Genomic DNA, 56365 nt, shown 5'->3' with positions numbered 1-56365 from the left:
GTTCGGACCGCAACCTCGAGGTCACCGAGACGTCGGAGGCACCGTGCCCCTTCCCCCCTCACGCGAGCTGCACCAGCTCCAGGTACTCGGCCGACCAGTGATCCTCGGTGCCGTCGGGCAGCACGATGACCTTGTCCGGGTCGAGCGCTTCGACCGCACCCGGATCGTGTGTCACCAGGACGACGGCGCCGGTGAAGCGACGCAGCGCGTCCAGGACCTGTTCCCGGCTGGCCGGGTCCAGGTTGTTCGTCGGCTCGTCGAGCAGCAGCACATTGGCGGCGCTGGAGACCAGACCGGCGAGCGCCAGCCGCGTCTTCTCCCCACCGGACAACGTCCCGGCGGGCTGTTCGAGTTGCTCCCCGGAGAACATGAACGTGCCCAGCAGGGTCCGCAGCTGCTGCTCGGGTGTGTCCGGCGCGGCGTGGCGGATGTTCTCCCAGACGGTGGCGTCGGGATCGAGGGTCTCGTGTTCCTGCGCGTAGTAGCCGGTGCGCAGTCCGTGGCCGGGAACCACCTGCCCCGCATCAGGGGTCTCGGTGCCGGCCAGCAGCCGAAGCAGGGTGGTCTTGCCCGCGCCGTTGAGCCCGAGCACGACGACCTTGGTGCCACGGTCCACGGCCAGGTCCACCCCGCTGAACACCTCCAGCGAGCCGAAGGCCTTGCTCAGCCCCTCGGCGGTGAGCGGGGTGCGCCCACACGGCGCCGGTTCCGGGAAGCGGATCTTCGCGACCCGCTCGGCCTGGCGCTGCGGCTCGAGTCCGGCCAGCATCTGGTCGGCCCGGCGGGCCATGTTCTTCGCCGCGACCGCCTTGGTGGCCTTGGCCCCCATCTTCGCTGCCTGAGCATGCAGGGCGGCCGCCTTCTTCTCGGCGTTGGCACGCTCTCGGCGACGGCGCTTCTCGTCGGTGGCCCGCGCCTCGAGGTACCGGCGCCAGTCCATGTTGTAGACGTCCACCTCGCCCCGGGTCGCGTCGAGGAACCAGACCTTGTTGACGACCGAGGCGAGCAGGTCGGTGTCGTGGCTGATCACCACCAGCCCGCCCGTGTGCGCGGACAGGAACGAACGCAGCCAGGTGATCGAGTCGGCATCGAGATGGTTGGTGGGCTCGTCGAGCAGCAGCGTCGTGGCGCTCTGGCCGCCGGTGGCGCCGTTCTCGGACGCGGCGAACAGGATGCGGGCCAGCTCGACGCGGCGACGCTGCCCACCGGACAGCGTCGCGACCGGTTGGGTGAGGACGCGCTCGGGCAGCCCCAGGTGCGTGCAGATCCGAGCCGCCTCGCTCTCCGCGGCGTAGCCACCCAGCGCCGCGAAGCGCTCCTCGAGACGCCCGTACTCGCGTACCGCCTTGGCGTTCTGGGCACCGTCGACGAGCTCGGCCATCGCCGTCTGCGCCTTCTCCATCTTGCGCAGCAGGGTGTCGAGCCCGCGGGCGGAGAGCACCCGGTCCTTCGCCACGACCGAGAGGTCACCCTCGCGAGGGTCCTGGGGCAGGTAGCCGACGGGCCCGGCCGATCCGACCGAGCCCGCATACGGCTCGCCCTCACCGGCGAGCACCCGCATCGAGGTCGTCTTACCGGCGCCGTTGCGCCCGACGAGCCCGATTCGGTCGCCCGGCTGCACCCGAAGGGTGGCCCCGGACAACAGAATGCGGGATCCGGCACGCAGTTCCAGGTCGGTTGCGGTGATCACGAGGAAAGCTCCAGGGGTCCGGATGGAAGACAGTAGGGATACGGGGAGCCGCGTTACCCGATCCGGATCACCCCCAGAGTACCGACCGGTGCGAGCCCTTTCCCCGACGTAGGGTCGCGCCATGACCGACATCACCGGCTCGTTGCCGGACCTGCGCGGCCAGGCCGGGCTCGTCACCGGCGCCAGCCGGGGCATCGGCTACGCGATCGCGGCCGAGTTGCTGCGCCGCGGCGCCTCGGTGGTGATCACCGCGCGCAGGCCCGCGGAGCTCGACGCCGCCGTCGACCGGCTCACCGGCGAGGCCGCCGACGGGCAGCAGGGGCGGGTGCTCGGCATCGTGGGCAATGCCGGGCACGACGAGTCGCGCCAACAGACCGTGCAGCGGGCCATGGACACGTTCGGCAGGCTCGACATCCTGGTCAACAACGTCGGGATCAACCCCGTCCACGGCCCGCTGATGAGCGCCGACCTCGACGCCGTCCGCAAGATCTTCGACGTGAACGTCGTCGCGGCGCTCGGGTTCACCCAGCTCGCGTATCGGGCCTGGCTGGGCGAGCACGGCGGATCGGTCGTGAACGTCGCCTCGCTCGGGGGACTGCGCACCACACGGGTGATCGCGGCCTACGGCGCGTCCAAGGCGGCGCTGATCCGGCTCACCGCCGAGCTGGCCACGGAGCTCGGCCCGCGGATCCGGGTCAACGCCGTCGCCCCGGCGGTGGTGAGGACCCGCTTCGCCACGGCGCTCTATGAGCACGACGAAGCGGGCACGGCGGCGTCCTATCCGATGAAGCGCCTCGGGGCTCCCGAGGACGTCGCCGCGGTGGTCGGCTTCCTGGTCTCCCCGGCCGCGAGCTGGGTGACCGGCGAGACCATCGTCGTCGACGGCGGCGCGTTGGCCGGTGGCCGATGAACGCCGCCCGTGAGTGCGTAACAGTGTGAGAACACTGTTACGCACTCACAGGGTGGGGTGAGCATGGACGATGTGCTGATCGTCGGCGGCGGCCCGGCCGGCCGGGCGCTCGCGGCGGAGTGCGGGGCACGCGGGTTACGCACCGTGCTGCTCGACCCCGCACCCGCCCGTGTCTGGCGCGCCACCTACGCCGCCTGGTCCGGTGAGCTGCCGGCCGGGCTCCCCGCCGGCCTCGTTGCGGCGACGGCCGAGGGCCGGGCGATCGCGCTGAGCGTGCACCGGCTGGGCTGGGACTACGCCGTCCTGGACGTCCCCGCCCTGCGCCGCCACCTGGACGCCGAGCTGCACCGCCACGGGGTCGACGTCCGCGCCGGGCGGGCCGTCGGCGTCCCGGAGCCGCATACCGTCGCCCTCGCCGACGGACGGCTCGCCCGGGCCCGGATCATCGTCGACGCGGGCGGGCACCGTCAGCCATTGCGCTCCCCCCGCCGGCAGAGCCGTCCTGCCGCCGAGCAGACCGCCTACGGACTGGTCGTGCCCGCTGAACGGGCCGCGTCGCTCGTCCCACCCGGCACGGCACTGTTCATGGACTGGCGTCGCGACCACGGCGAGCGAGGCTGGCCGACGTTCCTCTACGGGGTGCCGCTCGGCGGCGGCGAGGTGCTGCTCGAGGAGACCTCGCTGGCCCGGCGTCCCGGGCTGCCGATCCCGCAGCTGCGCCGCAGGTTGCTGGCCCGGCTGGCCCACCATGGCGTGGTGGCCGCCGCGGGTGCCCGGCAGGAGCGGGTGCGCTTCCCCCTCGATCGCGCCCGGCACCGCTCCCGCGACGTCCTGGGCTTCGGCTCGGCCGCCCCCCTCATCCACCCCAGCACCGGGTTCAGCGTGGCCACCGCGCTGTCGCTGGCGCCCCGGCTGGCCGACGCGCTCATCCGCTCGCCCGCGACGGCGGACACGGTCCTCTGGTCGCCCGCCGCGCGAGCCGTCCACCTGCTGCGCCGCCGCGGACTCGAGGCGTTGCTGCGGCTGCCGCCCGAGGAGGTGCCCGCGTTCTTCGAGGTCTTCCTCGGCCTCCCGCACCGGCACCGCTGGGCCTACCTGACCGGCCGCGACGACCTCACCGGCATGATCGCGGCGATGGCCGCGCTGTTCGGGCGGTCGGGGTGGGCGTTGCGCGGGCGGCTCGTCGGGCACGCGCTGGATCCCGGGCTCAGCGGGCGCACGAGATGAGGGCTGGCAATCTGGACGGATGACGCGGCGATTCCAGTACCGGGTGCTCCAGCTACGGGAGAGCCTGGTCGGCGGGAAGCTCTCGGCGGACAAGCTGGAGAAGCTCCTCAACGACGAGGCCGCCCAGGGCTGGCAGCTCAAGGCGATCACCAGCACCGAGGTGAAGGGCCGGATCGGGCCCGGTGGTGTGGAGGGTTTGCTGATCACCCTGGAGCGACCGGTCGGCTGAGCCATCCGGCTCCTCGACGATCCGAGCGCCGCATCCGCGCCTGGAGCGGTTGTCTGCTCGTCGTCACACCACCCGAGCCATGACCTCGGTGAGTACGGCGGACGGACCCCGTCGGCTCGGCCCTTACGCCGCGTTCTCCCAGAGCCCGACCACGTTGCCCTCGGGATCCTGGAAGTACGCCACGAACCCCATCTCCCCGACCGGCTGCCGCGGGACGACCGTCGTCCCACCGAGCTCCTCGATGCGCGTCAGGGCCGCGTCGATGCGCTCGACGTCGACGACGATCACCGGGCCGCGCAGCGGGCCGGCCGCACGCCGGAACAGGCCACCGTTGATATATCCCGGCTCGCTGGGCATCCCCTGGTCCGTGGTCGGGCCGGACGAGGCCATCGTGTAGGCCATCTCGGGGATCTCCTGGAGGTTCCAGCCGAAGGCCTCCCGATAGAAGCCGCGCGCCCGCTCGCCGTCGTCGAAGGGGATCTCGAAGTGCACCACGCGCCCACTCATCGCGGCTCCTCCTCGCTGGGCCGTCCGACCCGGGCGCGTGCCGTCCTACCCCTGCGGACCGAGGCGGGTCAAGGCCGACGGGCGATCAGACGCGGAAGCCGAGGGCGCGCAGCTGCTCGCGCCCGTCCTCGGTGATCTTCTCCGGGCCCCACGGCGGCATCCACACCCAGTTGATCTTCACGTCGTCCACCAGCCCGCCGCCCGGCCCCTGGGTCAGCGCGGACCTGGCCTGGTCCTCGATGACGTCGGTCAACGGGCAGGCCGCCGAGGTGAGCGTCATGTCGATGATCGCGGTGCCGGACTCCACGGAGATGCCGTAGACCAGCCCGAGGTCGACCACGTTGATGCCGAGCTCGGGGTCGACGACATCGCGCATGGCTTCCTCGAGGTCGTCGATCGACGGGTCCTCGGCGCGCGGCGGGGGCGGCTCGGGCAGGCCGGCCGCACCGCGGACGAGAGTCTCGTCGGTGTTGGTCTCGCTCATGCCGTCTCCTTCTCCGCGCTGCCCCGGACAATGGCGTCCTTGAACGCCATCCATCCGAGCAGCGCACACTTCACCCGGGCCGGGTACTTGGCCACCCCGGCAAAGGCCACGCCGTCACCGAGGATCTCCTCGTCGGGCTCGACCGTCCCCCGGCCCTGCGCCATCTGCTGGAACGCCGCGAGCACCCGCATCGACTCCGCGACGCTCTGCCCGACGACGAGGTCGGTCAGCACCGAGGTCGAGGCCTGGCTGATCGAGCAGCCGAGCGTCTCGTAGGAGACGTCCTCGACCTTCTCCCGGGCCTCGTCCAGCTTCACCCGCAACGTCACCTCGTCCCCGCAGGTCGGGTTGATCTGGAAGGACTCGGCGTCGAACGGTTCACGCAGCCCCGCTCGGTGCGGCGAACGGTAGTGGTCCAGGATGATCTCCTGGTACATCTGCTCGAGCTGCATCAGGCGACTCCGAAGAACTCGCGCGCGGCCTGCACGCCCTCGACCAGCGCGGCGACCTCGTCCACGGTGTTGTAGACGTGGAAGGAGGCCCGGACCGTCGCGGCCACACCGAACCGCCGATGCAGCGGCCAGGCGCAGTGGTGCCCGACCCGCACCGCGATCCCGCGGTCGTCGAGCACCTGGCCGACGTCGTGCGCGTGCACCCCTTCGACCACGAACGATACCGCGCCGCCCCGCTCGTCGACCGAATCCGGACCGATGATCCGCACCCCGGGGATCTGGCGCAGACCGTCGATCGCGGCCCTGGTCAGGTCGAGCTCGTGCGCGTGCACCCGCGCCATGCCGATCTCGGTGAGGTAGTCCACCGCGGCCGCCAGTCCCACGGCCTGCGACACCATCGGCACACCCGCCTCGAACCGCTGCGGCGGCGGGGCGTAGGTCGAACCCTCCATCCGCACGAGCTCGATCATCGACCCACCGGTCAGGAACGGCGGCATCGCATCGAGCAGGTCGGCCTTGCCGTAGAGCACACCGATCCCGGACGGCCCGAGCATCTTGTGCCCCGAGAAGACCGCGAAGTCGACGTCGAGCGAGGTCAGGTGCACCGGCATATGCGGGACCGACTGGCAGGCGTCGAGCAGCACCAACGCCCCGACCTCCCGGGCCCGGCCGACCAGCTCCGTGACCGGGGCGATCGAGCCGAGCACGTTGGACTGGTGAGCGAACGCGACGACCTTCGTCCGGTCCGTCAGGACGAGCCCGTCCAGGTCGATCCGGCCCTGCTCGGTGACCGGGTACCAGCGCAGGGTGGCACCGGTGCGCCGGCACAGCTCCTGCCACGGCACCAGGTTCGCGTGGTGCTCCAGCTCGGTGACGACGATCTCGTCGCCGGGACCGACCGCGAACCGCTCGGTCTCCGGTCCGAGCCCGGTCCGGATCGAGGAGTTGCCCATCGCGTACGCGACGAGGTTGATCCCCTCGGTCGCGTTCTTGGTGAACACCAGCTCCCCGGCGTCGGCCCCGACGAACGCGGCGATGCGGGCCCTGGCCGACTCGTAGGCGTCGGTGGCTTCCTCCGCCAGCTGGTGGGCGCCACGGTGCACGGCCGCGTTGTGCTGCTCCAGGAACAGCCGCTCGGCGTCGAGCACCTGGCGGGGCCGCTGCGCGGTGGCCCCGGAGTCCAGGTACACCAGCGGACGTCCGTCGCGCACGGTCCGCGACAGGATCGGGAAGTCGGCGCGCAGCGTGGTCGTCTCGATCCGGTCCAGCCCCAGGCCGTGCGGGGCCTGCGCTGTTGTCACGACCCGACCTCGACTCCAGACCCCGTCTCGGCGTACTTCTCGTAGCCGTGCTCCTCGAGCTCGTTCGCGAGCTCGGCGCCACCGGACTCGACGATCCGCCCGCCCGCGAAGACGTGCACCACATCCGGGGTGATGTGCTTGAGGATCCGCGTGTAGTGCGTGATCAGCAGGACCCCGACGTCGCCACCGGCCTTGTACCGGTTGACCCCGTCGGAGACGACCCGCAGCGCGTCGACGTCGAGACCCGAGTCGGTCTCGTCGAGGATCGCGATCTTCGGCTTGAGCAGCGAGAGCTGCAGCACCTCGTGGCGCTTCTTCTCGCCGCCGGAGAAGCCCTCGTTGACGCTGCGGTCGGCGAACGCGGGGTCGATGCCCAGGTCGTTCATCGCCGTCCTGACCTCTTTGACCCAGGTCCGCAGCTTGGGTGCCTCGCCGCGGACCGCGGTGGCCGCGCTGCGCAGGAAGTTCGCCATCGAGACCCCGGGGACCTCGACCGGATACTGCATCGCGAGGAACAGCCCGGCACGGGCCCGCTCGTCGACGCTCATCTCGAGCACGTCGGCGCCGTCGAGCGTGACGGTGCCGGAGGTGACCTCGTAGCGCGGGTGCCCGGCGATCGCGTAGGCGAGCGTGGACTTGCCCGAGCCGTTCGGACCCATGATCGCGTGGGTCTCGCCGCCGCGCACCGTGAGGTCGACGCCGTGCAGCAGCTCCTTGGGGCCGTCGTCGGTGATCACCGAGACGTGCAGGTCCGTGATCTGCAGGATGGACATGTAGGTGTGAACTCCGTCGGTTGTGGTGGGGCGCGGCTCAGACGCCGCTGATCGCGAGCTCGGACTCGATGGCCGCCTCGAGGCGCTCACGCAGCTCGGGGAGGGTGATCGCATTGAGGATCTCGCCGAAGAACCCGCGGACCACCAGGCGGCGGGCCACGTCCTCCGGGATGCCGCGGCTGGACAGGTAGAACAGCTGCTCGTCGTCGAACCGGCCGGTGGCGCTGGCGTGACCGGCGCCGGCGATCTCGCCGGTCTCGATCTCGAGGTTGGGCACCGAGTCGGCCCTGGCGTGTTCGGTGAGCACGAGGTTGCGGTTGAACTCGAAGGTCTCGGTGTTCTCCGCGGCGGCGCGGATCAGCACGTCACCGACCCACACCGTATGCGCGTCCGGTGAGCCCGCCACACCCTGCAGGGCGTTCTTGTACAGCACGTTCGACTTGCAGGCGGGAACCGCGTGGTCGACGAACAACCGCTGCTCGAGGTGCTGCCCGGCGTCGGCGTAGCCCAGCCCCAGCAGCTCGGCGTCGCCGCCGGGGCCGCGGTAGGACACCGTCGGGCTGATCCGCACCAGGTCCCCGCCCAGCATCACCGAGGTGGCCTTGAGCGTGGCGTCGCGGCCCACCGAGAAGTGCTGGGCACCGACGTGCACGGCGTCCTCGGACCACTCCTCGGTGACGACGAGGGTCAGCCGGGAACCGTCCCCGAGCACGACCTCGAGGTTGTCGGCCACGGTGCCCGAGCCCTGGTAGGCGATCACCACGGTCGCCTCGGTGTGCGGCGTCGTGCGCAGCTGCAGGTGCGCGGCGGCGCTGGCCTCGCTCCCCGGCCCGGTGACGGCGATCGACACCGGCTCCGGTGTGCCGTCCAGGGTCACGACCGTCGCCTCGCGAAACGCGGTCCAGGCCGCGGCCGCAACCCGATCGGCCGGGACGCCGCCGTCACCGAGCCGGGCGTCGTCGCGCCCGACCGTCTCCACGGTCACCCCGCCGCCCGTCTCGGGCAGGCCGATCGTGACGGTGCCGTCGAGGGCGGCGGTGCCGTCGTGCAGCCCGCGCAGCCGTTTGAGGGGGGTGAACCGCCAGTTCTCCTCGCGGCCGCCGGGGACCTCGAAGGCCTCGACGTCGAAGGAGGTGAACCGCTCACCCGCGCTCGCGATGGGGACCTCGCCGGTCCCCTTCCTGGCTCCGGTCAGCTCGGGAGCCAGCCCGGCAACTTCTGCCGTCATCCGACGGAACCCTCCATCTGCAGCTCGATCAGCCGGTTCAGCTCCAGCGCGTACTCCATGGGCAGCTCGCGCGCGATCGGCTCGACGAACCCGCGCACGACCATGGCCATCGCCTCGTCCTCGGTCAGCCCGCGGCTCATCAGGTAGAACAGCTGGTTGTCGCTGACCTTGGAGACCGTGGCCTCGTGCCCCATCGAGACGTCGTCGGTGCGCACGTCCACGTACGGATAGGTGTCGCTGCGGCTGATCGTGTCGACCAGCAGCGCGTCACACTTCACGGTCGAGCGTGCGTTGCGTGCCTTCGGGTTGACCCGGACCAGTCCGCGGTAGGAGGTCCGGCCGCCGCCGCGGGCCACCGACTTGGAGATGATCGTCGACGACGTGTTCGGCGCCAGGTGCGTCATCTTCGCGCCGGCGTCCTGGTGCTGGCCCTCGCCGGCGAACGCGATCGAGAGCACCTCGCCCTTGGCGTGTTCACCCATGAGCAGCACGGCCGGGTACTTCATCGTGACCTTCGAGCCGAGGTTGCCGTCGACCCACTCCATGGTCGCGCCCGCCTCGGCCTTGGCCCGCTTGGTGACCAGGTTGTAGACGTTGTTCGACCAGTTCTGGATGGTGGTGTACCGGCACCGGCCACCCTTCTTCACGATGATCTCGACGACCGCCGAGTGCAGGGAGTCGGACTTGTAGATCGGCGCCGTGCAGCCCTCGACGTAATGCACGTAGGCACCCTCGTCCACGATGATCAGGGTGCGCTCGAACTGGCCCATGTTCTCGGTGTTGATCCGGAAGTAGGCCTGCAGGGGAATGTCGACGTGCACGCCCGGCGGCACGTAGATGAACGAGCCGCCCGACCACACCGCGGAGTTCAGCGCGGAGAACTTGTTGTCCCCGCTGGGAATGACCGAGCCGAAGTACTCCCGGAACAGCTCGGGATGCTCGCGCAGCCCGGTGTCGGTGTCCAGGAAGATGACGCCCTGGGCCTCCAGGTCCTCCCGGATCTGGTGGTAGACGACCTCGGACTCGTACTGAGCGGCGACACCGGCGACGAGGCGGGCCTTCTCGGCCTCGGGGATGCCCAGCTTGTCGTAGGTGTTCTTGATGTCCGGGGGCAGCTCGTCCCAGGACGTCGCCTGCTTCTCGGTGGACCGTACGAAGTACTTGATGTTGTCGAAGTCGATTCCGGAGAGGTCGGATCCCCACCGCGGCATCGGCTTGCGCTCGAACAGGTTGAGCGCCTTGAGCCGGAAGTCGAGCATCCACTGGGGTTCGTTCTTCAGCCGGGAGATGTCGGCGACGACGTCAGCGGACAGGCCGCGACGTGCGGAAGCGCCGGCGACGTCCGGGTCGCTCCAACCGAAGTCGTAACGGCCGAGCGTGGCGAGCGTCTCCTCCTGGGTGAGCGTCGTGCTCGCTTCAGGAGCGGTCGTCATTCGGGCTGCCTCCCTCTGGGGGCTGTGGTGGGCGGGTGGTACGGGGCTTTCCTGAGCCGTTTGAGAAGCTCGGGACTGTCCAGGGGGACGTGCGTGGTGCACATCGAGTCACCCCGCGCGATGGTGGCCAGCTGCTGTACGTGGGTGCCGAGCAGTTCCGCGAACGCGCGCGTCTCGGCCTCGCAGAGCTCGGGGAACTCCGCCGCGACATGGGCCACCGGACAGTGGTGCAGGCACAGCTGGACTCCGTGGCCTGCCTCCCGGGCCTGGGCCCGGGCAGCATAGCCGCGCGCGCTGAGGACCCGGGCGAGGGCATCGGCGCGCGCGTCCGGGGTGTCGGCCGCGCTGATCTCGGCCGCCTGCGGCCCGATCAGCTCGGCGACCCGGTTGTCGGCGAACGCGCTGACCGCGCCCGCCCCGGCCCGCTGTGCCAGGAACCGCAGCGCCGAGGTCGCGAGGTCGTCGTAACCGTGTCCGAAGCGGGCCCGGCCCGCGTCGGTGAGCAGGTACTGCCTGGCCGGGCGGCCCCGGCCGCGCGGCACCCGGCGCGACGCCTCCCGGGTCTGGGCTTCCCCCTCGGCGATGAGCGCGTCGAGGTGACGCCGCACCGCGGCGGCGGAGAGCTCCAACTCAGCGGCGATCCCAGCAGCCGTCACCGGGCCCTGCTCCAACAGGAGCCGGGCGACGGCCAGACGGGTACCGCCGTCGAGGGACGACGGCATCTCATGCCCACGCCCCTCGACCACGTCGCCGTCTCCGACTGTTTTCACAACACGAGTCTTGCGTATTTCGGGGCAGCTGGCAAAGGCCGCCCGCCGATATGGTGAGCGCGGTCACGACGGCGCTGCTCGCTACCCTGCCCCCATGGCCGCCGCGGGGCTCGATCCCACCGGAGTCGGCGCCGTGCCACCGGCCCGGACCGACCCGGCCCTCGGCTCATCGCTTCGCCCGCACGATCCCAGTAGGCACGCGCGCCGGCTGGGACTGACCGGCGCGCTGCTGATGGGGGTGGGTGCGCTGGGCGCGGGCGCCCTGCCGGTGCCCAACCCGTTCAACGGACTGCGGCTGCTCGGCCTCCCCGCCCGCAACGCAACGGTTGCCATCGCGGTGACCTACGCGGGCATGGCGATGCTCGTGCTGGGCTGGCTGTGGATCGGACGGATGCTGAGTGCCCGAGGGGCCGTCCCGCCGGCGCCCGACCGCGGGCAGCTCGCCCGGGCCGGTCTGCTCTGGGCGCTGCCGCTGGCGCTGGCCCCGCCCCTGTTCTCCCGGGACGTCTACAGCTACCTCGCGCAGAGCGCCATCACCGCCCGCGGGCTGGACCCCTATGTGCTCGGGCCCGCGCAGGCACTCGGTGTCGACGATCCGCTGACCCGGACCATCCCCACGATCTGGCGCGACACCCCGGCGCCGTACGGGCCGCTGTTCCTCCAGCTCGGCCGCGGCATCACCGCACTGACCGGTGAGAACGTCGTGCTCGGCGTGTTCGCCCATCGCCTGCTGGCCCTCACCGGAGTCGCGTTGATCATCTGGGCGCTGCCCCGGCTGGCCCAGCGCTGCGGGATCGAGCCCGGGCTGGCCCTGTGGCTGGGCGCGGCCAACCCGCTCGTGTTGTTCCACCTGGTCAGCGGAATCCACAACGAGGCGTTGATGGTCGGTGCGATGCTCGCGGGCCTGGAGCTGGGGCTGCGCGCGCGGACGCCGCTGGGCTGGCTGTCCGGCGCCGTGCTCATCACGGCCGGGGCCGCGGTGAAGATCCCGGCCATCCTCGCCCTCGGGTTCCTCGGTATGCACGTGGCCCGTCGCCGCGGCGGCAGGCCCCGCGACGTCGCCATCATGGCGGGCGTCCTCGGGGCGGTCGCGGCGGGCGTGTTCGCCGCGCTCGGGTACGGCACCGGTCTGGGCTTCGGCTGGATCGGGACGCAGGGCACCGCCAACACGATCCGCAGCTGGATGTCGCTGTCCACCGACCTCGGGCAGCTCTCCGGGCAGATCGGCATCCTCGCCGGGCTCGGTGACCACACCGACACCACGCTGACGCTCACCCGCCTGCTCGGCGGGGCGGCCGCGGCCGCGGCCTGCGGCTGGCTGCTGCTCGCCACGCTCCGTGGCCGGGTGGAGCCGGTCACCGGCCTCGGCGCGGGGCTCGGCGCGGTCGTGCTGCTCGGTCCGGTGGTTCATCCGTGGTACCTGCTGTGGGCCGCGATCCCGCTCGCCGCGACCCGGGGACTGCCGCGCTATCGCAGGGCGGCGCTGGCCGCGTCGGCCCTGCTCGCGCTCATGGTCCCGCCCACCGGTTCCGATTTCGACTTCCGCGCCTACCAGCTGCCGATGTCGATCCTCGCCGGGCTGTTCCTGTTCGTGGTGATGATGATCGTGGTGCGGCGCCGGGTACTCGCCGACGGCGGGCGCGCACCGGTCAGATCCGGCGCCCTCGACCCTCCGTAGAATCGACAGCCGTGAGTCTTCCTGCGGCGGCGCCGCTCGACCTGGCCGTCTCGGTCCGCGGGCTGGTCAAACGGTTCGGTCGCACCACCGCGGTGGACGGCATCGACCTGGACCTGCCCGCGGCGAGCGTGCTCGCCCTGCTCGGGCCCAACGGCGCGGGGAAGACGACCACCGTCGAGATCTGCGAGGGCTTCCAGCGCGCCGACGCGGGCACGGTCCGGGTGCTCGGCGTCGATCCGGCCGGATCACCCGAGGCGCTGCGCAGCCGGATCGGGATCATGCCCCAGGGCGGTGGCGCCTACCCCGGGGTACGCGCCGAGGAGATGCTGCGGGTGGTCGCCGCCTGCGCCGCGCACCCGCTGGACGTCGCCTGGCTGACCGACGTGCTGGGTCTGGACACCTGCGCCCGGACCCCGTACAAGCGCCTCTCCGGCGGGCAGCAGCAGCGACTCGCCCTGGCCTGCGCGGTCGTCGGGCGCCCCGAGCTGGTGTTCCTCGACGAGCCGACCGCCGGGATGGACCCGCAGGGCCGCCGGCTGGTCTGGGAGCTCATCGACGCCCTGCGCCGCGACGGAGTGGCCGTGCTGCTCACCACGCACCTGATGGAGGAGGCGGAGGCGCTGGCCGACCACGTCGTCATCGTCGACCGGGGCCGGGTGGTGGCCCAGGGCACCCCGGCTGAGCTCACCGCGGGCGGCGAGCAGCAGGAGCTGCGGTTCCGGGCCCGGCCCGGGATGGACCTCGACGATCTCATGGCCGCCCTGCCCACCGGCTACCGCGCCGTCGAAACCCTTGCCGGACGCTATCTCGTCCAGGGCCGGATCGACCCGTCGGTCCTCTCGGTGATCACCGCGTGGTGCGCCGGGCAGGGTGCGCTCGCCGATGACGTGCGGATCGCGCGGCGCAGCCTGGAGGACGTCTTCCTCGACCTCACCGGAAGGGAGCTGCGGTCGTGACCGCCGCCACCGGGCGGTTCGCCGCCGGAACCTTCACCCCCCGTCCCGGCCGGGGCTCGCTGGTGCGCATGCTCGCGGCCCAGTCGAGCACCGAGCTGCGGCTCGCCCTGCGCAACGGCGAACAACTCCTGCTCGCGCTGCTCATCCCGATCGCGCTGCTCGTCGGGCTGACGCTGCTCGAGGTGGTTCCGCTGCCCGAACCGCGGGTGGCCTCCGTGGTCCCCGCCGTCCTCGCGTTGGCCGTGATGTCCGCCGCCTTCACCGGCCAGGCGATCGCGTTCGGCTTCGACCGCCGCTACGGAGTGGTGCGCAGGCTGGCCGCCACCGCGCTGCCCCGCTGGTTGCTCGTGGCCGGGCGGCTGGCCGCGGTGCTGGGGCTGGTGGCCGTGCAGACCGCGGTGCTGTGCGCGCTGGCCGTCGCGCTGGACTGGCGGCCGCCCGCCGCCGGCCTCGGCTGGGCCGTGCTGCTCGTGCTGCTCGGTTGCGCCGCGTTCGGCAGCCTGGGAATCCTGCTCGGTGGTTCGGTCCGCGCGGAGGTCGTGCTCGCGGTGGCCAACCTGCTGTGGTTCGTGCTGCTGTTCGCCGGGGGCATCGTCATCCCCGCCGCCCAACTCCCCGGCCCGTTGGGCACCATCGCGACCTCGCTGCCCTCCGGGGCGCTCGCCGAGGGGCTGCGCACCGCGCTCGTGGACGGCCGGGCACCTGGGCTGCACCCGGTCCTGGTGCTGGTGATCTGGGCCGTGCTGGCGGCCCTCGTCTCGGTGCGCACGGTCCGGCTCCGCTGACCCGGCCGGTGCCACGGGCTGCGGACCGGGCACGAACGGCGGCGCCTACGATCGGGGCGTGGCTCGACCGTCGTTGCTGGACCGGCTCCCCGCGATCCCACCCGTGCTGATGCGCAGGCTGGCGATCGCCGCCGTCGTGGCCCAGGCCGGGATCGCCGTGACCGGGTCCGTCGTGCGGGTGACCGGATCCGGCCTCGGCTGCCCCACCTGGCCCCAGTGCTTCCCCGGCAGCCTGGTCCCGGTCGCGCACCCCGGGATCGCCGCGGTGACCCAATGGGTCGAGTTCGGCAACCGGCTGCTGACGTTCGTCGTCATCACCGTGTCCGGGCTGTGCCTGCTCGCCGCGTTGGGCACCCGGCCGCGCCGACGCAGGCTGACGTGGCTGGCCGCGTCGATGCCCCTGGGTGTCGTGGCGCAGGCCGTGATCGGCGGTATCACCGTGCTCACCGGTCTGACGTGGTGGAGCGTCATGCCGCACTTCCTGGTCTCGATGGTGCTGGTGTGGCTCGCGGTCCTGCTCGTCGCGGCCGCCACCGACGGCGACGGCCCGGTCCGGCTGCTGGTTCCCCGCCCGCTGCGCGCGCTGATCGCGACGAGCAGCGCCGTCCTGGCGGCCCTGCTCGTCGCCGGCAGCCTCGTCACCAGCGCGGGCCCGCATGCGGGGGACGCCTCGACACCGCGCCTCGACGCCAATGTCGCCGATCTCGCCCAGCTGCACGCCGACCTGCTCTTCGGCTATCTCGGCATGCTCGTCGCGCTCGGTTTCGCCCTGTGGGCCACCGGCGCCGGGGCCGCGGTGCGCCGTCGCTACGGGGTCCTCGTCCTCGCCGTCGTGGGGCAGGGTGTGCTGGGTGGGGTTCAGTACGCACTCGGCGTGCCCGAGGTGCTGGTCGCGCTGCACGTGCTCGGGGCCGCCGTCGTCACCGCCGCGGCGGCCGCGCTGTGGGCCGGCACCGCACAGCGACCCGTGCGACACACCGCCCCGCAGGCGGACGACACGTCGGTCGTCGTGCGGCCGGAGGTACCGAGCGACGCCGACGCCGTCAGCGCATGATCCACACGTGACCGAGGAAAGGACGCCCATGCGCGCAGTTCGGGTTGCCGAGCCCGGAGGTCCGGAGGTCCTGACCGTGACCGACCTGCCCGAGCCGGAGCCGGGTCCCGGCGAGGTGCTCGTCGACGTCGCGGCGGCGGGCGTCAACTACATCGATACGTACCAGCGACAGGGCATCTACCCGATGCCGCTGCCGTTGCGGCCCGGGCTGGAGGGCTGCGGCCGGGTCCGCGTGGTCGGTGCGGGGGTGACCGGGGTCGCCGTCGGTGACCGGGTCGCCTGGGCGGAGTCGCTGGGCAGCTACGCGCAGGCCGTCGCGGTACCGGTGGAGAAGACCGTCACGGTGCCCGACGGAGTGTCCGACGAACAGGCCGCGGCGGCGCTGCTTCAGGGCATGACCGCGCATTTCCTGGTCAACGACGCCTGCCCGGTCGCCGACGGCGACCCGATCCTGGTGCACGCCGCGGCCGGCGGGGTCGGGCTGCTGCTCACCCAGCTGGCCACCGCGCGCGGAGCCCGGGTGATCGCCACCGTGTCGACCCCGGAGAAGGAGAAGCTGGCCCGGGCCGCGGGCGCTGCCGAGGTGATCCGCTACACCGAGGTCGACGACCTGGCGGGCGCGGTCCGCGAGCTCACCGGGGGGCGCGGGGTCGCCGCGGCGTTCGACAGCGTCGGGAAGGCGACGTTCGACGCGAGCCTTGCGAGTCTGCGCCGCCGCGGCATGCTCGTGCTGTTCGGGGCGTCGAGCGGACCGGTGCCACCGGTGGATCCGCAGCGGCTCAACGCGGCGGGTTCGGCGTACCTGACCCGGCCCAAGCTCTTCGACTACGTCGCCGAACGCGCGGAGCTGACGGCCAGGGCCGCCGCCGTGTACGCCGCGGTCGCCGACGGCTCCTTGCAGGTGCGGATCGGGCACCGGTACCCGCTGGACGAGGTCCGCCAGGCCCACGAGGACCTGCAGGCACGCAAGACCACCGGCAAGCTGCTGCTGTTCCCCTGAACACCCAGCTCAGCGAGACCTGTGAGTGGGTAACGGTGCCTGAACGCCGTTACCCACTCACAGGGGCCAGGGGAGCACGGGCAGGCCGATCGCGGCGTCGACGGCGATCGCGGCGAACAGCACGCACAGGTACAGGTTCGACAGGTGGAACATGCGCATCGGCGCCACCTCGCGCTGCGCCCGGACCCCGGCGTGGAGTCGGTGGGCCCGGAACACGAAGTACCCCCCGCCGAGCAGGGCGACCGCGGCGTAGATCCAGGAGGTGACCGGCAGCAGCAGCAGCGTCCACGCCGCCATCGCCCACGAGTAGACGACGATCCTGCGGGACACCTGGGCCGGGGAGGCGACGACCGGGAGCATCGGGATGCCCGCGGCCGCGTAGTCGTCCTTGTAGCGCATCGCCAGCGCCCAGAAGTGCGGCGGCGTCCAGAAGAAGATCACGCCGAACATCACCAGGGCGGGCCATTCCACCGTCCCGGTGACGGCCGCCCAGCCGATGACCACCGGCATGCAGCCCGCGGCGCCGCCCCAGACGATGTTCTGCGCCGTCCGCCGCTTGAGCAGCAGCGTGTAGACCAGCACGTAGAACGCGATGGCGACCAGCGACAGCGCCGCGGCGAGCCAGTTGGTGGTCAGCCCCAGCCAGACCGAGCTGACCGCGGCCAGCGCGAGCCCGAAGACGAGCGCGTTGCGGCGCGGAACCTGACCCTTGACCAACGGGCGTCGCGATGTGCGCTTCATCACGGCGTCGATATCGGCGTCGACCACACAGTTGAGCGCGTGTGCACCCGCGGCGGCCATCGCCCCGCCGATCAGGGTCGCCGCAATCAGCCAGACCGACGGAATGCCTCGCTCGGCCAGGATCATGGCCGGCACGGTCACCACGAGCAGCTGCTCGATGATGCGAGTCTTGGTCAACCCGAGATAGGCCCGGACGGCGTCCCTGGCCCGCTGGAGGCGGGCCGACCCACCGACCCGCCGCGCGCGGCCGGGCGTAATGTCCGTCGATCCCGGATGGAACACCGGCGCGCTCACCAGTTGATACCTCGCTCGGGTGGTCAGGGAGACGCCTCGGGTTGTCACGTGCCCGAGTACGCGGACCGCGTCGCACTCCAACGTCTCACTACAGCAGTTCTCCTACGTCTTTCTACAGCGCGTCGATGGTAACCGGGCGAATATGACAGCAGGTGCTGGGGTAGTCGCTCGGCGAAGGCCGCTCGGTGTGACCACGCCGCCGGCCCCACCCGACTAGGGTGGTTGGAGAGCAGGCCCACCGTGCCGCGCCGACCATCACGAGCATCCCGCGACAATTGGCAGGAGCCCATCAGTGTCCGTGACCGACGACGTCACCACCCTCACCCGCGCAGACGTGCCGGCCGATTGGTCGGAGCTCGACCGCCGGGCGGTCGACACGATCCGTGTCCTCGCGGCTGATGCCGTGCAGAAGGTCGGTAACGGCCACCCCGGCACCGCGATGAGCCTCGCCCCGCTGGCCTACGCGCTGTTCCAGCGGGTGCTGCGGCACGACCCGGCGGACGCCGGCTGGATCGGTCGCGATCGCTTCGTGCTCTCCGCGGGACATTCCAGCCTCACCCTGTACCTGCAGCTGTTCCTGTCCGGCTACGGCCTGGAGATCGACGACATCGCCGCGCTTCGCACCTGGGGCTCCAAGACGCCCGGCCACCCCGAGTACGGGCACACCACGGGTGTCGAGACGACCACCGGACCGCTGGGCCAGGGCCTGGCCAACGCGGTCGGGATGGCGATGGCGGCCCGCCGCGAGCGCGGCCTGTTCGACCCGGACGCACCGGCCGGCCAGAGCCCGTTCGACCACCACATCTACGTCATCGCCTCCGACGGCGACATCGAGGAGGGGATCACCTCGGAGGCGTCCTCGCTGGCCGGGCACCAGCAGCTCGGCAACCTCACGGTGATCTACGACGACAACAAGATCTCCATCGAGGACGACACGGCGATCGCGCTGTCCGAGGACACGGCCGGGCGCTACGAGTCGTATGGCTGGCACGTGCAGGTGGTCGAGGGCGGCGAGAACGTCACCGGGATCCTCGCGGCGCTCGAGGCGGCCCGGGCCGAGACGACCCGCCCGTCGTTCATCCTGCTGCGCACGATCATCGGCTATCCCGCACCGAACAAGATGAACACGGGCACGGCGCACGGTGCCGCGCTGGGCGCCGACGAGGTCGCCGAGGTCAAGAAGATCCTCGGCTTCGACCCCGAGCGGCAGTTCCAGGTCGAGCCGGAGGTGCTCGCGCACGCCCGCCGGGTCGTCGAGCGCGGCCGCGCCGCGCGCGAGCAATGGCAGCGCTCCTTCGACGCCTGGGCCGACCGCGAGCCCGAGCGCAAGGCCCTGCTCGACCGGATGCTCGACCGTGGGCTGCCCGCAGGCTGGGCGGACGCGCTGCCGGCCTGGGAGCCCGGTCCCACGGGCGGCACCGCCATCGCCACCCGCAAGGCCTCCGGGGCGGTGCTCACCGCGCTGGCCCCGGTGTTGCCGGAGCTGTGGGGTGGTTCGGCCGATCTGGCCGAGAGCAACAACACGACGATGGAGGGGGCCGACTCGTTCGGCCCGCCGCAGGCCTCGACCAAGCTGTGGCAGACCAGCCCGTACGGCCGCACGCTGCATTTCGGGGTCCGCGAGCACGCGATGGGCGCGATCCTCAACGGGATCGCGCTGCACGGCCCGACCCGCCCCTACGGGGGTACGTTCCTGGTCTTCTCCGACTACATGCGTCCGGCGGTGCGGCTGGCCGCGCTGATGCGCACGCCGGTCATCTACGTCTGGACCCACGACTCGATCGGCCTCGGCGAGGACGGGCCCACCCACCAGCCCATCGAGCATCTGGCCGCGCTGCGCGCCATCCCCGGACTCGACGTGATCCGCCCGGGCGACGCCAACGAGACCGCCGGGGCGTGGAAGGCCACCCTGGAGCGCCCGGATGGCCCCAAGGCGCTGGCGCTGACCCGGCAGAACCTGCCGGTTCTCGCCGGGACCTCGCACGAGGGCGTCGCCCGCGGCGGTTACGTCCTCACGGAGGCCTCAACCGGCGACCCCGCGGTGATCCTCATCGGCACCGGCTCCGAACTGCAGATCGCCGTGCAGGCGCGGGAGGTGCTGGAGGCCGAGGGCGTCCCCACCCGGGTGGTGTCGATGCCGTGCGTCGAGTGGTTCGACGCCCAGGACGAGGCCTACCGGGAGTCCGTACTGCCGGCGGGGGTGAGGGCCCGGGTGTCGGTCGAGGCCGGCATCGCCCAGCCGTGGCACCGGTTCGTCGGGGACGCGGGCCAGATCGTCTCGATCGAGCATTTCGGGGCCAGCGCCGACCACCAGACCCTGTTCCGGGAGTTCGGGTTCACCACCGAGGCCGTCGTCGACGCCGCACGGCGGAGCCTGGCGATGGTCTGATCCCCGTCCCGCTCGGACCACCATGCGAAAGGAGAACCATGAGCATGAGCATTCATGAGCGGCTCGACGCCCTGTCCGCGGCGGGTGTGTCCGTCTGGCTCGACGATCTGTCCCGGGAGCGGTTGCGCAACGGCAGTCTGCGCGAGCTCATCGCCGAGTGGCGGGTCGTCGGGGTCACCACCAACCCGACGATCTTCGCAACGGCGCTGGCCGGAGGCGAGGCCTACGCCGGGCAGATCCGCGAACTCGCCGCGCGCGGCGCCGCGGTCACCGACGTCGTCCGCGAGATCACGGTCGCCGACGTGCAGCAGGCGTGCGACCTGTTCCGCGGCACCTGGGAGGCCACCGACGGGACCGACGGGCGGGTCTCGCTGGAGGTCGACCCGGGCCTGGCCCGCGACACCGAGGCCACCGTGGCCGAGGCGCTGGAGCTGTGGAAGGCGGTGGACCGCCCCAACCTGCTGGTCAAGATCCCGGCCACCGAGCCGGGGCTGCCCGCGATCACCCGGGCGCTGGCCGAGGGTGTCAGCGTGAATGTGACGCTGATCTTCTCCGTCGAGCGCTACCGCGCGGTGATGGCCGCCTTCCTCGCCGGGCTGGAGCAGGCCGCGGCGAACGGCCACCCGCTGTCCCAGATCGCCTCGGTGGCCTCCTTCTTCGTGTCCCGGGTGGACACCGAGATCGACAAGCGGCTGGAGGCCATCGGCACCGAGGCGGCGCTGGCGCTGCGCGGCCGGGCAGGGGTGGCCAACTCGCGGCTGGCCTACGCCGCGTACCAGGAGGTGTTCGCCGGCGAGCGGTGGACGGCGCTGCAGGCCCAGGGTGCTCGGGTGCAGCGACCGCTGTGGGCCTCCACCGGGGTGAAGAACCCGGCCTATCCCGACACCCTGTACGTCACCGAGCTCGTCGTGGCCGGCACGGTCAACACCATGCCGGAGCACACGCTGCGGGCGTTCGCCGAGCACGGCCAGGTGCACGGGGATCGGGTCACCGGCACCGCGGACGAGGCCCGGCAGGTCTTCGCCGAGCTGGAGCGGGTCGGCGTCGACCTGCCCGACGTGTTCGCCGTCCTGGAGCACGAGGGCGTGCAGAAGTTCGACGCCTCCTGGGACGAGCTCGCCACGACGGTGCGCAGGCAGCTCGACGCGGCCCGCTGAGCCGGGCGAGGCGGCGCCGCGAGGTCGGCCACGGCCCACGCCGGCACGACGCAGGCCCGGCCGCCCGCGCCCGCCTCTCCTCGATCGCCTGACCTCCCTGCACCGGGAGTACCGACGGCGGTGGGAAATGCAACCTCACAGCGAGAATGTTGGACCCGACGAGGACTGGGGTGACGGGAGATGTCCGCGAGCACGGAGGTACCGGCCACCGGCGAGCGAGGTGCTGACGGCTGGGTCAATCCGCTGCGCGATCCGCAGGACCGACGCCTGCCGCGGATCGCAGGCCCGTGCGGCCTGGTGATCTTCGGGGTCACCGGTGACCTGTCCCGCAAGAAGCTCATGCCCGCGATCTACGACCTGGCCAACCGCGGTCTGCTGCCACCGGGTTTCGCGCTCGTCGGGTTCGCCCGCCGGGACTGGGCCGACGAGGACTTCAGCGAGGTCGTCCACGACGCGGTCCGGGCACATTCGCGCACACCGTTCCGCCAGGAGGTCTGGAACAAGCTCGCGCAGGGGTTCCGGTTCGTGCAGGGCAGTTTCGACGACGACGCCGCGTTCGACCGGCTCGAGCAGACCGTCGCCGACCTGGACCGGGTCCGCGGCACGAACGGCAACCACGCCTTCTACCTGTCCATCCCGCCGGGAGCCTTCCCGGTGGTGTGCAAACAGCTGGCCCGGTCCGGGCTGTCGGCGCAGCACGGCGAGCAGTGGCGCCGGGTGGTCATCGAGAAGCCGTTCGGCCACGACCTGCGGTCCGCGATGGAGCTCAACGCGATCGTCAACGAGGTCTTCCCCGAGGAGTCGGTGTTCCGCATCGACCACTACCTGGGCAAGGAAACGGTCCAGAACGTGCTGGCGCTGCGGTTCGCCAACCAGTTGTTCGAGCCGATCTGGAACAGTCACTACGTCGACCACGTGCAGATCACGATGGCCGAGGACATCGGGTTGGGCGGTCGCGCCGGGTACTACGACGGCATCGGCGCGGCGCGCGACGTCATCCAGAACCATCTGCTGCAGTTGCTCGCGTTCACCGCGATGGAGGAACCCACGTCCTTCTCCGCCGCGGAGCTCCGAACCGAGAAGATCAAGATCCTCAACGCCGTCACGCTCACCGGCCCGTTCGAGGAGACCACCGCACGCGGCCAGTACACCGGCGGCTGGCAGGGTGGGCAGCTGGTCCGAGGGCTCAAGGAGGAGGCGGGCTTCGACCCGAGCTCCAAGACCGAGACCTTCGCCGCGATCACCTGCGAGGTGAACACCCGGCGCTGGGCGGGCGTGCCGTTCTACCTGCGCACCGGCAAACGGCTCGGCCGCCGGGTCACCGAGATCGCGGTGATCTTCAAACGGGCTCCGCACCTGCCCTTCGACGCCACGATGACCGAGGAGCTGGGACAGAACGCACTGGTGGTGCGGGTGCAACCGGACGAGGGTGTGACCATGCGGTTCGGCTCGAAGGTGCCGGGCAGCCAGATGGAGGTCCGCGACGTCACGATGGACTTCGGCTACGGCACGGCCTTCACCGAAGCCTCCCCGGAGGCCTACGAACGGCTCATCCTCGACATGCTGCTCGGCGAACCCTCCCTGTTCCCGGTGAACCGGGAGGTCGAGCTGGCCTGGCGGATCCTTGACCCGGTGCTCGCGCACTGGGCGGCCCAGGAGGACGGGCCCGATCCGTACCACGCCGGCACCTGGGGGCCCGACTCGGCCAACCGGATGATGGCCCGCACCGGTCGCGTCTGGCGGCGGCCGTGAACCCCCGGTCCCCGTCGCCGACGACGGTGTGGTGTTCGCCGGCCAGCGGAGCCGGCCACAGCCTCGTCCTCGACCGAACCCTCGGGAGCGGAGCATGATCGTCGATCTGCCGTCGAGCAACAGCGCGGCGGTCAACCGCAAGCTCGTGGAACTACGGGCCCGCGGCGGGGTGCTGGCACTCGGCCGGGTGCTGACGCTGGTGATCGTCACCGAGGACGGCGGCCAGGTCGAGGACGCCATCGCGGCGGCCAACGAGGCCAGCCGGGAGCATCCGTGCCGAGTCATCGTGCTGGCCCGCGGGCAGCGGCGGGCCGCGGCCCGGCTCGACGCCCAGATCCGGGTCGGCGGGGACGCCGGCGCGAGCGAAGTCGTTGTGCTGCGCGGATACGGCCCCCTGGCGACCGACGAGCCCGGCGCCGGAATGGTCATGCCGCTGCTGCTGCCCGACGCGCCCGTCGTCGCGTGGTGGCCGAACGAGGCACCGGCGGTCCCGGCGGAGGACGCCATTGGAAGCCTCGCCCAGCGCCGAATCACCGATGCACTGTCCTCGCGCAACCCGACCCGCGCGTTCGAGCACCGCCGCGCCCACTACGTCGCCGGCGACACCGACCTGACGTGGACCCGGTTGACCAGGTGGCGCGCCCTGCTCGCCGCCGCGCTGGACCATCCCCCGCACGAGCCGGTGACCAGCGCGGTCGTGGCCGGTGAAGCGGTGTCTCCGTCGACGGACCTGCTGGCGGGCTGGCTGGCGGTGCGGCTGCAGACCCGGGTCAAGCGCTCACCGTCGTCCGGTGGCGGGGGCGGGATGGCATCGGTGCAGCTCAACCGCCGGTCCGGGCCTATCGAGCTGGTCCGCCCGGACGGCCGGACCGCCACGCTGCGCCAGCCCGGGCAACCCGACCGTATGATCTCCCTGACCCGGCGCAGCGTGCCCGACTGCCTGGCCGAGGAGCTGCGCAGGCTCGATCCCGACGAGGTCTACGGCGCCGCGTTGGCGGGCATCAGCGAGGTGGCCCGTGGACGCACCCCAGTGAAGGCGGAACTGTAGATGGCAAGGGAACCCGACATCGTCGTCCACGCGAACCCGGACATCCTCGCCGCAGCCGCGGCGGCCCGGCTGGTCACCCGCCTGGTCGACCTGCAGTCCGCCGGGTTTGCGCCGAAGATCGGCCTCACCGGTGGGGGAATCGGCATCGCGTTGCTCGAGCAGCTGCGGGCCGGGCCGGCCCGGGACGCCGTGGACTGGTCCCGGATCGAGTTCTACTGGGGCGACGAGCGGTTCCTGCCGGCCGGCGACCCCAACCGCAACGAGACTCAGGCCCGCGAGGCGCTCCTCGATCACGTCCGGATCGACCCGGCGAAGGTCTTCCCGATGGGCGTCGACACCGGGGCCGGGCCGGGCGGCGCGGAGGCGGCCGCGCAGGCCTACGCCGATCTGCTGAGCCGCAAGGCCGCGCCCGAGGACCACGGCCCCATGCCCATGCTCGACATTCTGTTGCTGGGCATGGGTCCGGAAGGGCACGCCGCATCGATCTTCCCGCACTCCCCCGCCGTCTACGAGGGCGAGCGGACCGTCGTGGCCGTCCACGGCTGTCCGAAGCCCCCGCCGACGCGGATCACCCTGACCCTGCCGGCGATCCGCGCCGCCGCCGAGGTGTGGATCCTCGCCACCGGAGAGGCCAAGTCCGCCGCGGTCGCGATGGCCTTGACGGGGGCCGGTGAGGTCGCGATCCCGGTCGCGGGTGCCCGCGGCCGCCGCCGGACCCGCTGGCTGCTCGACCGTGCGGCCGCGGCCAAACTCCCCCGCGACTACCTCCCCCCCATTGCCTGACACCCTGTGAGTGCGTAACAGTGTTCTAACACTGTTACGCACTCACAGGTCACGGCGAGCAGGGACGATGACGCTCACGATGATCGTCGACGGCGCGAATGTCGTCGGCTCCCGGCCGGATGGCTGGTGGCGCGACCGCGCCGGCGCCGCAACCCGGCTGGCCCAGCGGCTCGACGGCGCGCTGGTCGCCGCTCCCGAGCTGCTCGCTCGTGCCGTCGGCGTCGCCGACGGCACCCCGCTGAACGTGGTCCTCGTGCTGGAGGGCGCGGCGCGATCGGCCACCCCGAGTGCCACCGACCCACGGTTGCGGATCGTGCGCGCGCAGGCCGACGGGGATACCACCATCGCCCGGCTGACCGGCGAGCTGAGCATGTCCGGCGCACAGATCGTCGTGGTGACGGCCGACCGCGGGTTGCGCGCACGGATCCACGCATCCGGCGCGCGCACGGTCGGCCCGGGGGTGCTGTTGCGCACGCTCGATGCGATGGACCCGCCGTAGCTCCCGTCACCCGTGTCGGGTGCGCAGGGCCGGGTCCCGCCGAATCATGGGGCTGCGGCCCGGGACCACGGTCCGGCCCGGCTCAGCCCTGCTCGTCGAGCAGCCTGCCGTGCAGGTAGTCGTCATAGGCGGCCAGGTCGAGGAAGCCGTGGCCGCAGTAGTTGAACAGGATCACCTTCTCCTCACCGGTCTCCTTCGCCGCCAGCGCCTCGTCGATCGCGGCACGGATCGCGTGCGCGGCCTCCGGAGCGGCGATCTTGCCTTCGGTCCTCGCGAACTGGATGGCTGCGTCGAACACCTTGCCCTGCGGATACGCCACGGCCTCCATCCGGCCGTCCCGGACCAGCGCCGACACCTGCGGGGAGTCACCGTGGTAGCGGAGCCCGCCGGCGTGGATCGACGGTGGGATGAAGTCATGCCCGAGGGTGTACATCGGCAGTAGCGGGGTGAACCCGGCGGTGTCGCCGAAGTCGTACTCGAACCGGCCCTGGGTCAACGTCGGGCACGACACGGGCTCGACCGCGAGCAGGCGCACATCGGCGTCGGGGACGAAGGGGAACGCGATACCCCCCAGGTTCGACCCGCCGCCGCACGGTGCGATGACGACATCGGGCAGTCGTTCCCCCGCCATCTCCAACTGCTGCTTGGCCTCGAGACCGATCACGGTCTGGTGCAGCAGCACATGGTTGAGCACCGAGCCGAGTGCATAGTGGGTGTCCGCCCGGGCCACGCAGTCACGAACGGCGTCGGAGATCGCGGACCCGAGCGAGCCGGGATGGTCCGGCTCGTCGACGGGTGAGGGAACGACCTCACCACCCCAGGACTCGATCGCGACCCGCCGGTAGGGCTTCTGGTCGTAGGACGCCCGGACCATGTAGACCTTGAGGTCGAGGTCGAACTGCGCGCAGGCGAACGCGAGCGCGGTGCCCCACTGCCCGGCGCCGGTCTCGGTCGACAGCCGGGCCGTGCCCTCCTGCTTGTTGTAGAACGCCTGCGCCACGGCGGTGTTGGGCTTGTGACTGCCCGCGGGCGAGACCGACTCGTCCTTGAAGTAGATCCGGGCCGGCGTGCCCAGTGCCTGCTCCAGCCGGGTCGCCCTGACCAGTGGCGTCGGCCGCCACAACCGCAGAATGTCGAGTACCTCGCCGGGGATGTCGATCCACGGCTCGGTGGCGACCTCCTGTCCGATCAGCGCCATCGGAAACAGCGGGGCCAGATCGTCGGGCCCGACCGGCTGCCGTGTCGCCGGATGCAACGGGGGGTCGATGGGCTTGGCCAGATGCGGCGTGATGTTGAACCACGCGCTGGGGATCTTTTCCTGAGGCAGGATCCAGCGAGTCATCGCCGCAGGCTATCGAAGTGCGGGCCAAATCACGATCACCCGTGCAGCCTCACCGGCATCCGCTCAACCCGCGCACCGGAGTGCTCGGCCGCCAGGCAGCTCACCCGGACCGGCTCAGGCTCGGGCCCGATCGCGGCCGCGGGGCACCGGACGGCGTCACCGGCAGTGCCGCGCAGGGGCCCGCGAGGTCGCACGCTCCGCGGTAGGCCACCCCGCGGACCTGCGCCCTACAGTTCGCGCGACGCCCGCAGCTTGCCCAGCGCCTCCTCGAGGATGGCGGCGCCGTCGGCGTCGCTGCGACGCTCCTTCACATAGGCCAGATGCGTCTTGTACGGCTCGTTGCGCGGAGGCGCGGGTGGGCTGAGCTGATCCCGGCCCGCCGGTAACCCGCAGCGCGGGCAGTCCCAGGACTCGGGGATCTCGGCGTCGGCGGCGAAGGACGGGGTCGTCACATGCCCGTTGGCGCAGAAATACGACACCCGTTCCCGCGGTGCGGCCTCCCCGCGCTCCGACTCGCCCATGGGGCCCGCACCCACCCGGGTGCCACGGATCGCGTTCCCACCTGCCATCGCCTACCTCCTTCGTGCTGTTGTTCGACCGCGGCGGAGACCCGCTCAGCCCCCGACCTTCATCAGCATGCCGCTGCCGATGATCGCGATCAGCCAGATCGCACCCGTGAACAACGTGAGCCGGTCGAGGTTCTTCTCCACCACACTCGAGCCCGAGAGGCTGGACTGCACGCCGCCGCCGAACAGGCTCGACAGACCCCCACCACGCCCACGGTGCAACAGAATCAACAGCACCAGCAGGACACTGGAGATGATCAAGACGATCTGCAGGGCGAGCTTCATCCCATCCTCATTTGCCTCGGGCCACCCAGGCTACCGCTAACCGCCGGTCGCATTGACCGGGGTCGCCACCCGGGGGGCCGCTACCGGGACCGCATCGTCACGGCAGCGGACCGCCCGCAGCGATCGCGCACAGCTTGGCGAACTCGTCGGCGTCCAGGCTCGCGCCGCCGACGAGCGCCCCGTCGACGTCGGCCTCCGCGACGATCTCTGCGACATTGCTGGCCTTCACCGAACCGCCATAGAGGATCCGCACCTCGGCAGCGGCCGCGTCGCCGTGGAGGGTGGCCACGGTCGCCCGCAGTGCGGCACAGACCTCCTGGGCGTCCGCCGCGCTCGCCACCCGCCCGGTCCCGATCGCCCACACCGGCTCGTAGGCGATCACGATCGAACCGGCCTGCTCCGCGGTCACCGTGTCCAGTGCCGCGCGCAACTGCCCGGTGGTGTGCTCGACGTGCCGGCCCGACTCGCGGACCTCGAGGCCCTCCCCCACGCACAGGATCGGGGTGATCTCGTGCCGGATCGCGGCCCGGACCTTGGCGTTGACCAGCGCATCGTCCTCGTGGTGGTACTCGCGGCGCTCCGAATGGCCGACGACGACGTAGCGGCAGCCCAGCTTCGCGAGCATCGCCGCAGAGACGTCGCCGGTGTAGGCGCCGGAGTCGTGCGGGGAGAGGTCCTGCGCACCGTGCACCATCTTCAGCTTGTCGCCGTCGATGACCGTCTGCACGCTGCGAATGTCGGTGAACGGTGGCAGCACCGCCACCTCGACCTTGTCGTAGTACTTCTCCGGCAGGGCGAAGGCGAGCTTCTGCACACAGGCGATGGCCTCGAGGTGAGTGAGGTTCATCTTCCAGTTGCCCGCGATGAGAGGAGTCCGTGCCATCGCCCTACCGCTCCAGTACGGACAGACCCGGAAGAACCTTGCCTTCCAGGTACTCCAGCGACGCCCCGCCGCCGGTCGAGACGTGCGCGAAGCCCGACTCGGCCAGCCCGAGCGCGCGCACGGCGGCGGCCGAGTCCCCGCCACCGACCACGCTGTACGCGCCGCCGGTGGTGGCGTCCACGATCGCCTGGGCGACCCCGCGGGTGCCCGCGGCGAACGGCGCCAGCTCGAACACGCCCATCGGCCCGTTCCAGAACACCGTCTTGGCCCCGGTGAGGACCCGGGTGAAGGCGGCCACGGACTCGGGACCGATGTCCAGGCCCATCCAGCCGTCGGGAATCGCGTCGGCCGACACGGTCCGGGTGTTCGCCTCCGCCGAGAAGCCGTCGGCGACGACCACATCGGTGGGCAGGACGATCTTGCCTCCGGCGAGGAGCTCACGGCAGTTGTCGATCTGCTCGCGTTCCAGCAAGGAGTCGCCCACCCCGAACCCCTGCGCGGCGAGGAAGGTGAAGCACATCCCGCCGCCCACGAGCAGCGCGTCGACCCTCGGCAGCAGCGCGGAGATCACCGCGAGCTTGTCGGAGACCTTGGAGCCGCCGAGCACCACGGCGTACGGCCGACCCGGATCGCCGGTGAGCGTGCGCAGCACCTCGACCTCGGCCAGCACCAGACCACCCGCGTAGGCGGGCAGCTGCGTGGCCACGTCGTAGACCGAGGCCTGCTTGCGGTGCACGACGCCGAATCCGTCGGAGACGAACGCCCCGGCCGGGCCGGCCAGCGCGACGAGCTCGCGGGCCAGCGCGGCGCGCTCGTCGTCGTTCTTCGAGGTCTCACGGGCGTCGAAGCGCATGTTCTCCAGCAGCACGACGTCGCCGTCGCGCATCGCCTCGACGGCGGCCTTCGCCTGCGCGCCGTGTTCGGCCAGCACCACCTCGGTCTCGAGCAGCTCGGCGAGCCGCCGGGCCACCGGACCCAGGCTGTACTTCGGGTCGGGCCCGCCCTTCGGCCGTCCCAGATGCGCCGCCACGACCACCCGAGCCCCGCCGGACCGGAGCCTGCGCAGGGTGGGGACGGAGGCCCGGATCCGGCCGTCGTCGGTGATGGCGCGGTCGGCGTCCAGCGGGACGTTGAGGTCCGACCGCACCAGCACCGTGCGCCCGGCGACGCCCTCGTCGAGCAGATCGTCCAGCGTCCTCATAGCTTCGAGGCCACCAGGGCGGTGACGTCGACCAGTCGGTTGGAGTATCCCCACTCGTTGTCGTACCAGCCCACGACCTTGACCTGGTTGCCGATCACCTTGGTCAACCCGGGGTCGAAGATGCACGAGGCCGGGTCGGTGACGATGTCCGCCGACACGATCGGCGCATCGGCGTAGGTCAGGATGCCCTTCAGCGGTCCCTCCGCCGCCGCGCGATACGCGGCGTTGATCTCCTCGACCGTGGTCTCCGTGCGGACCTCGACGGTCAGGTCGGTGGCCGATCCGGTCGGGATCGGCACCCGCAGGGCATACCCGTCCAGCTTGCCCTTCAGGTGGGGCAGCACCAGCCCGATCGCCTTCGCAGCACCGGTGGAGGTGGGCACGATGTTGATCGCCGCCGCCCGGGCCCGGCGCAGGTCCTTGTGCGGACCGTCCTGCAGGTTCTGGTCCTGGGTGTACGCGTGGATCGTGGTCATCAGACCCTTCTCGATCCCCACCGCGTCGTCCAGGACCTTGGCCAGCGGGGCCAGGCAGTTGGTGGTGCACGAGGCGTTGGACACGATCGTCTGGCTGCCGTCGTAGGCGGCGTCGTTGACCCCCATGACGACCGTGACGTCCTCGCCCGTGGCCGGCGCGGAGATCACCACCTTCTTCGCGCCCGCATCGAGGTGCTTGGCCGCCGCCTCGCGCTTGGTGAACAGCCCGGTGGACTCCACCACCACGTCCACCCCGAGGTCCTTCCACGGCAGCTCGGCCGGGTCGCGTACCGCCAGCCCCTTGAACCCCTTGCCGTCGACGACGATCTCCTCGTCGGTCGAGCGCACGTCGTAGGGCAGCCGACCCAGGATGGAGTCGTACTTGAGCAGATGCGCCAGCGTCGCGTTGTCGGTGATGTCGTTGACGGCCACGATCTCGATGTCCGTGCCGCCGGCCCGCCTCTGGGCGTCAACCGCGCGCCAGAAGTTGCGGCCGATCCGGCCGAACCCGTTCACGCCTACCCGGACCGTCACTCTACCTCCCAGTGCTGATTCGTCCGTACTCTCGAACCATATCGTCCGGGGTGCCCGCCGCTCGGGGGAGATGCAGGGTGAAACTGGACCGCACGGCGCTCAGACCTCCTCGAGCAACTCCGGGGTGACCGCGGACTCCGTATCGGGGATACCCAGATCCGCCGCCCGCTTGTCCGCCATGTGCAACAGTCTGCGGATCCGGCCCGCCACCGCATCCTTGGTCATCGGTGGGTCGGCCAGCTGACCGAGCTCCTCCAGCGAGGCCTGGGTGTGTTCGGCGCGCAGCCGTCCGGCGGCGAGCAGATGCGGCGGGACGTCATCGCCGAGAATCTCCAACGCCCGCTCGACCCTGGCCGCCGCCGCGACGGCCGCCCGGGCCGAGCGGCGCAGGTTGGCGTCATCGAAGTTGGCCAGCCGGTTGGCGGTCGCGCGGACCTCGCGGCGCATCCGCCGCTCCTCCCACGCCAGCACCGACGAGTGCGCGCCCATCCGGGTGAGCAGCGCGCTGATCGCGTCGCCGTCCCGGACGACGACCCGGTCGGCCCCGCGGACCTCACGCGCCTTGGCGGCCACCCCGAGCCTGCGCGCGGCACCGACCAGCGCCAGCGCAGCCTCCGGGCCGGGGCAGGTGACCTCCAGCGCCGAGGACCGGCCCGGTTCGGTCAACGACCCGTGTGCCAGGAAGGCGCCACGCCAGGCGGCCTCGGCGTCGGCGAGGTCGCCGGACACCACGACGGGCGGCAGCCCGCGCACCGGTCGGCCGCGGGCGTCGAGCAACCCGGTCTGGCGGGCCAGCCCCTCGCCGTCGCGGACCACCCGGATCACGTAGCGGGCGGCCCGGCGGATCCCACCCGGCGCGATCACATGCGCCTCACAGGTGTGCCCGTAGAGCTCGTGGATGTCCCGGCGCAGCCGTCGCGCCACCGATCCGGTGTCGACCTCCGCCTCGACCACCACCCGCCCACCGACGATGTGCAGCCCACCGGCGAACCGCAGCAGCGAGGCCACCTCGGCTCGGCGGCACGAGGGTCTGGTCACCGTCAGCCTGCTGAGCTCGTCCTTGACCGCGGCCGTCATCGCCATCGCCGAATCCTCCTGATCGCCGATCGCAGTCCGGGCAGCGCCACCGTCATGTCCTCCTCTCGGCCGTCTCCGGCCGGTCAGCCTCGTGGCGCCGGTGGGGCCACCTCGGGGGGAAGCCGGCCAGCACGGCGCGCAGGGCGAGGGCCAGCGCCATCGGATCATGCCTCGGTACCGCAGAGTCGACTGCCGCCACCGGGGCCAGATGGACCTTCCCTTCGGCGGCCAGCATGGTCTCGGCCGTCCGGGCGAGCCGCTGCGGTACCGGGACGGCCGCCACGTCGGCGACCACCGCATCGACCATCAGGCCGGGCGCGTGTTGAGACAGTACGGTCAGGTGCTGCTCCGGGGAGAACCCGGCGGTCTCCCCCGGCTGGGGCGCCAGGTTGAGCACCACGACCCGGCGGGCCCTGGTCGTCATCAGCGCGTCGCGTAGCTGCGGGACCAGCAGATGCGGCAGCACGCTGGTGAACCACGAGCCGGGACCGAGCAGCACCAGGTCGGCGGCGTGGACGGCCTCGACCGCCTCGGAACAGGCCCGCGGGTGCTCCGGGCGCAGCCACACCCGCTCGACGCGCCCCGGGGTCGACGCGACGGCGACCTGCCCGCGGATCCGGCTGGTGGTGTGTGGGTCCTCGCCCAGACCGGTCACCTCGGCCTCGATGTCGAGCGGGTCGGGACTCATCGGCAGCACCCGGCCCCGCACGCCGAGCAGCCGGCAGACCTCGTCGAGCGCGGCCACCGGATCTGCGAGTACATCCATCAACCCGGCGAGCAGCAGGTTGCCCACCGCATGCCCGGCCAGCGCGCCGGTGCCGCCGAAGCGGTGCTGCACGAGCCGGACCCACAGCGCCTCGGCCGGGTCGGTGCCGTTGCCGTCGGCCAGTGCCGCCAGGGCCATCCGCAGGTCACCGGGGGGCAGCGTGCCGAGCTCGCGGCGCAGCCGCCCGGAGGAGCCTCCGTCGTCGGCGACCGTGACGACCGCGGTCACCTCGGTGACGATGTCGTCGAGGATGCGCAACGCGGAGAGCGTGGCGTGCAGGCCGTGCCCGCCGCCGAGCGCGGCGGCCTTCATTCCCGGCCCAGGTCGCGGTGCGCCACGCTCACCGTGACCCCCTCGGCGCCCGCGAGTCGGCGCGCGAGCTCCTCACTGATCGCGACGCTGCGGTGCTTGCCGCCCGTGCAGCCGACCGAGACGGTCAGATACCGCTTGCCTTCGCGCCGGTAGCCCGCGCTGACCAGGTGCAGCAGCTCCAGGTAGCGCGCGATGAACTCCTCGGCGCCCTCCTGGCTGAGCACGTAGTCGCGCACGTCGGCGTCGCGGCCGGTGTGCGGGCGAAGCTCGGGGATCCAGTGCGGGTTGGGCAGGAACCGGACGTCGACGACCAGGTCCGAGTCCATCGGAAGCCCGTACTTGTATCCGAAGGACAACACCGTGACCCGGGTGTCCTGGGCGAGCTCGGCGCCGAACGCCCGCTCCAACGTGGCCCGCAGCTTCGGGACCGACAGCGTCGAGGTGTCCACGACGAGGTCGGCGGTCTCCCGCAGCGGGGCGAGCGCCTCGCGCTCGGCGGCGATCCCGTCGGAGAGCCGGCCGTCGCCCTGCAGCGGATGGCTGCGCCGGACCTGTTCGAACCGGCGGACCAGCACCTCGTCGGTGGCCTCGAGGAACAGCAGCCGGGGCCGGTAGCCGATGGCGTCGAGGTCCTTGATGACGGCGCCGAGATCGGCCGAGAAGGCCCTGCTGCGCACGTCCATCACGACGGCGATCCGGGTGATCTCCCCGCGCGCCTTGGCCCCGAGCTCGACCATCGTCTCGATCAGCTCGGGTGGCAGGTTGTCGACGACGAACCATCCGAGGTCCTCCAGCACCTTCGCCGCGGTGCTGCGCCCCGCTCCCGACAGCCCGCTGATCAGCGCGACCTCGATCCCGGTCGGGCTTGCGGTCCTGGCCTCAATCACCGGCGGCCTCCTGTTGCGCGGGACCGTGTAGAGCCGTGGGCACCGCAGCCGCGGTGCGCGGCCCGAAACCGGGCACCTTGGCGATCTCCTCGGCATCGGCTGCCTTCAGCCTCCGCAGCGAGCCGAAGTGTTTGAGCAACGCGCGTTGGCGCGCGGGACCGAGACCGGGCACCGCGTCCAGCTCCGAGGCGACCATACCCTTCGACCGGCGTTGCCGGTGATAGGCGATGGCGAAGCGGTGAGCCTCGTCGCGAACGCGTTGCAGCAGGTACAGACCCTCGCTGGTGCGCGAGAGGATCACCGGGTCGGGATCGGCGGGCAGCCAGACCTCCTCCAGCCGCTTGGCCAGGCCACAGACCGCGACATCGGTGATGCCCAGCTCGGCGAGGGCGGCGGCGGCCGCCTCGACCTGGTGTGGCCCGCCGTCGACGACGAGCAGGTTGGGCGGGTAGGCGAACGTGCGCGGCCGCCCGGTCGTGGGGTCGATGCCCGGGCGCCCGGGCGGGTCGGCGACCGCTGCGGAGCCGGGTGCGGTCTCGTGCTCGGTCCCGGCGTGCGGACCGGCCCCGGCCTGCGCGAGGTACCGCCGGAACCGGCGGCGGACGACCTCGGCGATGGCCGCCGGGTCGTTGCTGCCGCCGCCCTCGGCGCCGCCGCGGATCGCGAACCGGCGATAGTCGGACTTGCGGGCCAGGCCGTCCTCGAACACGACGAGCGAGGCGACCACATCGGTGCCCTGCACGTGGCTGACGTCGACGCATTCGATGCGCAGCGGCGCCGAGTCCAGCCCCAGGGCATCCTGGATCTCCTGCAAGGCCGCCGAGCGCGCGGTCAGGTCGCCCGCCCGGCGCAGCTTGTGCTGGGTGAACGCCTCGGCAGCGTTGCGCGCGACCGTCTCGGCCAACGCCCGTTTGTCCCCGCGCCGGGGCACCCGCAGCCCGACCCGTGACCCGCGCAGCCCGCCCAACCACTCGGCCAGCGCGTCGGCGTCGGGCGGCAGCTCGGGCACCAGGATCTCCCGAGGGACCGGCTGGTGCGCGTCGTCGGCGGCGCCGGCCAGTGCCGCCTGCTCGCCGTAGAACTGGGTGAGGAACCGTTCGACGAGCCCAGCGGTGCTGGTCGGCTCGACCTTGTCGATCACCCAGCCCCGCTGCCCGCGGACCCGGCCGCCGCGGACGTGGAAGACCTGGACGGCGGCCTCGAGCTCGTCCTGGGCGAAGGCGACGACGTCGGCGTCGGTCCCGTCGCCGAGCACGACGGCCTGCTTCTCCAGTGCCCGGCGCAGCGCGCCGATGTCGTCGCGCAACCGGGCCGCCCGCTCGAACTCCAGCGCCTCGGCGGCCTCGGCCATCTGCCGCTCGAGCTCGCGGATCATCCGGTCGGTGCGCCCGGAGAGGAACTCGCAGAACTCCTCGACGATCGCGCGATGCTGCTCGGCGTCCACCGTCCCGATGCACGGCGCCGCGCACTTGTCGATGTAGCCGAGCAGGCAGGGCCGCCCGATCTGGCCGTGGCGGCGGAACACCCCGGCCGAGCAGGTCCGCGCCGGGAACACCCGCAACAGCAGGTCGAGGGTCTCCCGGATCGCCCAGGCGTGCGCGTACGGGCCGAAGTAGCGGACACCGCGGCGGCGCGGTCCGCGGTAGACATGCAGCCGCGGATACTGCTCGTCGATCGTCACCGCGAGAACCGGGTAGGTCTTGTCGTCGCGGTAGCGGACGTTGAACCGCGGGTCGAACTCCTTGATCCAGTTGTACTCGAGCTGGAGCGCCTCGACCTCGGTCGCGACGACGGTCCATTCGACGCGGGCCGCGGTCGTGACCATCTGCCGGGTGCGCGGATGCAACCCGGCCAGGTCGGCGAAGTAGGAGTTGAGCCTGCTCCGCAGGCTCTTGGCCTTGCCGACGTAGAGCACCCGGCCATGCGGGTCGGAGAATCGGTACACCCCCGGAGCCTCCGGGATGGTCCCCGGGGCCGGGCGGTAGCTGGACGGGTCGGGCATGGCCCCTCAAGCCTAGAACCGCCGCCCGACTCGTCGCGCCCCGCCATCGGGCGCGGACACACCGTGTCGGGGTGGCGCGGCTCGGCCCCGCCTCGAGGCCTGACGCGCTGGTCTCAGGCGGGCAGCTCGACCAGCCGCTCGACGACCTCGTCGAGGCGGGTGGCGTGGACGTGCGGCGGGTCGATCGTCGCGGGCACACCACCCTCCAGCCGCGTCACCAACGCACCGAGGAGGCCGGTTCGCAGGGCTCCGTGCACGTCCCAGCTGTGTCCGCTGACCATGGCGGTGCGCGCCGGCTCGGTGTGCACCGCCTGACACACGCTCAGGTAGGCCTGGGCCGCAGGCCGGAACAGTCCGACCTCGTCGGTCGAGACGATCCCGCGCAGGTAGGTACGCAATTCGGTGCGATCCAGCGCGGCGGCGACTCCGCGGGCGCTGCCGTAGCCGAACGCATAGACCGGGATCTTGGCCCTGGCCAGGGCCACCAGCGCGACCTCGACGTCGGCGTGGGGCGGGAGCCGGTGCAGACCGTCGAGGACATGGTCGAGAGCCTCCTCGGACAGCTCGTGGCCCGTCGTCGAACGCAGCGCCTCCCGGGCGTGCAGGACGAAGGGCCGGGTCGGGCCGGCGAGGGTGAGCGCGATGCCGCTGCGCAGCGCCCGGGCGAAGAACAGGTCGCACTCGTGTTCGGGGCGGCCGACGTCGACGAACCGCGACCGCAGCCCGTTGACCTGGAGCATGGTCCCGAGCACGTCGAGCAGTACGACCCGAGGGCGCCGGTCGGGTGCGCGCAGCGCCCTCGGCGCAGGCCGTCCGGCCGCAACCATCGCCACCATCCACCTCACAGCTCGGACCGATCTCCCTCGCTGGCCGCGGCCAGCAGAGTACCGGGATCGTTACTGTGCGTCATGTTTATCGGGCGGATGGCCACCATGGCGCCCGAACCACCGACCGCAGCGCCGAGCGACGCCTGCGCCGCGACGAACGTGCCGGGCGTTCAGCGTCCGGAGTCGGTGCGGTCGGGTCGGCTGCGCGCCGCGGCGTGCAGGGCGCGGATCGTGCGGATGCGGTCGACCGCGTAGCCGCCATCGACGGCTTGGATCGCCAGCACCGGCAGGTACTCGTCGTCGGGCAGCTCCAGCCGTGCCCACGACGCGCCGTCCGGGAACGTGACAGCCATGACCTGGTCCCAGGGCAGGTACCGGGTCAGGACGATGTTGCGCACCTCGATGCCGTCGGCGTCGGCGCGGGCACGGGGCCGGGCCAGCAGCAGGAACCCGCCCGCGATCGCCGTGCCGATCAAGACGACGGCCACCTGGTCGGCGAACCGGAAGTACACCCCGGTGGGGTCCTTGGGCAACAGCACGGCGATCACGACGAACAACACCACCGTGAGCACAGCGCCGATCCAGGCCACCCACATCACCCGGTGGGGGCGCACCACGACCTGCTCGGCAGGGGTACTCACGTCCTCTCCCGCAACCCGCGCAGCACCAGCGCGGCGTGCAACGCCGCCGTGCATGCCTCGGTTCCCTTGTCCTCCGCGGAGCCGGGCAGCCCGGATCGGGCGATCGCCTGCTCGGCCGTATCGCAGGTCAGGACGCCGTTGCCGACCGGAGTGCGTTCGTCGAGGGCCACCCGGGTGAGACCTGCGGTGACGGCGTCGCAGACGTACTCGAAGTGCGGCGTACCGCCCCGCACGACCACGCCGAGCGCAACGACGGCATCGTGCGTGCGCGCGAGCTCCTGGCAGATGACGGGGAGTTCGACGGTCCCGGCCACCCGGGCGACGGTCGGTATGGCACCGACCTTCTCCGCCACCGCCAGCGCGCGCTCCAGCAACGACTCGGCCACCTCGGCGTGCCAGCTCGCCGCGGCGATCCCGACCCGCAGCCCGGCCGCATCGCTCAGATCTCCGATGTCGACCGGTCGTCCCTCGCCACTCATGCACCCATCCTGCCTGGCCGTGGGCACCGCCTCACACGCCGACCCCGTCGACGAGGCCCGACGATCCACCCGCCTCCAGGTCCGGCAGGTCGTGGCCCATCCGGTCGCGCTTGGTGCGCAGGTAGCGCAGGTTCTCCGGGGTCGGGCGCACCGGCATCGCCACCCGCCCGGTGATCCGCAGCCCGTAGCCCTCCAGCCCGGCGCGCTTGGCCGGGTTGTTGGTCAGCAGCCGCATGCTCCTGACCCCGAGATCGGCCAGGATCTGCGCGCCGATGCCGTAGTCGCGAGCGTCCGCGGGCAGCCCCATCGCCAGGTTCGCGTCCACCGTGTCCGCCCCGGCCTCCTGCAACTGGTAGGCCTGCAGCTTGTGCAGCAGGCCGATCCCCCGGCCCTCGTGCCCGCGCATGTACAGCACCACTCCGCGCCCCTCGGCGGCCACCGCCTCGAGGGCAGCGTCGAGCTGCGGGCCGCAGTCGCAGCGCAGCGACCCCATCACGTCCCCGGTCAGACATTCCGAATGCACCCGCACCAGCACGTCCTCACCGGTGCACTCCGGGGTCCCGACGTCCCCGGCGACCATGGCGATGTGCTCGATCCCGTCCAGCAGCGAGTCGTACCCGTAGGCGGTGAACTCGCCGTGCCGGGTCGGGATCCGCGCCTGCGCCACCCGCACCACGTGCTTCTCGAACCGGCGCCGGTACGCGATCAGATCCGCGATGGTGATCATCACGAGCTCGTGTTCCTCGGCGAACACCCGCAGCTCGTCACCGCGCGCCATGTCGCCCTCGTTCTTCTGCGACACGATCTCGCACAGTGCCCCGGCCGGCGCCAGCCCCGCGATGCGGGTCAGGTCCACCGCCGCCTCGGTATGCCCGGGCCGGCGCAGCACCCCGCCCTCACGGGCCCGCAGCGGCAGCACATGCCCGGGGCGGACCAGATCCTTCGGATCGGTGGCCGGGTCGGCCAGCAACCGGATCGTCCGCGCCCGGTCCGCGGCCGAGATCCCGGTGCTGATCCCTTCCTTCGCGTCGACGGTCACCGTGAACGCGGTGCGGAAGCTGTCGGCGTTCGTGTGGTGCATCGGCGGCAGGTCCAGCCGGTCACACTCGGCCTCGGTGAGCGCCACGCACACGTAGCCGGAGGTGTAGCGGACCACGAACGACACCAGCTCCGGCGTCGCCTTCTCCGCGGCGAAGATCAGGTCGCCCTCGTTCTCCCGATCCTCGTCGTCGACCACGACGACGGGCTTGCCCGCGGCCAGATCCGCCACGGCGCGTTCGATGCTCACGAAGTCGCGGTCCGCGGCCCGCGACGGCTCCGGGGGTTCGGCACCGATCTGCGTGTTGACCAGACTGCTCACTGGATTCGAGCCTCCCCACCTGAGCCGCCCAAGTACCCGGCGGCCAACCGCTCGACGTACTTGGCGACGACATCGACCTCGAGATTGACGGTATCCCCTGGTTTGCGCATGCCAAGGGTGGTATCGGCGAGCGTCGTCGGGATCAGCGCCACCGAGAAGGTCTCCCCATCGGTGGCCGCGACGGTCAGGGACACGCCGTCGACCGCGATCGAACCCTTCTCGACGACGTACCGGGACAGCTCGCCGGGCAGGCTGAACCGCACCTCGTCGCTGCGCTCTCCGGGGGTTCGGCTCACCAGCACGCCGACGCCGTCGACGTGCCCCTGCACGATATGCCCGCCGAGCCTGCCACCGGCCGGGACGGCCCGCTCCAGGTTCACCTTGGACCCCGCGGTGACGGCTCCGAGGGAGGTGCGTTTGAGGGTCTCGGGGACCAGCTCCAGACGGAACAGCTCGCCGGACGCTCCCTCGTCGTCGATCACCGTGAGACAGCAGCCGTTCACCGCGATCGAGTCGCCGTGCGCCGCGTCCTGCGACACCGCCGGTCCGCGCACGGTCAGCACGACCAGCTCCTCGCTCTGCCGGACGTCGACGATCTCGCCGACCTCCTCAACGATCCCGGTGAACATCTACTGGTTTCCCCTCTCGGATGGGCGGGCGTCGATGAGGACGTCGCTGCCGACCCGGTGGACCGCGTCCACCTGCAACCGCCGGATGTCACCGATCGTGCCCACCCCGGCCTCGGCGAGCGCGGCCGGGCCCGCGCCCAGCAACGCGGGAGCGAGATAGGCCAGCACCCGGTCCACGCGACCCGCCGCCACAAAGGCGCCGGCCACCCGCGGACCGCCCTCCAGCAGCACGTCGACGACGCCGCGCTCGCTCAGCGTGGTGAGCACCGCGTCGGGGTCATGGCTGTGCACATGCAGCACGTCGGGGGTGTCGAGCTGGGCACCGCAGGGCAGGTCGCGGTACCCGACGACCACCCGCAGCGGCTGGTGCGGATATGCGGTCCCGTCGGGACGGCGCGCGGTCAGGGCCGGATCGTCGGCCACCACCGTGCCGGTCCCGACAACGATCGCATCGGCGGTGGCACGCAACGCATGGACCTGGGCCCGGGCCTCGGGACCGGTGATCCACCGGCTGGTGCCGTCGGCGGCGGCGCTGCGGCCGTCGAGGGTGGCCGCGAACTTCCAGGTGACATGCGGCCGCCCGGTCCGCACCGCGTGCAACCACGCGCGCAGCGGTCCGCGGCCGACCTCGTCGGCGAGCGGGCCGAACACGACCGCCACGCCCGCCTCCCGCAACGCCGTGGCGCCACCCGCGGCACGCGGGTTCGGATCGGGCACCGCGGCGTGGACGACCCGGATGCCCGCTGCGATCAAGGCGGTGGTGCAGGGCGGGGTGCGCCCGTGGTGCGCGCACGGCTCGAGGGTGACCACGGCGGTGCCGCCCGCGGCGCGGCCCCCGGCCTCGGCCAGCGCGACGATCTCGGCGTGCGGACCGCCGGGTGGAGCGGTCGCGCCCACGCCCGCGACATCGCCGGCCGGGTCGAGGATCACGCAGCCGACCGGGGGATTCGGGCTGGTCGTGCCGTGCACCCGCATCGACGCGGCCAGGGCGCGGCGCATCGCCTCCTCGATGCGCGCGCCCCCGGGATCCGCCGCGGGCGCCGGAGCCTGCGGCAGCGGGACCTCGGGGAGCTGGGCGCCCACCGATCTGGTCATCTCACCCACCGGTGCGGGGCGGCGCGCAGCACCTGCGCCCGCAGCTCCCGCACGGCGCGGCCGGGGTCGTCGGCGGAGTACACCGCGGAGCCCGCGACGAAGCAGTCGACCCCGGCATCGGCCGCCGCCTCGATGGTGTCGGCGTTGATGCCGCCGTCGATCTCCAGGAGCACCTGCAGATGGCCGGTGTCCACGAGGCGTCGCGCGGTCCGGACCTTGTCCAGGACGTGCGGCAGGAAGCGCTGTCCACCGAAGCCGGGCTCGACGCTCATCACCAGCAGGGTGTCGTAGTGCCGCAGGGTGTCGAGGTGATCCTCGAGCGGGGTGTCGGGCTTGAGCGACAGGCCGGCCTTCGCCCCGGCCGCACGGAGGTTCTTGGCCAGCATGACGGGGTCCGCCGCCGCCTCGACGTGCACCGTGACGTTGTACGCACCCGCCTCGGCGTAGCCGGGAGCCCACCGGTCCGGATCCTCGATCATCAGGTGACAGTCCAGCGGGAGCGCGGTGGCCTTGCGCAGCGACTCGACGACCGGCAGCCCGATCGTCAGGTTCGGCACGAAATGAGCGTCCATCACATCGACATGCACCCAGTCGGCACCCTGCCCGGACGGACCGGTCACCGCGTCGACGTCATCGGCCAGCCGAGCGAAGTCGGCCGAGAGAATGCTGGGGGCGATCAAAGGGTGCACGTCAGGCAGGTTACTGCGCCTGCGGCCGCGACGAACCCACCCGTCCCACGCCGCCGCGGCGCCGGTTCGCGGGCCCGGCCCGGACGTCGCCGCACCGCGATCATCAGCGCGAACGGCGCAGCAGCGCGAGGAACATCGCGTCCGTACCGTGCCGATGGGGCCAGAGCTGCACCGATGGCCCGGGCCCGAGGCCGGGGACACCGGGCAGGACGTCCCGCGCGTCCAGCTGCTCGACGTCGTCGCGGCGGCGCAGCGCACCGGTCACCACCCCGACGGTCTCCGACAGGTGCGGCGAACACGTGACGTATCCCACGACCCCGCCCGGGCGGACATGACGCAGCGCGGCGGCGAGCAGCTCGCGCTGCAACCGGGCGAGTCCCGGCACGTCCTCGGGCCGCCGCCGCCAGCGGGCCTCGGGCCGCCGGCGCAGCGCGCCGAGCCCGGTGCACGGCGCGTCGACCAGCACCCGGTCGTACGCGCCGTCCGGCAGCGGCGCGGCGCGGCCGTCGGCGACGTGCACGGTCACCGGCAACCCGTCGACGGCCCGGCGGACCAGCTGGGCGCGGTGCTCGGACTGTTCGACCGCGTCGAGAGTGCCGCCGTCGAGCCCGACGAGCCCGCCCAGCAGCGCGGCCTTGCCGCCGGGACCCGCGCACAGGTCGAGCCAGCGTCCCTCGTCGGGACCGTCGAGTTCGGCCCGCGCGAGCCCCAGCGCGACGAGCTGGCTGCCCTCGTCCTGGACGATGGCGAGCCCCTCGGCCACCGCGTCCAGCTCGCCGATCTCGCCGGTTCCCGGCTCGAGATGAACCCCGTACGGCGAGTAGGGCGCGGGATCGCCGCCGCAGGCCAGGGCGAGTTCCTCGGCGGTGATCTCACCCGGCCTGGCGAGCAGGTGCACCACGGGCCGCGCGTCGTCGGCGGCCAGCGCGGCGTCGAGCTCGGCCCGACCCGCCGGCCCGAGCGCGTCCAGGAATGCCTGGGCGATCCACCGCGGATGGGCATGGCGGAACGCCGTGTGGCCGACGGCGTCCTCCTCGGCGGGCGGCGCGAGCTCGGCCGCCCAGGCCGCTTCGTCGCGCTGGCTGATTCGGCGCAGGATCGCGTTGACGAATCCCGCGGACCGCGAGCCCGCCCGGCCGCGCACGAGGTCGACGGTGGTGTCGACCGCGGCATGCGGCGGGATCCGGGTTCGCAACAGCTGGTACGCCCCGAGCCGCAGGGCGTCGAGCAGCGGGGCCTCGACGTGGCTCATCGGCCGGTCGGTGCAGGCCTCGATGATCGCGTCCAGCAGACCCTGGGTGCGCAGGGTGCCGTAGCCGAGCTCGGTGGCCAGGGCGGCGTCGCGGTCATGCAGCCGGTAGCGCCGCAGGATCGCAGGCAGCGCCAGGTTGGCGTAGGCATCCCGCTCCCGCACGGCCGTCAGCAGCTCGAATGCGGCCTGGCGGGCCGGGTCGACGTCGGGTGGTCGCGCCGGGCCGTGCCGACGGCGCGGCGGCCCGGCGTTGTGCCGCTGGTCGGGCCGTCCCCGTCGCGACTTTCGCCCGTGCCCGCGCGGCTCGCGTGCCGTGCTCATCGGGTCTGCGCCGCGGCGCCGGTGGACCTCACGTCAGCACCGCCCTCATACCAGGACCTCACCCGGATCGATCCGGACACCGCGGGCCCAGTCGGGCGCCGGCATCGCCCGCCTGCCCGTCGGGCGGACCTCACCCAGCTCGACGGGCACCGTGGCGGTACCGACCAGCACCCGACGCTTCTGCGCGCGCAGCTCCCCGGGCTTGAGCTCGATCTGGTCGGTGCGGATCGGGCGGACCGGACCGAGCCCCAGACGCCCGTCGCGGAAGGTGGTCCAGGCGCCCGGTTCCGGGGTGACGGACCGGACGAGCCGGTCGGTCACCACGGCCGGCGCCGTCCAGTCGACGCGGGCATCGGCCACGGTCACCTTCGGCGCGTGCGAAACACCCTCGGCGGGCTGGGGGTGGGCCACCATGGTGCCGTCCTCGATGCCGTCCATCGTGGCCGTGAGCAGCCGCGCACCGGAGGTCGCGAGCCGCTGCAGGAGCGCGCCGGCCGTGTCGGTGTCCCCCACGGTCTCGGTGACGACGCCGTAGATCGGACCGGTGTCCAGGCCCTCCTGGAGCAGGAAGGTGGTGGCTCCGGTGATGTCGTCGCCGTACCGGATCGCGGCCTGGACGGGTGCCGCACCGCGCCAGGCGGGCAACAACGAGAAGTGCAGGTTGACCCAGCCGTTCACCGGGACCTCCAGGGCCGCCTGCGGCACCAACGCTCCGTAGGCCACCACCGGACAGCAGTCCGGGGCGAGTTCGCGCAGCGTGTCCAGGAACGCCGGATCGGACGGCCGGGCGGGGGTGAGCACCGGGATGCCCGCCTCGTCGGCCAGCGCGCCGACCGGGGAGCGCATCAGCCTACGGCCCCGGCCGGCTGGAGCGTCGGGCCTGGTCAGCACGCCGACGACCCGGTGGCGCGGCGAGTCGAGCAGCGCCCGCAGAGCCGGCACCGCCGGCTCCGGGGTACCGGCGAACAGCAGCCGCACTAGCGCGCCTTCCCGAACAGGGGGTGCGGGCTGACCTTGACCACCGGCTCCGGCGTGCCGAACCAGCGGGCGGCGCGGATCTCGGCCATCGCCTGCTTGCGCGTCTGCGGATCCAGCCGGTCGATGAACAGCACCCCGTCGAGGTGATCCGTCTCGTGCTGGATGCAGCGGGCCACCAGCTCACTACCCTCGACCGTGACCGGTTCACCGTGCATGTTCCAGCCGTGCGCGACGACGTGCAGGTGCCGTCGACAGTCCCAGCGCAGTTCGGGGATCGACAGGCAGCCCTCCGGGCCGATCTGCTCCTCGTCGCCGACCGGATCGAAGCTCGGGTTGACCAGATGCCCGGAGAAGCCGTCCACGTTGTAGGTGAACACGCGCAGGCCCACCCCGATCTGCGGCGCGGCGAGACCGGCCCCACCCTCGGCATTCATGGTGTCGGTGAGATCGGCGACGAGCTTGCGCAGTTCGGCGTCGAAGGTCGTGACCGCCTCCGCCGGGGTGCGCAGCACGGGGTCGCCGAAGAGCCGGACGGGCTGGACGGACACGGATCTCCTCGATGCGGGCGACGGACGACACGTCGATTCTGCCACGGGGCCGGGTCCGGACTCGTCCGGCGATCACCTCGCCCGCCCCGGACGACCGGTCAACCGATCTCCTGCGGATCCACCCGCACCCGCACCGGGTCGGACGCCTTGCGCGCGGTACGGGCCGCCTGCGCGGCGGCCAGCGCCGCGGCCAGCGCCCGCCCCTGCGCCCGCGGGACCCGCAGCAGCGCACGCTCCCGCACCTCGACACCGGGGTCGACGCCGGTGCCGGGGTCGGCACCGATCTCGACCGGGCCGAGCACCTCGACCCCGGCCAGTCGGGCGAGCTCACCGCACGCCAGCACCTCCGCGACCGCGCCTGCGCTGCCCTCGACGGCCGCCATCCGCACCGCGGGCGGGAAGCCCACCTCGGCACGGGACCGCAGCTCCGCGGCCGCATGCCCCGCCGGATCCCACCGGACGAGCGCCTGCACCGTCGGCAGCGCGGAATCGGCCATCACCACGACCCGGCCACCCTCGGCGTGCGGCACGACGAGCGCGGCGGCCGCGAGCCACCGGCGCAGCGTCTCCTCGACCACCCGTAGGTCGGGCCGGGCGAGCATGGCCCATCCGTCGACCAGCAGCGCGGCGCCGTACCCACCGTCGGCGGGCGGCTCCGCGCCGGGTGTCGCCACGACGAGCTCCGGCTGCGCCCGGATCCGGTCGAGCACGGCCGCTCCCCCGCCGGAGGAGCGCACCGGGACACCCGGGAACGCCCGGCCGAGTTCCTCGGCGGTGCGGCGCGCCCCGACGACGTTGGCCCTCAGCCGCCGTGAACCGCACGCTCCGCAGCGGAATCCTGGTTCGGCGCGCCCGCACCACCGGCAGTGCGCCGGTCCGGGCGAGCCGTCCCCACCCCGCTGCGCCGCGGCCGGGACGGCCAGCGGACCGGCGCAGTGCCGGCACCGGGCCGTCTCCCGGCACTGGGCGCAGGCCAGCCACGGCAGGTAACCGCCACGCGGCACCTGGACCAGCACCGGACGTCCGGCGGCCAGCGCCGCCCGGCCCGCCTCGAACGCGACCGAGGGCATCCGCGCCACGCGCGCCTGGGGATCTCTCGCGAGCTGCCCGTCGGTCTCGCCGATCGCGATGACGCGGGGCATCGCGGCGCGGACGGTGGCCCGGTCGGCGACCACCTCGCGGGCCCACCCCGACTCGACGAGCAGGTGGGCCTCCGCTGTTCGCGCCGTCCCACCGACCAGCAACGCCGCGGTGACGGCGTGCGCGCGGAGCATCAGGACGTCCCGGACGTGCGGATACGGCGCGCGCGGCTCGGCGTGGAGGTCGTCACCGTCGTCCCAGACCACGAGCAGGCCGAGATCGTGCAACGGCGCGAACGCCGCGGACCGCGTTCCGACGACCACCCGGACCGCACCGCGGCGCACCGCGAGCCACCGCCGGTAGCGCTCGGCCGGACCGAGCTCGGCGGTGAGCGCGACCACACCGCAGGCGCCGATCCGCGCCTCGCAGGCCGCCTGCAGCGCGTCGACGTCGCGCTGGTCGGGCACCACCAGCAGGGCGCTGCGCCCACCGGCCGCGGTGGCGGCCGCGGCCTCGGCCAGCCGGTCGGCCCACGCCTCTCCCGGCAGCGCCTGCCACACCGCATGCGCGGCACGCCCCTGCTCCAGTGCGCGCAGCAGCGCGGGCCCACGCGGGTAGCGAGACCATCCGGAGCGGTCGAGCGCGTCCAGGGATGGCGCCACAGCCACGTCGGGCGACGGCTCGGCCTCCACCGCGGCGTGCCGCGGCGGGACGGCGAGGCGCAGCACGTCGCACAGCAGCCCCGCATATCGGTCGGCGACCGCCCGGCACAGGGCGGCGACCTCGGCGGTGAGCACCGGTTCCGGCGAGACGACCCGATCGATCCAGGCCAGTCGCCCGCCGTGGCCGGACTCCTGGACCCGCTCGAGCAGGTAGCCGTCGACCAGCCGGCCCGCAAAACGCACCCTCAGCCGAACGCCGGGCACGGCCTCGTCGTCGAGATGACTGGGGACGCGGTAGTCGAACGGCCGGTCGAGATGGGCGAGCGGGACGTCCACCGCGACCCGGGCGACGGACAGGGCCGGGGCGGGTCGCCATTCACCGCGGGTACGGGAAGCGCGCGTCATCTCGCCTCCAGCGCGTGCAGAGCGCTCGCCGGCCGACAGGGTCACCGACAGCCTCGCACCCCTCCCCGACACTCAGCCCCGGCCTCGCCGCGGCAGGCGGCTCACAGGCCGGCGACCGCCTTCAGCGCGTCGGCGCGTGCGGTGCTCTCCCACGGCAACTCGACGTCGGTGCGGCCGAAGTGACCGTAGGCGGCGGTCTGGGCGTAGATCGGGCGGAGCAGGTCGAGATCGCGGATGATCGCGGCCGGGCGCAGGTCGAAGACCTCGGTGACGGCCATCTGGATCTTCACGGGGTCGACGTGTTCGGTGCCGAAGGTCTCCACGAACAAGCCCACCGGCGCGGCCTTGCCGATGGCGTAGGCGACCTGCACCTCGATGCGGTCGGCCAGGCCCGCGGCCACCGCGTTCTTGGCCACCCACCGCATCGCGTAGGCGGCCGAACGGTCGACCTTCGAGGGGTCCTTTCCGGAGAACGCCCCGCCACCGTGGCGGGCGAACCCGCCGTAGGTGTCGACGATGATCTTCCGGCCGGTCAGCCCGGCATCACCCATCGGTCCGCCGACGACGAACCGGCCGGTCGGGTTGACCAGCAGCCGCATCCCGCTCGCATCGAGCCCGGCCCGCTCCAGCTCCGGGACCACGACGTGCTCGCGGATGTCGGGGCCCAGCAGCGCGTCCAGGTCGATGTCGGCGGCGTGCTGGCTGGAGACCACGACGGTGTCGACCCGCACGGCCCGGTCGCCGTCGTACTCGATCGTGACCTGCGTCTTGCCGTCCGGGCGCAGGTAGGGCAGCACACCGGTCTTGCGGACCTCGGCCAGCCGCCGGGCCATCCGGTGCGCGAGCGCGATCGGCAGCGGCAGCAGCTCCGGGGTGTCGGTGTTGGCGTAGCCGAACATCAGGCCCTGGTCGCCCGCGCCCTGCTGGGCGATCTCGTCCTGGTCCTGCTCGACGCGCGCCTCGTACGCGGTGTCGACGCCCTGGGCGATATCGGCCGACTGCGCACCGATCGCGACGTTCACCCCGCAGGAGTTCCCGTCGAAGCCCTTGGCCGACGAGTCGTAGCCGATCTCGAGGATCTTGTCCCGCACCAGCGTCGGGATGTCGACGTACGAGCGGGTGGTGACCTCCCCGGCGACGTGCACCTGCCCCGTGGTGACCAGGGTCTCGACCGCGACACGGCTTCGTGGGTCCTTCTCCAGGAGCGCGTCGAGGATGGAGTCGCTGATCGCGTCACACATCTTGTCCGGGTGCCCTTCGGTCACCGACTCGCTGGTGAACAATCGCCGACCCACGTTCGCCACGCGCTACCCCATCCTCGCCTCGGCCGATCTGTGCTCGACGAGCCTAGTCGACTCCACGGTGGTGCCGACGGCCACCGCCCTGTGAACGGTGACCGTGGGTGACGAACCTGCCGCGAGCTCACCGGATCTCACCGCTTCCGGTGATGTCCGAGCCAGTGGCGAATCGGTCCCGCACGCGCTCGTTGGTCCTGGTGACGTCCCCATCGAACGGAGGTTTTCGGATGAACTGGTTGCAACGACCGGGCCGGGCGGCCGCTGTCACCGGCGGGCTGGTCGCGGTCGGGGCGGCCACGGTGATGGCACTGGCCGTCGGCACTGCCTCCGCCGCCGAGCAGGGCCGGTGCACCGACACTGTCAACGTCCGCGCGGAACCGAGCCCGACCGCCCGCATCGTCGCGGTGTGTGAGCGGGGCACCGAGGTGACCGTGGGCGAGCGGCGCAACGGTTTCGTCCACCTCACGAACCTGCACGGCTGGTCGGCCGAGCAGTACGTGTCGACCGAGCGCTCCTCGCGGGCCACGCCCGGTGGTCCGGCTCCGACCAGCGCCCCGGCGAGCACCCAACGGCGCCAGGTCGCCCCGAGCGCCACGCCCACCGTCGCGCCGACGACGCCCCAGCCGCGACCCGCCCCGCAGCCGACCCCCCAGCCCTCGGCTCAGCCCGCGCCGGCAACCGTCACCCCGACCGAGGCTCCGCAGGCCGACGCCCCCGCGCCGCCCGCCGAGCGCGAGCCGGCCCGCTCCCCCATCGGCGCCCTGATCCCCTGATCGGAACCGGCTGTGAGTGCGGCACAGTGTCAGAACACTGTGACGCACTCACAGCCGGGCGTGAACGGCGTCCCAGAGCCGGGAGGCGAGCAGGGCCTTCGAACCGCGGGCGAGTTCGGTCTCGGTGCCGTCGGCGCCCAGCAGCCAGCCCGCGTTGTCCGGCACCTCGAACGCCTTGCCGTCGCCGACGGCGTTGACCACGAGCAGGTCGCACCCCTTGCGCGCCAACTTGTGCCGCCCGTGGAACAGCGCATCGCCCGAGGAGTCGCCCGTCTCCGCCGCGAAGCCGACGATGACCTGACCCGGCTCCCGGTTCTTGACGAGCTCCACGAGGATGTCCGGGTTCTTCGTCAACACCAGCGGGTCCGGCTCCGCGCCGGTCTTTTTGATCTTGTCCGAAGCGACCCCGACGGGCCGGAAGTCGGCCACCGCCGCGGACATCACCACCGCGTCCGCGCCCGGCACCGCCGCGAGCATCGCCTCGCGCAGCTGCGCGGCCGAGCCGACCCGCACCACCTCCACGGCCGCCGGGTCGCCGAGGTCCGCGGTGTGCGCGGCCACCAAGGTCACCGACGCGCCGCGCTGGGCGGCCACCCTGGCCAGCGCATATCCCTGCCGGCCGGAGGAGCGGTTCCCGAGGAACCGCACCGGATCGAGCGGCTCGCGGGTGCCGCCGGCGGAGACGACCACCCGGCGACCCTCGAGGTCGCGGGGCAGCGCGTCGGGCCGTTCCAGCAGCAACCGCGCCAGCTCGGCGATCTCGGCGGCGTCGGGCATCCGGCCGGGACCGGTGTCCTTGCCCGTCAGCCGTCCGGATGCCGGTTCGAGCACGACGACACCCCGGGACCGCAGCAACGCCACGTTGTCCCGGGTCGCCGGGTGCTCCCACATCTCGGTGTGCATGGCCGGGGCGAACAGCACCGGGCACCGGGCCGTGAGCAGGGCGGCGGTGAGCAGGTCGTCGGCGCGGCCGTGCGCGGCCCTCGCCAGCAGGTCGGCGGTGGCCGGAGCGACGACGACGAGGTCGGCCTCCTGACCGAGCTTCACATGCGGCACCGCGGGTACGTCGGTGAAGACGCCGGTGTGCACCGGCTGGCCGGACAACGCCTCGAAGGTCGCGGCACCGACGAACTCCAGTGCCGCGACCGTCGGCAGCACGCGGACGTGATGGCCGGACTCGGTGAGCCGCCGCAGGAGCTCGGCGCTCTTGTAGGCCGCGATGCCCCCGGCGACTCCCAGCAGGACCCGGGGGCCGGTCACGGGTACCTACTCGCCCTCGACGTGCTCGAGCAGGCCGGCCTGGATCTCCCGCATGGCGATCGAGAGCGGCTTCTCGCGCGGGCCCGGCTCGACGAGCGGACCGACGTACTCGAGCAGGCCCTCGCCCAGCTGCGAGTAGTAGTCGTTGATCTGGCGGGCACGCTTGGCCGCGTAGATGACGAGTGCGTACTTCGACGACACCTTGTCGAGCAGTTCGTCGATCGGCGGGTTGGTGATGCCTTCGGGCGTGAAACCGGAATCCGCGCCGGTCAGCGGCATACTCACTGGAGAGACTCCTGAGGAGAGAGATCGGGGTCCGCGCCCGGCGGCGAGGCGCGGTCGACCAGTAATCCTACCAACCGTGCGGTGACCGACCGCAGGTCGTCGCTCACGACGGCCACGTCGAACTCGTCACGTGCCGCCAGCTCCACGCGAGCGGTCTCCAGCCGGCGTGCCAGCTCGGCCGAGGACTCGGTGCCGCGGCCGGTGAGCCGCCGCGCCAGCTCCTCGAACGACGGCGGCTCCAGGAACACCGTCACGGCCTCCGGAAGCGCGGCCTTGATCGCCCGGGCACCCTGCAGATCGACCTCCGCGAGCACGGGCCGCCCGGCCGCGAGCTCGCGTTCGATCGGGGCCCGCAGAGTTCCGGAGCGCTGCAACCCACCGTGGATCTCGGCCCATTCGAGCAGCTCACCCCTGGCGATGAGGTCGTCGAACTCCGCGGCCGAGACGAACCGGTAGTCCCGGCCGTCGACCTCGCCGACGCGGGGTGACCGGGTCGTCGCGGAGACGCTGAAGTACAGCTCGGGCAGTTCCGCGCGCAGCTGAGCGACGACGCTGCTCTTGCCTACCCCTGAGGGGCCGGCCAGCACGACCAGCCGGCCACGTGGGGGTCGGGGCCGGGTGGGGCCACCGCTCACGCAGCCTCTCCGGGGATCGGCGGCGTGACCCGGCGACCGCTGCTGTCCGATGGTGCGTTCGCCCGCCTGCTCACTGGTCGAACTCGGCCAGCAGCGCCTTGCGCTGCCGGTCACCGAGCCCGCGCAGCCGCCGGCTCGGCGCGATCTCCAGCCGCTCCATGATCTGGGCGGCACGGACCTTGCCCACGCCGGGCATCGCCTCCAGCAGCGCCGACACCTTCATCTTGCCGAGCACCTCGTCGGAGTCGGACTGGGTCAGCACCTCCTGAAGAGTCGTTCCGCCGCGCTTGAGCCGGTCCTTCAGCTCTGCCCGGGCGCGGCGGGCGGCCGCGGCCTTCTCCAGCGCGGCTGCTCGCTGTTCCTCGGTCAGCTGGGGAAGGGCCACGGTCTCCTCCGTCTTTCGGTGGTGGTATTTCGGTCGTGCAAACATCCGGTGAATCCTCGGACCCAGCGGATTACCCGCTGACTCCCGGACGAACGTACTCAGCCGCACCGGCGGCCCGTCAACTGGGGTCCACCAGTGGCTTTCGAGGTGCGCCCCCCTCGCCGTGCCCAGATCGTGTCATGGGCGCCCCCCGCCGGACCGCCCGGCCGTGGAGTTCTCGCGGGCGATCTCGTTGCCCAGCGCCAGGGCGGCCGCGCGCACCGCCCCCGGGTCGGGACCGGCGCCCAGCACCGAGCGTGACGCCGAGGGCAGCACCAGGCCGCCGGCCCCGGCGAAGCGCGCCGCGACGTCGCCGGGGCCGGCCCCCTGAGCACCGATGCCGGGCGCAAGTACGGCACCGTTGAGCTCACCGAGAGCGAGTCCGTGGGCGTCGGTGGCTCCGACGACCACCCCCACGTGGCCCAGTGGCGTCACTCCGGCGTTGAGCGCGGCGACGCCATCGACGATCGCCTGGGCGACCGACCGGCCCGCCCGGTCGGCCAACTGCACCTCGGCCCCCTCCGGATTGGAGGTCCGGGCCAGCACGAAGACCCCGCGGCCCGCCTCGCCCGCCACCCGCAGCGCCGGGGCGAGCGAGCCGAGACCCAGGTAGGGCGAGAGCGTGACCGCATCGGCGGCCAACGGGGCGCCCACCCGAAGGTAGGCGTCGGCGTAGCCGTCCATCGTCGAGCCGATGTCGCCGCGCTTGACATCGAGCAGGCTGAGCGTGCCGGTCTGGGCCGTCGCCGCGAGTAGCCGCTCGAGCACCGCGACACCGGCCGCGCCGTGCCGTTCGAAGAACGCCGACTGCGGTTTGACCACCGCGACGTGCCCGCCGAGGGCCTCCAGGGCGGTCATCGCGAACCGCTCCAGCCCGGCGGCGTCGTCGGCGAGACCCCAGGCGGCCAACAGCCCCGGATGCGGGTCGATCCCGACGCACAGCGGCCCGTACGCCTCGACCGCGGCCACCAGTCGCTCGCCGAACGATCGCCGCGAGGTCACGGGTGGGCCGTCCGCAGCGCCCGGTGGGCGTCCTGCAAGGACCGGACCCCGAGGCTGCCCTTGATCAACGCCTCGATGCCCTGCACCGCGGCCGCGGCACCCTGGACGGTGGTCATGCACGGCACCCCGCGGGACACCGCGGCCGCGCGGATCTCGTAGCCGTCCACCCGCGGGCCGGCGTTGCCGTACGGGGTGTTGACGATCGCGTCGACCTCCCCGGCGAGGATGCGGTCGACGATCGTCTCGCCCGCCTCGCGCTCCGAGTGCTTGCGCACCACCGTGACCACGATTCCGTTGCGGCGCAGCACATCGGCGGTGCCCTCGGTGGCCAGCACCTCGAAACCCAGGTCCGCGAGCCTGCGGACCGGGAACACCATGGCCCGTTTGTCCCGGTCGGCCAGCGAGACGAAGACCCGGCCCTTGACCGGCAGCGATCCGTAGGCCGCTGCCTGGGACTTCGCGAACGCCGGGCCGAACGCGGCATCGATGCCCATGACCTCGCCGGTCGACTTCATCTCCGGGCCGAGGATCGGGTCGACGCCCTGACCGCTCGGCAGCCGGAACCGGTTGAACGGCAGCACGGCCTCCTTGACCGCGACCGGCGCGTCGGGCGAGCCCTCGCCGCCGTCGCCGGACGCGGGCAGCAACCCCTCCGCCCGCAGCTCGGCGATCGTGGCCCCGAGCATGATCCGGGCCGCGGCCTTGGCCAGCGGCACCGCGGTCGCCTTCGACACGAACGGCACCGTCCGCGACGCCCGCGGGTTGGCCTCGAGTACGTGAAGCGTCTCGCCGTGCAGCGCGTACTGCACGTTCAGCAACCCGCGTACCCCGACGCCGTGCGCGATCGCCTCGGTGGACCGGCGGACGGCCGCGAGCACCGAACGGCCGAGCGTGATCGGCGGCAGGGTGCAGCACGAGTCACCGGAGTGCACCCCGGCCTCCTCGATGTGCTCCATCACCCCGCCGATGAACACCTCGGTGCCGTCGCACAGCGCGTCGACGTCGATCTCGATGGCGTCGTCGAGAAACCGGTCGACGAGGACCGGTCGTTCCGGGCTGATCGCCGTGGCCCGCGAGATGTACCCGGCCAGCGACTCGTCGTCGTAGACGATCTCCATACCCCGCCCGCCGAGCACGTAGGACGGCCGCACGAGCACCGGGTAGCCGATGCGTTCGGCGATCTCCCGGGCCTGCTCGTAACTCGTCGCGGTGCCGAACGCGGGCGCAGGCAGCTTCGCGCGGCGCAGCACCTCGCCGAAGGCCCCGCGGTCCTCGGCGAGGTCGATCGCCGCCGCCGACGTGCCGACGACCGGGACGCCCGCGGCGGTCAGCCGCTGCGCCAGCCCGAGCGGGGTCTGCCCGCCGAGCTGCACGATGACGCCGGCGACGGTCCCGGACCGCTGTTCGGCGTGCACGACCTCGAGCACGTCCTCGAAGGTCAACGGTTCGAAGTAGAGCCGGTCGGCGGTGTCGTAGTCGGTCGAGACCGTCTCCGGGTTGCAGTTGACCATCACGGTCTCGAACCCGGCCTCGCGCAGCGCCATCACCGCGTGCACACAGGAGTAGTCGAACTCGATGCCCTGCCCGATCCGGTTGGGCCCCGAACCGAGGATGATCACCTTGGGCTTGGCGGTCTGCGGCGCGATCTCGGACTCGGCGGCGGGATCGGTCTCGTACGCGCTGTAGTGGTAGGGCGTCCTGGCGGCGAACTCGGCGGCGCAGGTGTCGACCGTCTTGTAGACGGGCCGGATGCCCAGCCGGTGCCGCAGGGTCCGCACCCCGTCCTCGCCCGCGAACTCGGGCCGCAGCGCGGCGATCTGCCGGTCCGACAGACCGGCCCGCTTGGCCCGGCGCAGCAGTGCCGCGTCGAGCACCGCGGCCTCGACCACCTCGGTCCGCAGCTCGGTGAGCAGGGCGATCTGATCGAGGAACCACGGGTCGATGCCCGAGCGGGCCGCCACCTCGTCGACGCTGCGGCCCTCGCGCAGCGCGCGTTCGACGGCGTAGATCCGGCCGTCGGTGGGGATGGCGAGATCCACCGGTTCGGCGGGGTCGGGGGCGGTCCAGAAGCCGGCCCGGGACGTCTCCATCGAGCGCAGCGCCTTGCCCAGCGCCTCCTGGAACGACCGGCCCAGCGCCATCGCCTCGCCGACGCTCTTCATCGTCGTGGTCAGCTCGGGGTCGGCGCCCGGGAACTTCTCGAACGCGAACCGCGGCACCTTCACCACGACGTAGTCGAGCGTCGGTTCGAAGGCCGCCGGGGTCTCCCCGGTGATGTCGTTGCGGATCTCGTCGAGGGTGTAGCCGATCGCGAGCTTGGCCGCGATCTTCGCGATCGGGAAACCGGTTGCCTTCGACGCCAGCGCCGAGGACCGCGACACCCTCGGGTTCATCTCGATCACGACCAGCCTGCCGGTGTCGGGATGGACCGCGAACTGGATGTTGCATCCCCCGGTGTCGACGCCGACCGCGCGCAGCACCGCGATGCCCAGGTCGCGCATCCGCTGGTACTCGCGGTCGGTCAGGGTCATCGCCGGGGCCACGGTGATCGAGTCCCCGGTGTGCACGCCCATCGGGTCGAGGTTCTCGATGGAGCAGATGACGACCGCGTTGTCCGCGGCGTCGCGCATCAGCTCGAGCTCGTACTCCTTCCAGCCGAGCACGGACTCCTCGATCAGCACCTCGTGCACCGGGGAGGCGGCGAGCCCCGCGCCGGCCAGCCGCTCCAGGTCGTCGTCGGTGTGCGCCATTCCGGAGCCGAGCCCGCCCATCGTGAACGAGGGCCGGATGACCACCGGAAGCCCGAGCTCCGCGACCGCGGTGCGCACCTCGTCCATGGAGTGGCAGACCGCCGAACGCGGCACGTCGCCGCCGACGGCCTGCACGATCTCCTTGAACTTCAGCCGGTCCTCGCCGCGCTGGATGGCGTCGATGTCCGCACCGATCAGCTCCACGCCGTAGCGGGCCAGCACACCCTTCTCGTGCAGCGCGACCGCCGTGTTGAGGGCGGTCTGCCCGCCGAGGGTCGCCAGCAACGCGTCGGGCCGTTCGACCGCGATGATCTGCTCGACGAACTCGGGCGTGATCGGCTCGACATAGGTGGCGTCGGCGAACTCCGGGTCCGTCATGATCGTCGCCGGGTTGGAGTTGACCAGCGAGACCCGGATGCCCTCGGCGCGCAGCACCCGGCAGGCCTGGGTCCCGGAGTAGTCGAACTCGCAGGCCTGTCCGATGACGATCGGTCCGGAACCGATCACCATGACATGCCGGATGTCCTCGCGACGGGGCATCAGGAGCCCTCCTCGATGAGCCGGTGCCGCCCGCCGACCGGCCGCTCGGCCATCAGCGCGACGAATCTGTCGAACAGGTCGGCGGCGTCGTGCGGGCCCGCCGCGGCCTCGGGGTGGTACTGCACGCTGAACGCGGGAAAGGCCTCGCCCGCGAGGCCCTCGACGGTGCCGTCGTTGGCGCAGGTGTGGGTGATCAGGGCGGGGCCGAACGGGGTGTCGAACCGTTCCCCCGCCTCGCCCTCGACGGCGAACCCGTGGTTCTGCGAGGTGATCGCCACCCGGCCGGTGGCGTGCTCGATGACCGGGATGTTGATGCCGCGGTGGCCGTAGCGCATCTTGTAGGTACCCCTGCCCAGCGCGCGGCCGAGGATCTGGTTGCCGAAGCAGATGCCGAACAGCGGGATCCGCCGCTCGAGCACCTGGCGGGTCAGCTCGACCGGCTCGTCGGCGGTGGCGGGGTCTCCGGGGCCGTTGGACAGGAAGAACCCGTCGGCGCCGAGCGCCAGCACGTCCTCGATGGAGCTCGAGGCGGGCAGCACATGCACCTCGACGCCGCGCGCGGCGAGCATCCGCGGGGTGTTCAGCTTGATCCCCACGTCGAGCGCCGCGACGGTGAACCGCTTCTCGCCGACGGCGGGGACGACATAGGGCTCGCGGGTGGTGACGGCACCGTAGAGGCTGGCACCGGCCATCGGAGGGCTTGCGCGCACCCGTTCCAGCAGTTCGTCGTCGGGGGCGAGCACATCTCCCGAGAAGACCCCGGCCCGCATCGCGCCGCGTTCGCGCAGATGCCGCACGACCGCGCGGGTGTCCAGGCCCGCGACGCCGACGATGCCCTGTTCGGTGAGCACCTCATCGAGGCAGCGGCGCGACCGCCAGTTCGACGGCCTGCGGGCCGGGTCGCGCACCGCGTAGCCCGCGACGTGGATCCGACTCGACTCGTCGTCCTCGTCGTTCCATC

54 protein-coding genes (1 of these 54 cut by a window edge) are annotated in these 56365 nt (G+C 72.3%); 15 read left to right on the top strand and 39 right to left on the bottom strand.

The features are described 5' to 3' along the window. Window positions 1–58: 58 nt before the first annotated feature. Window positions 59–1690 carry an ABC-F family ATP-binding cassette domain-containing protein gene (locus tag ACFQE5_RS08540; RefSeq protein ID WP_379584287.1) on the bottom strand — a complete coding sequence of 544 codons (1632 nt, stop codon included), beginning with the start codon at window positions 1688–1690 and terminating at the stop codon, window positions 59–61. A gap of 121 nt (window positions 1691–1811) precedes the next feature. Between ACFQE5_RS08540 and ACFQE5_RS08535 the strand changes: the two genes are divergently transcribed. From ACFQE5_RS08535 to ACFQE5_RS08525, 3 genes are all read left to right on the top strand, one after another. Continuing rightward, on the top strand, window positions 1812–2600 hold the full coding sequence (locus ACFQE5_RS08535; RefSeq protein ID WP_379584286.1) for an SDR family oxidoreductase: 789 nt from the start codon (window positions 1812–1814) through the stop codon (window positions 2598–2600). A 63-nt stretch (window positions 2601–2663) separates the two neighbouring features. Continuing rightward, window positions 2664–3827, top strand: coding sequence for a lycopene cyclase family protein (locus tag ACFQE5_RS08530; RefSeq protein WP_379584285.1), 1164 nt, complete (start codon window positions 2664–2666; stop codon window positions 3825–3827). 19 nt (window positions 3828–3846) lie between these two features. After that, window positions 3847–4056 (top strand): DUF4177 domain-containing protein, encoded by a 210-nt coding sequence (locus ACFQE5_RS08525; protein WP_379584284.1) that lies wholly within the window; start codon window positions 3847–3849, stop codon window positions 4054–4056. A 123-nt stretch (window positions 4057–4179) separates the two neighbouring features. Here ACFQE5_RS08525 and ACFQE5_RS08520 read toward each other — a convergent pair whose 3' ends face one another. From ACFQE5_RS08520 to ACFQE5_RS08485, 8 genes are all read right to left on the bottom strand, one after another. After that, window positions 4180–4563, bottom strand: coding sequence for a VOC family protein (locus ACFQE5_RS08520; RefSeq protein WP_379584283.1), 384 nt, complete (start codon window positions 4561–4563; stop codon window positions 4180–4182). Between the two features lie 85 nt (window positions 4564–4648). Further along, window positions 4649–5047, bottom strand: coding sequence for a metal-sulfur cluster assembly factor (locus ACFQE5_RS08515; RefSeq protein WP_379584282.1), 399 nt, complete (start codon window positions 5045–5047; stop codon window positions 4649–4651). Next, window positions 5044–5499 carry a Fe-S cluster assembly sulfur transfer protein SufU gene (gene sufU / locus ACFQE5_RS08510; protein WP_379584281.1) on the bottom strand — a complete coding sequence of 152 codons (456 nt, stop codon included), beginning with the start codon at window positions 5497–5499 and terminating at the stop codon, window positions 5044–5046. Before sufU ends, ACFQE5_RS08515 begins: the two co-directional genes overlap by 4 nt. Then, on the bottom strand, window positions 5499–6800 hold the full coding sequence (locus tag ACFQE5_RS08505) for a cysteine desulfurase (RefSeq protein WP_379584280.1): 1302 nt from the start codon (window positions 6798–6800) through the stop codon (window positions 5499–5501). The genes sufU and ACFQE5_RS08505 overlap by 1 nt, the downstream gene beginning before the upstream one ends. Continuing rightward, entirely contained in the window at window positions 6797–7573 is a 777-nt protein-coding gene (gene sufC / locus ACFQE5_RS08500) for a Fe-S cluster assembly ATPase SufC (RefSeq protein WP_379584279.1), read from the bottom strand. Before sufC ends, ACFQE5_RS08505 begins: the two co-directional genes overlap by 4 nt. A 37-nt stretch (window positions 7574–7610) precedes the next feature. Further along, a complete protein-coding gene (gene sufD, locus ACFQE5_RS08495) occupies window positions 7611–8801 on the bottom strand; it encodes a Fe-S cluster assembly protein SufD (RefSeq protein ID WP_379584278.1) in 1191 nt (396 codons plus the stop codon). Then, window positions 8798–10234, bottom strand: coding sequence for a Fe-S cluster assembly protein SufB (gene sufB / locus ACFQE5_RS08490; RefSeq protein WP_379584277.1), 1437 nt, complete (start codon window positions 10232–10234; stop codon window positions 8798–8800). The genes sufD and sufB overlap by 4 nt, the downstream gene beginning before the upstream one ends. After that, window positions 10231–10956, bottom strand: coding sequence for a helix-turn-helix transcriptional regulator (locus ACFQE5_RS08485; protein ID WP_379584314.1), 726 nt, complete (start codon window positions 10954–10956; stop codon window positions 10231–10233). The genes sufB and ACFQE5_RS08485 overlap by 4 nt, the downstream gene beginning before the upstream one ends. A 142-nt stretch (window positions 10957–11098) precedes the next feature. On the opposite strand from ACFQE5_RS08485, the gene mptB reads away from it, so the two are divergent. From mptB to ACFQE5_RS08460, 5 genes are all read left to right on the top strand, one after another. Beyond that, window positions 11099–12682 (top strand): polyprenol phosphomannose-dependent alpha 1,6 mannosyltransferase MptB, encoded by a 1584-nt coding sequence (mptB, locus tag ACFQE5_RS08480; protein WP_379584276.1) that lies wholly within the window; start codon window positions 11099–11101, stop codon window positions 12680–12682. A gap of 11 nt (window positions 12683–12693) precedes the next feature. Next, entirely contained in the window at window positions 12694–13638 is a 945-nt protein-coding gene (locus ACFQE5_RS08475; RefSeq protein ID WP_379584275.1) for an ABC transporter ATP-binding protein, read from the top strand. 68 nt (window positions 13639–13706) lie between these two features. Continuing rightward, window positions 13707–14423, top strand: a complete 717-nt coding sequence (locus tag ACFQE5_RS08470; protein ID WP_379584313.1) for an ABC transporter permease — start codon at window positions 13707–13709, stop codon at window positions 14421–14423. A 58-nt stretch (window positions 14424–14481) separates the two neighbouring features. After that, window positions 14482–15477 (top strand): COX15/CtaA family protein, encoded by a 996-nt coding sequence (locus ACFQE5_RS08465; protein WP_379584274.1) that lies wholly within the window; start codon window positions 14482–14484, stop codon window positions 15475–15477. Window positions 15478–15505: 28 nt separating this feature from the next. Next, window positions 15506–16477 (top strand): quinone oxidoreductase family protein, encoded by a 972-nt coding sequence (locus ACFQE5_RS08460; RefSeq protein ID WP_379584273.1) that lies wholly within the window; start codon window positions 15506–15508, stop codon window positions 16475–16477. A 57-nt stretch (window positions 16478–16534) separates the two neighbouring features. Here the strand turns inward: ACFQE5_RS08460 and ACFQE5_RS08455 are convergent, their stop codons facing one another. Next, a complete protein-coding gene (locus ACFQE5_RS08455; protein ID WP_379584272.1) occupies window positions 16535–17512 on the bottom strand; it encodes a heme o synthase in 978 nt (325 codons plus the stop codon). 292 nt (window positions 17513–17804) lie between these two features. Here ACFQE5_RS08455 and tkt point away from each other — a divergent pair, with 292 nt between their 5' ends. From tkt to ACFQE5_RS08425, 6 genes are all read left to right on the top strand, one after another. Then, window positions 17805–19901: a transketolase gene (gene tkt, locus ACFQE5_RS08450; RefSeq protein ID WP_379584271.1), complete on the top strand. Its 2097-nt coding sequence runs from the start codon at window positions 17805–17807 to the stop codon at window positions 19899–19901. Between the two features lie 44 nt (window positions 19902–19945). Beyond that, window positions 19946–21058 (top strand): transaldolase, encoded by a 1113-nt coding sequence (tal, locus tag ACFQE5_RS08445; protein ID WP_379584312.1) that lies wholly within the window; start codon window positions 19946–19948, stop codon window positions 21056–21058. Between the two features lie 180 nt (window positions 21059–21238). Then, complete coding sequence (gene zwf / locus ACFQE5_RS08440; protein WP_379584270.1) at window positions 21239–22810, top strand: glucose-6-phosphate dehydrogenase; 1572 nt, start codon at window positions 21239–21241, stop codon at window positions 22808–22810. A 94-nt stretch (window positions 22811–22904) separates the two neighbouring features. After that, window positions 22905–23858, top strand: coding sequence for a glucose-6-phosphate dehydrogenase assembly protein OpcA (opcA, locus tag ACFQE5_RS08435; RefSeq protein WP_379584269.1), 954 nt, complete (start codon window positions 22905–22907; stop codon window positions 23856–23858). Continuing rightward, window positions 23859–24641 (top strand): 6-phosphogluconolactonase, encoded by a 783-nt coding sequence (gene pgl, locus ACFQE5_RS08430; RefSeq protein WP_379584268.1) that lies wholly within the window; start codon window positions 23859–23861, stop codon window positions 24639–24641. Window positions 24642–24708: 67 nt separating this feature from the next. Continuing rightward, the gene (locus ACFQE5_RS08425; protein ID WP_379584267.1) at window positions 24709–25140 is read left to right on the top strand and encodes a hypothetical protein; all 432 of its coding nucleotides are present in this window, start codon (window positions 24709–24711) and stop codon (window positions 25138–25140) included. 82 nt (window positions 25141–25222) lie between these two features. Here the strand turns inward: ACFQE5_RS08425 and ACFQE5_RS08420 are convergent, their stop codons facing one another. The 22 genes from ACFQE5_RS08420 to metK all read right to left on the bottom strand — a co-directional run bounded on the left by ACFQE5_RS08420 (window position 25223) and on the right by metK (window position 47741). Then, on the bottom strand, window positions 25223–26482 hold the full coding sequence (locus tag ACFQE5_RS08420; RefSeq protein WP_379584266.1) for a TrpB-like pyridoxal phosphate-dependent enzyme: 1260 nt from the start codon (window positions 26480–26482) through the stop codon (window positions 25223–25225). Between the two features lie 227 nt (window positions 26483–26709). Continuing rightward, on the bottom strand, window positions 26710–27051 hold the full coding sequence (locus ACFQE5_RS08415; RefSeq protein ID WP_379584265.1) for an RNA polymerase-binding protein RbpA: 342 nt from the start codon (window positions 27049–27051) through the stop codon (window positions 26710–26712). Window positions 27052–27096: 45 nt separating this feature from the next. Continuing rightward, entirely contained in the window at window positions 27097–27333 is a 237-nt protein-coding gene (gene secG, locus ACFQE5_RS08410) for a preprotein translocase subunit SecG (RefSeq protein ID WP_379584264.1), read from the bottom strand. A gap of 97 nt (window positions 27334–27430) precedes the next feature. After that, window positions 27431–28216 carry a triose-phosphate isomerase gene (tpiA, locus tag ACFQE5_RS08405; RefSeq protein ID WP_379584263.1) on the bottom strand — a complete coding sequence of 262 codons (786 nt, stop codon included), beginning with the start codon at window positions 28214–28216 and terminating at the stop codon, window positions 27431–27433. Between the two features lie 4 nt (window positions 28217–28220). Next, on the bottom strand, window positions 28221–29417 hold the full coding sequence (locus ACFQE5_RS08400) for a phosphoglycerate kinase (protein ID WP_379584262.1): 1197 nt from the start codon (window positions 29415–29417) through the stop codon (window positions 28221–28223). Next, window positions 29414–30427, bottom strand: a complete 1014-nt coding sequence (gene gap, locus ACFQE5_RS08395; RefSeq protein ID WP_379584261.1) for a type I glyceraldehyde-3-phosphate dehydrogenase — start codon at window positions 30425–30427, stop codon at window positions 29414–29416. The genes ACFQE5_RS08400 and gap overlap by 4 nt, the downstream gene beginning before the upstream one ends. Window positions 30428–30526: 99 nt before the next feature. Further along, window positions 30527–31510, bottom strand: coding sequence for a DNA-binding protein WhiA (whiA, locus tag ACFQE5_RS08390; RefSeq protein WP_379584260.1), 984 nt, complete (start codon window positions 31508–31510; stop codon window positions 30527–30529). Window positions 31511–31556: 46 nt separating this feature from the next. After that, window positions 31557–32582, bottom strand: a complete 1026-nt coding sequence (locus ACFQE5_RS08385) for a gluconeogenesis factor YvcK family protein (RefSeq protein WP_379584259.1) — start codon at window positions 32580–32582, stop codon at window positions 31557–31559. Further along, complete coding sequence (gene rapZ / locus ACFQE5_RS08380) at window positions 32579–33469, bottom strand: RNase adapter RapZ (protein ID WP_379584258.1); 891 nt, start codon at window positions 33467–33469, stop codon at window positions 32579–32581. Before rapZ ends, ACFQE5_RS08385 begins: the two co-directional genes overlap by 4 nt. Next, window positions 33462–35471, bottom strand: coding sequence for an excinuclease ABC subunit UvrC (gene uvrC, locus ACFQE5_RS08375; RefSeq protein WP_379584257.1), 2010 nt, complete (start codon window positions 35469–35471; stop codon window positions 33462–33464). The genes rapZ and uvrC overlap by 8 nt, the downstream gene beginning before the upstream one ends. Before the next feature lie 113 nt (window positions 35472–35584). Further along, complete coding sequence (locus ACFQE5_RS08370; protein WP_379584311.1) at window positions 35585–36298, bottom strand: HAD family hydrolase; 714 nt, start codon at window positions 36296–36298, stop codon at window positions 35585–35587. Between the two features lie 170 nt (window positions 36299–36468). After that, a complete protein-coding gene (locus tag ACFQE5_RS08365) occupies window positions 36469–36939 on the bottom strand; it encodes a PH domain-containing protein (RefSeq protein WP_379584256.1) in 471 nt (156 codons plus the stop codon). Next, on the bottom strand, window positions 36936–37418 hold the full coding sequence (gene ribH / locus ACFQE5_RS08360; protein ID WP_379584255.1) for a 6,7-dimethyl-8-ribityllumazine synthase: 483 nt from the start codon (window positions 37416–37418) through the stop codon (window positions 36936–36938). Before ribH ends, ACFQE5_RS08365 begins: the two co-directional genes overlap by 4 nt. A gap of 31 nt (window positions 37419–37449) precedes the next feature. Continuing rightward, window positions 37450–38754 carry a bifunctional 3,4-dihydroxy-2-butanone-4-phosphate synthase/GTP cyclohydrolase II gene (locus tag ACFQE5_RS08355; protein ID WP_379584310.1) on the bottom strand — a complete coding sequence of 435 codons (1305 nt, stop codon included), beginning with the start codon at window positions 38752–38754 and terminating at the stop codon, window positions 37450–37452. Between the two features lie 20 nt (window positions 38755–38774). Beyond that, the gene (locus ACFQE5_RS08350) at window positions 38775–39407 is read right to left on the bottom strand and encodes a riboflavin synthase (protein ID WP_379584254.1); all 633 of its coding nucleotides are present in this window, start codon (window positions 39405–39407) and stop codon (window positions 38775–38777) included. Further along, window positions 39408–40406, bottom strand: coding sequence for a bifunctional diaminohydroxyphosphoribosylaminopyrimidine deaminase/5-amino-6-(5-phosphoribosylamino)uracil reductase RibD (gene ribD, locus ACFQE5_RS08345; protein ID WP_379584309.1), 999 nt, complete (start codon window positions 40404–40406; stop codon window positions 39408–39410). 92 nt (window positions 40407–40498) lie between these two features. Then, complete coding sequence (gene rpe, locus ACFQE5_RS08340; RefSeq protein WP_379584308.1) at window positions 40499–41182, bottom strand: ribulose-phosphate 3-epimerase; 684 nt, start codon at window positions 41180–41182, stop codon at window positions 40499–40501. Window positions 41183–41294: 112 nt separating this feature from the next. Continuing rightward, the gene (locus ACFQE5_RS08335; RefSeq protein ID WP_379584253.1) at window positions 41295–42764 is read right to left on the bottom strand and encodes an RsmB/NOP family class I SAM-dependent RNA methyltransferase; all 1470 of its coding nucleotides are present in this window, start codon (window positions 42762–42764) and stop codon (window positions 41295–41297) included. Between the two features lie 45 nt (window positions 42765–42809). Continuing rightward, window positions 42810–43742 (bottom strand): methionyl-tRNA formyltransferase, encoded by a 933-nt coding sequence (gene fmt / locus ACFQE5_RS08330; RefSeq protein WP_379584252.1) that lies wholly within the window; start codon window positions 43740–43742, stop codon window positions 42810–42812. Continuing rightward, the gene (def, locus tag ACFQE5_RS08325) at window positions 43742–44290 is read right to left on the bottom strand and encodes a peptide deformylase (RefSeq protein WP_379584251.1); all 549 of its coding nucleotides are present in this window, start codon (window positions 44288–44290) and stop codon (window positions 43742–43744) included. Before def ends, fmt begins: the two co-directional genes overlap by 1 nt. A 98-nt stretch (window positions 44291–44388) precedes the next feature. Beyond that, complete coding sequence (locus ACFQE5_RS08320; RefSeq protein WP_379584250.1) at window positions 44389–46437, bottom strand: primosomal protein N'; 2049 nt, start codon at window positions 46435–46437, stop codon at window positions 44389–44391. Window positions 46438–46538: 101 nt separating this feature from the next. Further along, on the bottom strand, window positions 46539–47741 hold the full coding sequence (gene metK / locus ACFQE5_RS08315; RefSeq protein WP_379584249.1) for a methionine adenosyltransferase: 1203 nt from the start codon (window positions 47739–47741) through the stop codon (window positions 46539–46541). Between the two features lie 221 nt (window positions 47742–47962). On the opposite strand from metK, the gene ACFQE5_RS08310 reads away from it, so the two are divergent. Then, window positions 47963–48508 carry an SH3 domain-containing protein gene (locus ACFQE5_RS08310; protein WP_379584248.1) on the top strand — a complete coding sequence of 182 codons (546 nt, stop codon included), beginning with the start codon at window positions 47963–47965 and terminating at the stop codon, window positions 48506–48508. 48 nt (window positions 48509–48556) lie between these two features. Here the strand turns inward: ACFQE5_RS08310 and coaBC are convergent, their stop codons facing one another. The 7 genes from coaBC to carA all read right to left on the bottom strand — a co-directional run. After that, on the bottom strand, window positions 48557–49768 hold the full coding sequence (coaBC, locus tag ACFQE5_RS08305) for a bifunctional phosphopantothenoylcysteine decarboxylase/phosphopantothenate--cysteine ligase CoaBC (RefSeq protein ID WP_379584247.1): 1212 nt from the start codon (window positions 49766–49768) through the stop codon (window positions 48557–48559). Between the two features lie 6 nt (window positions 49769–49774). Next, window positions 49775–50047: a DNA-directed RNA polymerase subunit omega gene (gene rpoZ, locus ACFQE5_RS08300; RefSeq protein WP_379584307.1), complete on the bottom strand. Its 273-nt coding sequence runs from the start codon at window positions 50045–50047 to the stop codon at window positions 49775–49777. Window positions 50048–50049: 2 nt separating this feature from the next. After that, entirely contained in the window at window positions 50050–50688 is a 639-nt protein-coding gene (gene gmk, locus ACFQE5_RS08295; RefSeq protein ID WP_379584246.1) for a guanylate kinase, read from the bottom strand. Between the two features lie 70 nt (window positions 50689–50758). Next, the gene (gene mihF, locus ACFQE5_RS08290; RefSeq protein WP_028930023.1) at window positions 50759–51073 is read right to left on the bottom strand and encodes an integration host factor, actinobacterial type; all 315 of its coding nucleotides are present in this window, start codon (window positions 51071–51073) and stop codon (window positions 50759–50761) included. 177 nt (window positions 51074–51250) lie between these two features. Next, on the bottom strand, window positions 51251–52114 hold the full coding sequence (pyrF, locus tag ACFQE5_RS08285) for an orotidine-5'-phosphate decarboxylase (protein WP_379584245.1): 864 nt from the start codon (window positions 52112–52114) through the stop codon (window positions 51251–51253). Further along, window positions 52111–55404, bottom strand: a complete 3294-nt coding sequence (gene carB / locus ACFQE5_RS08280) for a carbamoyl-phosphate synthase large subunit (RefSeq protein ID WP_379584244.1) — start codon at window positions 55402–55404, stop codon at window positions 52111–52113. Before carB ends, pyrF begins: the two co-directional genes overlap by 4 nt. Continuing rightward, window positions 55404–56365: the 3' portion of a glutamine-hydrolyzing carbamoyl-phosphate synthase small subunit gene (gene carA, locus ACFQE5_RS08275; protein ID WP_379584243.1), read on the bottom strand. The gene runs 190 nt beyond the window's last position; the window shows 962 of its 1152 coding nt (coding positions 191–1152); its start codon lies off the right edge, out of view; it ends in the stop codon at window positions 55404–55406. Before carA ends, carB begins: the two co-directional genes overlap by 1 nt.

Source organism: Pseudonocardia hispaniensis, from assembly GCF_042658695.1.
GTDB lineage: Bacteria > Actinomycetota > Actinomycetes > Mycobacteriales > Pseudonocardiaceae > Pseudonocardia > Pseudonocardia hispaniensis.
The sequence above is the reverse complement of the archived record's forward strand: the minus strand, read 5'-3'. Positions and strand labels throughout refer to the sequence as shown.

Excerpts from the sequence above, each read along its gene's own strand:
- ACFQE5_RS08535 (WP_379584286.1), top strand. The coding sequence starts at position 1,812 with ATGACCGACATCACCGGCTCGTTGCCGGACCTGCGCGGCCAGGCCGGG.
- ACFQE5_RS08530 (WP_379584285.1), top strand. The coding sequence starts at position 2,664 with ATGGACGATGTGCTGATCGTCGGCGGCGGCCCGGCCGGCCGGGCGCTC.
- ACFQE5_RS08525 (WP_379584284.1), top strand. The coding sequence starts at position 3,847 with ATGACGCGGCGATTCCAGTACCGGGTGCTCCAGCTACGGGAGAGCCTG.
- ACFQE5_RS08520 (WP_379584283.1), bottom strand. The coding sequence starts at position 4,563 with ATGAGTGGGCGCGTGGTGCACTTCGAGATCCCCTTCGACGACGGCGAG.
- ACFQE5_RS08515 (WP_379584282.1), bottom strand. The coding sequence starts at position 5,047 with ATGAGCGAGACCAACACCGACGAGACTCTCGTCCGCGGTGCGGCCGGC.
- sufU (WP_379584281.1), bottom strand. The coding sequence starts at position 5,499 with ATGCAGCTCGAGCAGATGTACCAGGAGATCATCCTGGACCACTACCGT.
- sufC (WP_379584279.1), bottom strand. The coding sequence starts at position 7,573 with ATGTCCATCCTGCAGATCACGGACCTGCACGTCTCGGTGATCACCGAC.
- sufD (WP_379584278.1), bottom strand. The coding sequence starts at position 8,801 with ATGACGGCAGAAGTTGCCGGGCTGGCTCCCGAGCTGACCGGAGCCAGG.
- sufB (WP_379584277.1), bottom strand. The coding sequence starts at position 10,234 with ATGACGACCGCTCCTGAAGCGAGCACGACGCTCACCCAGGAGGAGACG.
- ACFQE5_RS08485 (WP_379584314.1), bottom strand. The coding sequence starts at position 10,956 with ATGCCGTCGTCCCTCGACGGCGGTACCCGTCTGGCCGTCGCCCGGCTC.
- mptB (WP_379584276.1), top strand. The coding sequence starts at position 11,099 with ATGGCCGCCGCGGGGCTCGATCCCACCGGAGTCGGCGCCGTGCCACCG.
- ACFQE5_RS08470 (WP_379584313.1), top strand. The coding sequence starts at position 13,707 with ATGCTCGCGGCCCAGTCGAGCACCGAGCTGCGGCTCGCCCTGCGCAAC.
- ACFQE5_RS08460 (WP_379584273.1), top strand. The coding sequence starts at position 15,506 with ATGCGCGCAGTTCGGGTTGCCGAGCCCGGAGGTCCGGAGGTCCTGACC.
- tal (WP_379584312.1), top strand. The coding sequence starts at position 19,946 with ATGAGCATTCATGAGCGGCTCGACGCCCTGTCCGCGGCGGGTGTGTCC.
- zwf (WP_379584270.1), top strand. The coding sequence starts at position 21,239 with ATGTCCGCGAGCACGGAGGTACCGGCCACCGGCGAGCGAGGTGCTGAC.
- opcA (WP_379584269.1), top strand. The coding sequence starts at position 22,905 with ATGATCGTCGATCTGCCGTCGAGCAACAGCGCGGCGGTCAACCGCAAG.
- pgl (WP_379584268.1), top strand. The coding sequence starts at position 23,859 with ATGGCAAGGGAACCCGACATCGTCGTCCACGCGAACCCGGACATCCTC.
- ACFQE5_RS08425 (WP_379584267.1), top strand. The coding sequence starts at position 24,709 with ATGACGCTCACGATGATCGTCGACGGCGCGAATGTCGTCGGCTCCCGG.
- ACFQE5_RS08420 (WP_379584266.1), bottom strand. The coding sequence starts at position 26,482 with ATGACTCGCTGGATCCTGCCTCAGGAAAAGATCCCCAGCGCGTGGTTC.
- ACFQE5_RS08415 (WP_379584265.1), bottom strand. The coding sequence starts at position 27,051 with ATGGCAGGTGGGAACGCGATCCGTGGCACCCGGGTGGGTGCGGGCCCC.
- secG (WP_379584264.1), bottom strand. The coding sequence starts at position 27,333 with ATGAAGCTCGCCCTGCAGATCGTCTTGATCATCTCCAGTGTCCTGCTG.
- tpiA (WP_379584263.1), bottom strand. The coding sequence starts at position 28,216 with ATGGCACGGACTCCTCTCATCGCGGGCAACTGGAAGATGAACCTCACT.
- ACFQE5_RS08400 (WP_379584262.1), bottom strand. The coding sequence starts at position 29,417 with ATGAGGACGCTGGACGATCTGCTCGACGAGGGCGTCGCCGGGCGCACG.
- whiA (WP_379584260.1), bottom strand. The coding sequence starts at position 31,510 with ATGGCGATGACGGCCGCGGTCAAGGACGAGCTCAGCAGGCTGACGGTG.
- ACFQE5_RS08385 (WP_379584259.1), bottom strand. The coding sequence starts at position 32,582 with ATGAAGGCCGCCGCGCTCGGCGGCGGGCACGGCCTGCACGCCACGCTC.
- uvrC (WP_379584257.1), bottom strand. The coding sequence starts at position 35,471 with ATGCCCGACCCGTCCAGCTACCGCCCGGCCCCGGGGACCATCCCGGAG.
- ACFQE5_RS08370 (WP_379584311.1), bottom strand. The coding sequence starts at position 36,298 with ATGGTTGCGGCCGGACGGCCTGCGCCGAGGGCGCTGCGCGCACCCGAC.
- ribH (WP_379584255.1), bottom strand. The coding sequence starts at position 37,418 with ATGAGTGGCGAGGGACGACCGGTCGACATCGGAGATCTGAGCGATGCG.
- ACFQE5_RS08350 (WP_379584254.1), bottom strand. The coding sequence starts at position 39,407 with ATGTTCACCGGGATCGTTGAGGAGGTCGGCGAGATCGTCGACGTCCGG.
- ribD (WP_379584309.1), bottom strand. The coding sequence starts at position 40,406 with ATGCGCCGCGCCCTGGCCGCGTCGATGCGGGTGCACGGCACGACCAGC.
- ACFQE5_RS08335 (WP_379584253.1), bottom strand. The coding sequence starts at position 42,764 with ATGAGCACGGCACGCGAGCCGCGCGGGCACGGGCGAAAGTCGCGACGG.
- ACFQE5_RS08320 (WP_379584250.1), bottom strand. The coding sequence starts at position 46,437 with ATGACGCGCGCTTCCCGTACCCGCGGTGAATGGCGACCCGCCCCGGCC.
- ACFQE5_RS08310 (WP_379584248.1), top strand. The coding sequence starts at position 47,963 with ATGAACTGGTTGCAACGACCGGGCCGGGCGGCCGCTGTCACCGGCGGG.
- rpoZ (WP_379584307.1), bottom strand. The coding sequence starts at position 50,047 with ATGCCGCTGACCGGCGCGGATTCCGGTTTCACGCCCGAAGGCATCACC.
- carB (WP_379584244.1), bottom strand. The coding sequence starts at position 55,404 with ATGCCCCGTCGCGAGGACATCCGGCATGTCATGGTGATCGGTTCCGGA.